Annotated in this window: 52 protein-coding genes, 4 tRNA genes, 3 rRNA genes and 3 pseudogenes (2 of these 62 running past the window's edge); 40 read left to right on the top strand and 22 right to left on the bottom strand. The window is 49.6% G+C overall.

From position 1 onward, the window contains the following. Both rof and MNO13_RS19685 read right to left on the bottom strand, forming a co-directional pair. Positions 1–148, bottom strand: partial view of a Rho-binding antiterminator gene (gene rof / locus MNO13_RS19690; RefSeq protein ID WP_064539750.1) — the 5' portion only. Its footprint begins 113 nt before the window's first position; 148 of the gene's 261 nt are visible here — the first part of the coding sequence; its start codon is at positions 146–148; its stop codon lies off the left edge, out of view. Then, a complete protein-coding gene (locus tag MNO13_RS19685) occupies positions 135–335 on the bottom strand; it encodes a YaeP family protein (protein WP_064540227.1) in 201 nt (66 codons plus the stop codon). The genes rof and MNO13_RS19685 overlap by 14 nt, the downstream gene beginning before the upstream one ends. A 204-nt stretch (positions 336–539) precedes the next feature. Here MNO13_RS19685 and MNO13_RS19680 point away from each other — a divergent pair, with 204 nt between their 5' ends. Genes MNO13_RS19680 through nlpE form a run of 3 tightly spaced genes read left to right on the top strand, consistent with a single transcriptional unit; the run spans position 540 to position 2,235 of the window. Then, positions 540–1,082 carry a YaeQ family protein gene (locus tag MNO13_RS19680; RefSeq protein ID WP_064539748.1) on the top strand — a complete coding sequence of 181 codons (543 nt, stop codon included), beginning with the start codon at positions 540–542 and terminating at the stop codon, positions 1,080–1,082. Next, a complete protein-coding gene (arfB, locus tag MNO13_RS19675) occupies positions 1,082–1,501 on the top strand; it encodes an alternative ribosome rescue aminoacyl-tRNA hydrolase ArfB (RefSeq protein WP_064539746.1) in 420 nt (139 codons plus the stop codon). Before MNO13_RS19680 ends, arfB begins: the two co-directional genes overlap by 1 nt. Before the next feature lie 38 nt (positions 1,502–1,539). Beyond that, positions 1,540–2,235: an envelope stress response activation lipoprotein NlpE gene (nlpE, locus tag MNO13_RS19670; protein ID WP_241939159.1), complete on the top strand. Its 696-nt coding sequence runs from the start codon at positions 1,540–1,542 to the stop codon at positions 2,233–2,235. Positions 2,236–2,298: 63 nt separating this feature from the next. On the opposite strand, the gene proS is transcribed toward nlpE, so the two are convergent. From proS to metN, 6 genes are all read right to left on the bottom strand, one after another. Then, the gene (proS, locus tag MNO13_RS19665; protein ID WP_121814267.1) at positions 2,299–4,017 is read right to left on the bottom strand and encodes a proline--tRNA ligase; all 1,719 of its coding nucleotides are present in this window, start codon (positions 4,015–4,017) and stop codon (positions 2,299–2,301) included. 113 nt (positions 4,018–4,130) lie between these two features. Beyond that, on the bottom strand, positions 4,131–4,838 hold the full coding sequence (gene tsaA, locus MNO13_RS19660) for a tRNA (N6-threonylcarbamoyladenosine(37)-N6)-methyltransferase TrmO (RefSeq protein WP_241939158.1): 708 nt from the start codon (positions 4,836–4,838) through the stop codon (positions 4,131–4,133). Further along, the gene (gene rcsF / locus MNO13_RS19655) at positions 4,835–5,239 is read right to left on the bottom strand and encodes an Rcs stress response system protein RcsF (RefSeq protein ID WP_064539739.1); all 405 of its coding nucleotides are present in this window, start codon (positions 5,237–5,239) and stop codon (positions 4,835–4,837) included. Before rcsF ends, tsaA begins: the two co-directional genes overlap by 4 nt. Positions 5,240–5,353: 114 nt before the next feature. Beyond that, positions 5,354–6,169, bottom strand: a complete 816-nt coding sequence (gene metQ, locus MNO13_RS19650) for a methionine ABC transporter substrate-binding lipoprotein MetQ (RefSeq protein WP_064539737.1) — start codon at positions 6,167–6,169, stop codon at positions 5,354–5,356. Positions 6,170–6,214: 45 nt separating this feature from the next. Beyond that, entirely contained in the window at positions 6,215–6,868 is a 654-nt protein-coding gene (locus MNO13_RS19645; RefSeq protein ID WP_064539735.1) for a methionine ABC transporter permease MetI, read from the bottom strand. Further along, positions 6,861–7,892 carry a methionine ABC transporter ATP-binding protein MetN gene (gene metN, locus MNO13_RS19640; RefSeq protein WP_064539733.1) on the bottom strand — a complete coding sequence of 344 codons (1,032 nt, stop codon included), beginning with the start codon at positions 7,890–7,892 and terminating at the stop codon, positions 6,861–6,863. The genes MNO13_RS19645 and metN overlap by 8 nt, the downstream gene beginning before the upstream one ends. 188 nt (positions 7,893–8,080) lie before the next feature. Here metN and gmhB point away from each other — a divergent pair, with 188 nt between their 5' ends. The 8 genes from gmhB (at position 8,081) to dkgB (ending at position 15,378) form a co-directional block, all read left to right on the top strand. Further along, positions 8,081–8,647 carry a D-glycero-beta-D-manno-heptose 1,7-bisphosphate 7-phosphatase gene (gene gmhB, locus MNO13_RS19635; protein ID WP_064539732.1) on the top strand — a complete coding sequence of 189 codons (567 nt, stop codon included), beginning with the start codon at positions 8,081–8,083 and terminating at the stop codon, positions 8,645–8,647. Between the two features lie 397 nt (positions 8,648–9,044). Next, positions 9,045–10,584 (top strand): 16S ribosomal RNA (locus MNO13_RS19630). Between the two features lie 69 nt (positions 10,585–10,653). Further along, positions 10,654–10,730, top strand: a tRNA-Ile gene (locus MNO13_RS19625). A 113-nt stretch (positions 10,731–10,843) separates the two neighbouring features. Continuing rightward, positions 10,844–10,919: transfer RNA gene (locus MNO13_RS19620), tRNA-Ala, on the top strand. Between the two features lie 206 nt (positions 10,920–11,125). Next, positions 11,126–14,034: ribosomal RNA gene (locus tag MNO13_RS19615) — 23S ribosomal RNA — on the top strand. Between the two features lie 111 nt (positions 14,035–14,145). Then, positions 14,146–14,261: ribosomal RNA gene (gene rrf / locus MNO13_RS19610) — 5S ribosomal RNA — on the top strand. The 16S, 23S and 5S rRNA genes sit together here with 3 tRNA genes alongside, the layout of an rRNA operon. Before the next feature lie 60 nt (positions 14,262–14,321). Beyond that, positions 14,322–14,398: transfer RNA gene (locus tag MNO13_RS19605), tRNA-Asp, on the top strand. A 176-nt stretch (positions 14,399–14,574) separates the two neighbouring features. Next, positions 14,575–15,378, top strand: coding sequence for a 2,5-didehydrogluconate reductase DkgB (gene dkgB, locus MNO13_RS19600; protein ID WP_064549339.1), 804 nt, complete (start codon positions 14,575–14,577; stop codon positions 15,376–15,378). Here the strand turns inward: dkgB and yafC are convergent. Then, a pseudogene (gene yafC, locus MNO13_RS19595) lies at positions 15,378–16,288 on the bottom strand (DNA-binding transcriptional regulator YafC); the annotation flags it as partial. The gene dkgB and the pseudogene yafC sit on opposite strands and share 1 nt — an antisense overlap. Positions 16,289–16,392: 104 nt before the next feature. Here yafC and MNO13_RS19590 point away from each other — a divergent pair. The 4 genes and pseudogenes from MNO13_RS19590 (at position 16,393) to MNO13_RS19575 (ending at position 20,698) form a co-directional block, all read left to right on the top strand. Beyond that, on the top strand, positions 16,393–17,568 hold the full coding sequence (locus MNO13_RS19590) for an MFS transporter (RefSeq protein WP_241939157.1): 1,176 nt from the start codon (positions 16,393–16,395) through the stop codon (positions 17,566–17,568). A 150-nt stretch (positions 17,569–17,718) separates the two neighbouring features. Further along, on the top strand, positions 17,719–18,522 hold the full coding sequence (locus MNO13_RS19585) for an endonuclease/exonuclease/phosphatase family protein (protein WP_064549333.1): 804 nt from the start codon (positions 17,719–17,721) through the stop codon (positions 18,520–18,522). 71 nt (positions 18,523–18,593) lie between these two features. Then, the gene (locus MNO13_RS19580; protein WP_133522306.1) at positions 18,594–19,361 is read left to right on the top strand and encodes a class I SAM-dependent methyltransferase; all 768 of its coding nucleotides are present in this window, start codon (positions 18,594–18,596) and stop codon (positions 19,359–19,361) included. Positions 19,362–19,461: 100 nt separating this feature from the next. Beyond that, a pseudogene (locus MNO13_RS19575) lies at positions 19,462–20,698 on the top strand (IS3 family transposase). A 19-nt stretch (positions 20,699–20,717) separates the two neighbouring features. On the opposite strand, the gene mltD reads toward MNO13_RS19575, so the two are convergent. Next, complete coding sequence (mltD, locus tag MNO13_RS19570) at positions 20,718–22,076, bottom strand: murein transglycosylase D (protein WP_064549329.1); 1,359 nt, start codon at positions 22,074–22,076, stop codon at positions 20,718–20,720. Between the two features lie 70 nt (positions 22,077–22,146). Continuing rightward, entirely contained in the window at positions 22,147–22,902 is a 756-nt protein-coding gene (gene gloB, locus MNO13_RS19565) for a hydroxyacylglutathione hydrolase (RefSeq protein ID WP_241939156.1), read from the bottom strand. A gap of 36 nt (positions 22,903–22,938) precedes the next feature. Between gloB and MNO13_RS19560 the strand changes: the two genes are divergently transcribed. Further along, on the top strand, positions 22,939–23,706 hold the full coding sequence (locus tag MNO13_RS19560; RefSeq protein ID WP_232886203.1) for a class I SAM-dependent methyltransferase: 768 nt from the start codon (positions 22,939–22,941) through the stop codon (positions 23,704–23,706). Here the strand turns inward: MNO13_RS19560 and rnhA are convergent. Continuing rightward, positions 23,654–24,229, bottom strand: a complete 576-nt coding sequence (gene rnhA, locus MNO13_RS19555) for a ribonuclease HI (protein ID WP_162303012.1) — start codon at positions 24,227–24,229, stop codon at positions 23,654–23,656. The genes MNO13_RS19560 and rnhA overlap by 53 nt on opposite strands. Between rnhA and dnaQ the strand changes: the two genes are divergently transcribed. Then, a complete protein-coding gene (gene dnaQ / locus MNO13_RS19550) occupies positions 24,183–24,914 on the top strand; it encodes a DNA polymerase III subunit epsilon (RefSeq protein ID WP_121814258.1) in 732 nt (243 codons plus the stop codon). The two genes, rnhA and dnaQ, sit on opposite strands and share 47 nt — an antisense overlap. 133 nt (positions 24,915–25,047) lie before the next feature. Next, positions 25,048–25,124, top strand: a tRNA-Asp gene (locus tag MNO13_RS19545). Positions 25,125–25,176: 52 nt separating this feature from the next. On the opposite strand, the gene MNO13_RS19540 is transcribed toward MNO13_RS19545, so the two are convergent. Then, positions 25,177–26,664 carry an NCS1 family nucleobase:cation symporter-1 gene (locus MNO13_RS19540; protein WP_064549321.1) on the bottom strand — a complete coding sequence of 496 codons (1,488 nt, stop codon included), beginning with the start codon at positions 26,662–26,664 and terminating at the stop codon, positions 25,177–25,179. Between the two features lie 273 nt (positions 26,665–26,937). On the opposite strand from MNO13_RS19540, the gene hpxA reads away from it, so the two are divergent. Together hpxA and puuE are read left to right on the top strand one after the other, a co-directional pair. Beyond that, the gene (gene hpxA, locus MNO13_RS19535; RefSeq protein ID WP_064549350.1) at positions 26,938–27,627 is read left to right on the top strand and encodes an allantoin racemase; all 690 of its coding nucleotides are present in this window, start codon (positions 26,938–26,940) and stop codon (positions 27,625–27,627) included. A 31-nt stretch (positions 27,628–27,658) separates the two neighbouring features. After that, positions 27,659–28,615 (top strand): allantoinase PuuE, encoded by a 957-nt coding sequence (gene puuE / locus MNO13_RS19530; protein ID WP_232886201.1) that lies wholly within the window; start codon positions 27,659–27,661, stop codon positions 28,613–28,615. 41 nt (positions 28,616–28,656) lie between these two features. Here puuE and hpxZ read toward each other — a convergent pair whose 3' ends face one another. Genes hpxZ through MNO13_RS19510 form a run of 4 tightly spaced genes read right to left on the bottom strand, consistent with a single transcriptional unit; the run spans position 28,657 to position 32,212 of the window. Then, a complete protein-coding gene (gene hpxZ, locus MNO13_RS19525; RefSeq protein ID WP_064549318.1) occupies positions 28,657–29,040 on the bottom strand; it encodes an oxalurate catabolism protein HpxZ in 384 nt (127 codons plus the stop codon). Between the two features lie 10 nt (positions 29,041–29,050). Beyond that, positions 29,051–30,430 carry an AtzE family amidohydrolase gene (locus tag MNO13_RS19520; RefSeq protein WP_241939155.1) on the bottom strand — a complete coding sequence of 460 codons (1,380 nt, stop codon included), beginning with the start codon at positions 30,428–30,430 and terminating at the stop codon, positions 29,051–29,053. Further along, the gene (gene hpxX / locus MNO13_RS19515) at positions 30,427–30,615 is read right to left on the bottom strand and encodes an oxalurate catabolism protein HpxX (RefSeq protein ID WP_232886197.1); all 189 of its coding nucleotides are present in this window, start codon (positions 30,613–30,615) and stop codon (positions 30,427–30,429) included. Before hpxX ends, MNO13_RS19520 begins: the two co-directional genes overlap by 4 nt. Before the next feature lie 10 nt (positions 30,616–30,625). After that, positions 30,626–32,212, bottom strand: coding sequence for a gamma-glutamyltransferase family protein (locus MNO13_RS19510; RefSeq protein ID WP_241939154.1), 1,587 nt, complete (start codon positions 32,210–32,212; stop codon positions 30,626–30,628). 115 nt (positions 32,213–32,327) lie between these two features. Here MNO13_RS19510 and MNO13_RS19505 point away from each other — a divergent pair, with 115 nt between their 5' ends. The 5 genes and pseudogenes from MNO13_RS19505 (at position 32,328) to uraH (ending at position 36,768) form a co-directional block, all read left to right on the top strand. Further along, positions 32,328–33,167 (top strand): MurR/RpiR family transcriptional regulator, encoded by an 840-nt coding sequence (locus MNO13_RS19505; RefSeq protein WP_232886192.1) that lies wholly within the window; start codon positions 32,328–32,330, stop codon positions 33,165–33,167. Between the two features lie 273 nt (positions 33,168–33,440). Then, entirely contained in the window at positions 33,441–34,682 is a 1,242-nt protein-coding gene (locus MNO13_RS19500; protein ID WP_064549310.1) for a pyridoxal-phosphate-dependent aminotransferase family protein, read from the top strand. Next, positions 34,682–35,935: pseudogene (gene hpxK / locus MNO13_RS19495) on the top strand (allantoate amidohydrolase); the annotation flags it as partial. The gene MNO13_RS19500 and the pseudogene hpxK, both read left to right, overlap by 1 nt. Continuing rightward, positions 35,918–36,436: a 2-oxo-4-hydroxy-4-carboxy-5-ureidoimidazoline decarboxylase gene (gene uraD, locus MNO13_RS19490; protein WP_241940087.1), complete on the top strand. Its 519-nt coding sequence runs from the start codon at positions 35,918–35,920 to the stop codon at positions 36,434–36,436. The pseudogene hpxK and the gene uraD, both read left to right, overlap by 18 nt. After that, complete coding sequence (gene uraH / locus MNO13_RS19485) at positions 36,433–36,768, top strand: hydroxyisourate hydrolase (protein WP_121814253.1); 336 nt, start codon at positions 36,433–36,435, stop codon at positions 36,766–36,768. The genes uraD and uraH overlap by 4 nt, the downstream gene beginning before the upstream one ends. A 2-nt stretch (positions 36,769–36,770) precedes the next feature. Here the strand turns inward: uraH and MNO13_RS19480 are convergent, their stop codons facing one another. Together MNO13_RS19480 and fadE are read right to left on the bottom strand one after the other, a co-directional pair. Continuing rightward, positions 36,771–37,538, bottom strand: a complete 768-nt coding sequence (locus MNO13_RS19480) for an amidohydrolase (RefSeq protein WP_064549306.1) — start codon at positions 37,536–37,538, stop codon at positions 36,771–36,773. A gap of 109 nt (positions 37,539–37,647) precedes the next feature. Next, positions 37,648–40,092, bottom strand: a complete 2,445-nt coding sequence (gene fadE, locus MNO13_RS19475) for an acyl-CoA dehydrogenase FadE (RefSeq protein WP_121814252.1) — start codon at positions 40,090–40,092, stop codon at positions 37,648–37,650. A gap of 213 nt (positions 40,093–40,305) precedes the next feature. Between fadE and lpcA the strand changes: the two genes are divergently transcribed. Then, entirely contained in the window at positions 40,306–40,887 is a 582-nt protein-coding gene (gene lpcA, locus MNO13_RS19470) for a D-sedoheptulose 7-phosphate isomerase (protein WP_064516752.1), read from the top strand. Positions 40,888–41,050: 163 nt separating this feature from the next. After that, a complete protein-coding gene (locus tag MNO13_RS19465) occupies positions 41,051–41,818 on the top strand; it encodes a class II glutamine amidotransferase (RefSeq protein ID WP_064549303.1) in 768 nt (255 codons plus the stop codon). Here MNO13_RS19465 and dpaA read toward each other — a convergent pair. Next, entirely contained in the window at positions 41,789–42,526 is a 738-nt protein-coding gene (gene dpaA / locus MNO13_RS19460; RefSeq protein WP_064549301.1) for a peptidoglycan meso-diaminopimelic acid protein amidase, read from the bottom strand. The genes MNO13_RS19465 and dpaA overlap by 30 nt on opposite strands. Positions 42,527–43,012: 486 nt before the next feature. On the opposite strand from dpaA, the gene MNO13_RS19455 reads away from it, so the two are divergent. From MNO13_RS19455 to dinB, 8 genes are all read left to right on the top strand, one after another. After that, positions 43,013–44,356 (top strand): Na(+)-translocating NADH-quinone reductase subunit A, encoded by a 1,344-nt coding sequence (locus MNO13_RS19455; RefSeq protein ID WP_064549299.1) that lies wholly within the window; start codon positions 43,013–43,015, stop codon positions 44,354–44,356. Between the two features lie 3 nt (positions 44,357–44,359). Next, positions 44,360–45,598, top strand: coding sequence for an NADH:ubiquinone reductase (Na(+)-transporting) subunit B (locus MNO13_RS19450; RefSeq protein WP_241939153.1), 1,239 nt, complete (start codon positions 44,360–44,362; stop codon positions 45,596–45,598). After that, positions 45,591–46,385: a Na(+)-translocating NADH-quinone reductase subunit C gene (locus tag MNO13_RS19445; RefSeq protein WP_064549295.1), complete on the top strand. Its 795-nt coding sequence runs from the start codon at positions 45,591–45,593 to the stop codon at positions 46,383–46,385. The genes MNO13_RS19450 and MNO13_RS19445 overlap by 8 nt, the downstream gene beginning before the upstream one ends. Beyond that, a complete protein-coding gene (locus tag MNO13_RS19440) occupies positions 46,378–47,016 on the top strand; it encodes an NADH:ubiquinone reductase (Na(+)-transporting) subunit D (RefSeq protein WP_081908371.1) in 639 nt (212 codons plus the stop codon). The genes MNO13_RS19445 and MNO13_RS19440 overlap by 8 nt, the downstream gene beginning before the upstream one ends. A 6-nt stretch (positions 47,017–47,022) precedes the next feature. Continuing rightward, the gene (gene nqrE, locus MNO13_RS19435) at positions 47,023–47,619 is read left to right on the top strand and encodes an NADH:ubiquinone reductase (Na(+)-transporting) subunit E (RefSeq protein WP_064549293.1); all 597 of its coding nucleotides are present in this window, start codon (positions 47,023–47,025) and stop codon (positions 47,617–47,619) included. 12 nt (positions 47,620–47,631) lie between these two features. Beyond that, a complete protein-coding gene (gene nqrF / locus MNO13_RS19430) occupies positions 47,632–48,855 on the top strand; it encodes an NADH:ubiquinone reductase (Na(+)-transporting) subunit F (RefSeq protein WP_064549291.1) in 1,224 nt (407 codons plus the stop codon). Positions 48,856–48,866: 11 nt separating this feature from the next. Then, complete coding sequence (nqrM, locus tag MNO13_RS19425) at positions 48,867–49,091, top strand: (Na+)-NQR maturation NqrM (protein ID WP_064549290.1); 225 nt, start codon at positions 48,867–48,869, stop codon at positions 49,089–49,091. Positions 49,092–49,200: 109 nt separating this feature from the next. Continuing rightward, a complete protein-coding gene (dinB, locus tag MNO13_RS19420; protein ID WP_064549288.1) occupies positions 49,201–50,256 on the top strand; it encodes a DNA polymerase IV in 1,056 nt (351 codons plus the stop codon). Positions 50,257–50,353: 97 nt separating this feature from the next. Here the strand turns inward: dinB and pepD are convergent, their stop codons facing one another. Beyond that, on the bottom strand, positions 50,354–51,811 hold the full coding sequence (gene pepD, locus MNO13_RS19415) for a cytosol nonspecific dipeptidase (RefSeq protein WP_241939152.1): 1,458 nt from the start codon (positions 51,809–51,811) through the stop codon (positions 50,354–50,356). Between the two features lie 265 nt (positions 51,812–52,076). Here pepD and gpt point away from each other — a divergent pair, with 265 nt between their 5' ends. The 3 genes from gpt (at position 52,077) to crl (ending at position 54,354) form a co-directional block, all read left to right on the top strand. Then, positions 52,077–52,535, top strand: coding sequence for a xanthine phosphoribosyltransferase (gene gpt, locus MNO13_RS19410; RefSeq protein ID WP_064549286.1), 459 nt, complete (start codon positions 52,077–52,079; stop codon positions 52,533–52,535). 112 nt (positions 52,536–52,647) lie between these two features. Further along, a complete protein-coding gene (gene frsA / locus MNO13_RS19405; protein ID WP_064549285.1) occupies positions 52,648–53,895 on the top strand; it encodes an esterase FrsA in 1,248 nt (415 codons plus the stop codon). Between the two features lie 57 nt (positions 53,896–53,952). Beyond that, a complete protein-coding gene (crl, locus tag MNO13_RS19400; RefSeq protein ID WP_064549283.1) occupies positions 53,953–54,354 on the top strand; it encodes a sigma factor-binding protein Crl in 402 nt (133 codons plus the stop codon). 46 nt (positions 54,355–54,400) lie between these two features. Here crl and MNO13_RS19395 read toward each other — a convergent pair whose 3' ends face one another. Next, entirely contained in the window at positions 54,401–55,501 is a 1,101-nt protein-coding gene (locus MNO13_RS19395) for a porin (protein ID WP_064549281.1), read from the bottom strand. A gap of 294 nt (positions 55,502–55,795) precedes the next feature. Between MNO13_RS19395 and proB the strand changes: the two genes are divergently transcribed. Both proB and proA read left to right on the top strand, forming a co-directional pair. After that, complete coding sequence (proB, locus tag MNO13_RS19390; RefSeq protein WP_064549280.1) at positions 55,796–56,899, top strand: glutamate 5-kinase; 1,104 nt, start codon at positions 55,796–55,798, stop codon at positions 56,897–56,899. Positions 56,900–56,909: 10 nt separating this feature from the next. Next, positions 56,910–57,207 carry the 5' portion of a glutamate-5-semialdehyde dehydrogenase gene (gene proA, locus MNO13_RS19385; RefSeq protein ID WP_064549279.1) on the top strand. Its footprint extends 956 nt past the window's final position, so the window shows 298 of its 1,254 coding nt (coding positions 1–298); the start codon lies at positions 56,910–56,912; its stop codon lies beyond the right edge, outside the window.

Here is a 57,207-nt window from a genome sequence, read left to right as displayed (position 1 = left end):
TCTTACGAGATACCAGGTCACTGGCTTTCGCCTTGAAAACTTCTCCGCTCTTTAATTCCAGCGTCAATAATAAGTGATGCTGGCAGGCGAGCTCGAGATTGTCATAATCATCACAATTGATGGGTTGATAGGCATCATTCATTGACATAATCGCTCACCAGTAAGTTCGCGGCAGCATACGCCGCCTGTTCCCTGATAGATTCTGGTTGTGCTTCGTTGGAAGCCACTTCGTTCAGCACCTTCAAGACGCAACCTAGTGCATCCGGAATGTAACCCAAATCTCCGCTGGCTATTTCCGCATAGCGCTTTCGTACTAATTCACAATACTTTTCCACACGCCCTCCTTTCAGAGTCCCGACCTCAGACTTAATCGTGGGATGCAAGTTAAGCCTACGAAGATAAACTCTGTTTAGCAAGGTGACTATACCACAGTGATGAAAGCGATATCAGCAGCGTAACTCTCTACATCAGTGAATACATAACAGCGTTTTAGCGAGGTTTTCGTTACAATGACTGCCTAATTAGTGTGGAGAAGTGTGATGGCGTTAAAAGCGACAATCTATAAAGCGATGGTGAATGTTGCCGATCTCGATCGAAATCAGTTTCTGGATAGCAACCTGACGCTTGCGCGCCATCCTTCGGAAACTCAAGAACGCATGATGCTGCGTTTGCTGGCGTGGATTAAATATGCCAATGAGCGCCTGCAGTTTTCTCGCGGATTAAGTGCTGAAGACGAGCCTGAAATCTGGCAGCGCAACGATCATATGGGCATCGACTTGTGGATTGAACTCGGTCTGCCGGAAGAAAAACGCCTGAAAAAAGCCTGTAGCCAATCTGCAGAAGTGGCGCTGTTTACTTATAACAGCCGTGCCGCAGAAATCTGGTGGCAGCAGCATCAAAATAAACTCAAGCAATACCAAAACTTGTCTATCTGGTACCTGGATGATGAGCAACTGGCGAAGCTGTGTGAGTTCGGCACGCGCTCAATGAACTTGCAGGCCACGATTCAGGATGGTGCGATTTGGCTGTCTGATGCTGAGAATAATCTCGAAATTCACTTCACGGCCTGGCAGCATCATTGATGATTGTCGTCTCTCGTGCGGTAGCCATACCGGACAACGAAGTCACCATTACGGCTATCCGCGCACAAGGAGCGGGTGGCCAGCATGTGAATAAAACCTCAACGGCAATCCATTTGCGTTTTGACATTCGAGCCTCCAGCCTGCCAGAGTATTATAAAGAACGCTTATTGGCGGCCAGCCATCATCTGATTACGCCTGATGGTGTGGTTGTGATTAAAGCGCAGGAATATCGTAGCCAGGAAATGAATCGTGAAGCGGCGGTGGCAAGGCTCGTTTCCTTGATTCAGGAATTAACCGTTGAGCAGAAAAACCGTCGGGCGACCCGGCCTACACGCGCGTCAAAAGAGCGCCGTCTGGCATCGAAATCACAAAAATCTACGACTAAGTCGCTACGAGGAAAAGTCCGTCGCCCTGAATGACGAACGGCAAAGAAATTGACCAGCAGAAGGAATAGATGGTGAAAAAAATACTATTGTCAGCTGTGGCTGTGTGCAGTTTGTTCGCTCTTTTTGGCTGTAATAACCGGGCCGAAGTTCAAACGTTGCAGCAGACGCAAGTTGCAGAGCTGCAACCCATGCAGCAAAGCTACCGTGGTGTTTTACCTTGTGCGGATTGCTCAGGAATTGAAACCTCGCTGTTTTTGGAAAAAGATGGTACCTGGGTAATGAATCAGCGTTATCAGGGAACACAAGAGCCAGCCGTTTTTGCCTCTTACGGTAGCTGGGCGCGTACGGCTGATAAATTAGTGTTGACCGCAAGCGACGGTGAAAAGCTCTACTTCCATCCGAAAGGTGATAGCCTGGAAATGTTGGATAGGACAGGCAATCCTATTGAGTCACAGCTCAATTACACGCTACAGCCGATGAAAGACGCTCTGCCTGCGACACCAATGACCATGAAAGGCATGTATAAGTACATGGCTGATGCGGCAATTTTCCAGGATTGTGCGACAGGGAAAACCTTTGACGTTGCCAGCAATGCTGAACTTGAGCGTGGCTATGCGGCCGCGCGTGGCGAGGATTTCCAGCCCGTGTTGCTGGTGGTTGAAGCACACTTTACCTTACAGGCTTCACCTGATAGCGGCGAATTGAGAAAAACAGTGGTTGCAGACCGGGCCGCTAAGTTCGAGCCGAAGAAAACCTGCCACGACTAATCAAATGAATAAAAAAAGCCCCGCTAAGAAATTAGCGGGGCTTTTTGCTGAACACAATTGTTGTTAGCGTTTAATCTGCGCCAGCAGGAAATCAATGATTTCGCTGGTTTTGATCATCTGCTTCTCGCCTTCACGACGGTTTTTGTATTCGACTTCTTCGCTATCAAGGTTACGATCGCCGATAACGACAGTGTGCGGAATACCAATCAGTTCCATGTCCGCAAACATTACGCCTGGGCGTTCTTTGCGGTCATCCATCAGTACTTCAATGCCTTTGGCACGCAGAGTCGAATACAGCTCTTCTGCCAACTCTTTCACACGGAAAGATTTGTGCATATTCATTGGCAGAATAGCAACCTGGAACGGAGCAATCGCATCTGGCCACAGAATGCCACGGTCGTCATAGTTCTGCTCAATGGCAGCTGCTACTACGCGAGTCACACCGATACCGTAGCAACCCATGGTCAGAGTCTGATTGCGACCATCTTCACCCTGAACAGATGCTTTCATCGCTTCAGAGTATTTGGTGCCGAGCTGGAAGATATGGCCCACTTCGATGCCGCGTTTAATCAGCAAAGTTCCTTTGCCATCAGGGCTTGGGTCGCCTTCAACCACGTTACGAATGTCGGCAACTTCTGGCAGCGCAACATCACGTTCCCAGTTAATACCAACCAGGTGTTTACCGTCGATGTTTGCACCCGCAGCGAAGTCGCTCATCGCCGCAACAGTACGGTCAACAACCACCGGAATAGGCAGATTGACTGGGCCAAGTGAACCAGGGCCTGCTTTAACAACTGCACGAATTTCTTCTTCGGTCGCGAAAGTCAGTGGGCTGGCAACCTGTGGCAGTTTCTCTGCTTTGACTTCGTTCAGTTCGTGATCGCCACGAACCAGCAGAGCAACCAGAGGATAAGCACTCCCTTCGGTGGCTTTGACCATCAAAGTCTTCACTGTTTTTTCAACTGGCAGATTGAACTGCTCAACCAGCTCAGCGATGGTTTTTGCGTTCGGGGTGTCGATCTGCGTCATTTCAACAGTCGGTGCCGCACGGCCGCCAACTGGAGCAACCGCTTCAGCAAATTCGATGTTAGCTGCGTAATCAGACTCGGTTGAGAAGATGACATCATCTTCGCCGCTTTGTGCCAGCACCTGGAATTCGTGAGATGCACTGCCGCCGATAGAACCGGTATCAGCTTCTACTGCGCGGAAATCCAGACCCATACGGCTGAATATTTTGCTGTAAGCCTGATACATCGCATCGTAAGTTTCCTGCAAGGATTCCTGAGAAGTATGGAAAGAGTAAGCGTCTTTCATCAGGAATTCACGGGAACGCATCACGCCGAAACGTGGGCGAACTTCGTCACGGAACTTAGTCTGAATCTGGAAGAAGTTCAGTGGCAGCTGTTTGTAAGAGCTGAGTTCATTACGAATCAAGTCAGTGATGACTTCTTCGTGAGTTGGGCCGAGGACAAATGGACGATCGCCACGGTCAACAAAACGCAGCAGCTCCGGGCCATACTGTTCCCAACGACCGCTCTCCTGCCACAAATCTGCGGGCTGAACCACGGGCATGCACATCTCGATGGCACCGGCGTTGTTCATCTCTTCACGCACGATGTTTTCGACTTTTTTCAGGACACGCAGACCGGTCGGCAACCAGGTATACAAACCTGAAGCGAGTTTACGGATCATCCCGGCGCGCAGCATCAGTTGATGGCTGATGACCTCGGCGTCGGCTGGTGTCTCCTTCAATGTGGAGAGCAGATATTGGCTAGTACGCATGTTGTTACGGTTCCATTTGAACGGCAGATAACTGGCTACCTGAGTAGCCTGATGCAAAATAAGTGTTTTAGTTTACCAGTGTGGCAGGAATGTCAAAAGAGAAGGGAGATAAATTAACGGTTCTCAACGGCAAACACTTCTGAACCTAGCTCGGTAACACGCCAGCGGACGTTAAAATCCAGCAATAAAACGGCGTAGCTTTTACCTGGCTCTTCAGCTTTGCGATAAGCCGGGCGAGGGTCCTGAGCCAGTACCTGACGGATGAAACGCTCAATGTGGGGAAAACGTTTCTCAAGCAGCAATAACTGCTGCTGTACTTCAGGTGTGAAATAAACCGGCATATCGGCTACGGGGGCATTTTGCGCGTATCCCGCAATGGCTTCTGGTACAGCTTCAGCAAATGGCAAATAAGGTTTGATATCAACCACCGGTGTGCCATCGACCAAATCGAGACTCCCCAATTGCAAAATGACCTGATCTTTTTGGCAGCGAATGCCTTTCAGTTCAACTAATGACATTCCAATGGGATTTGGTCGGAATGTCGAACGCGTAGCGAAAACACCCATTCGGGCATTGCCACCCAGACGAGGTGGGCGCACCGTGGGCCGCCAGCCGCCAGCCATCGTTTGATGAAAAACAAATAGCAGCCATAAATGACTAAAGCCTTCGAGGCCACGAACCGCATCTGCCACGTTATACGGTGGCAGAAAATGCAACTCGCCACCGCCATCAGCCACTAAACCGGGCTGACGGGGAACGGCAAACTTCTCTTTATAGGGGGAGCGAATAACGCCAATCTGCTCAAAGCTAAACGCTGTCATTTTGCCGATACGTTCAATGCCGAACCTACACAAACGGCCTGCCGGTAGCAACCTGGTGTGCCGCTGGTAACATCACAGCTATGCAATAACACTGCGTTGGCTTTCATTTTTGAGGCGTTGACTTGCAAGCGTTTGCGGGCAGTTGGGATATTCGGTGGAGAATCTTGATTGCTCACCTGGCATGAATCGCCGCTGACTTCACCGAGATCACGGAAAGGTTTACCCACTAACTCTTCAGCATTGGTATAGATTTTTACGGGGGCAGGGCGCACGACTTTTGGTTTAGCAGGCTCCTGTTTCGGTGGTGTTGCGGTGCTTTTGATAGGCTCAACAGGGGATCTGCTTAGCATCGTACAGCCGCTCAGCATGACTGCTAATAAACAGATCGGTAAAGCACGCATAATTTTTCCTCAATGAATGATAAAACGCGATTATTGAATCAAGCTATTGCACAAATAACAAGACGGGCTTTCGCCCGCCTTAGTATATTTACGCAAAAATAAAAGAATGGAAACTTACCAGCCTTTTACTGCGCCGCCGTTGAAGACTTTGTTTGCTGCTTCGTAAACTTCGTCAGACTGGTAAGCCTGAACGAATTTCTTCACGTTTTCTGCATCTTTATTGTCTTCGCGGGAAACGATCAGGTTCACGTATGGAGAGTCTTTGTCTTCAACGAAGATACCATCTTTCGCTGGAGTCAGGCCAATCTGGCTTGCGTAAGTGGTGTTGATGATAGCCAGCGCAATCTGAGCATCGTCCAGGGAGCGTGGCAGCTGTGGAGCTTCCAGTTCAACCAGCTTCAGATTTTTAGGGTTTTCAGTTACGTCCAGAACGGTTGGCAGCAGACCCACGCCATCTTTCAGTTTAATCAGACCTTGTTTTTGCAGCAGCAGCAAAGAACGGCCAAGGTTAGTTGGGTCGTTTGGCAGAGCGATTTGCGCGCCAGCTTGCAGTTCATCTACAGATTTGATTTTTTTGGAGTAGCCAGCAATCGGGTAAACGAAAGTATTGCCTACACCAACCAGTTTGTAGCCACGGTCTTTGATCTGCTGATCCAGGTATGGTTTGTGTTGGAAAGCGTTAGCATCGATATCGCCCTTGCTCAGTGCTTCGTTAGGCAGAACGTAGTCGTTAAAAGTAACCAGCTCAACATCCAGGCCGTATTTCTCTTTTGCGACTTTCTGCGCAACTTCGGCAACCTGCTGCTCAGCACCAACAATGACGCCTACTTTAATATGGTTTGGATCTTTCTCGTCCTGACCACAACCCACTAGTGCCAGAGAACCAATCAGAGCACCAACTGCCGCAAAGGTTTTAAATTTAAAAGACATATCCTTTCCTTACTATGTGTAAAAAACGATGTTGTGTTGAACGTATTATTTGTGAGTTACAGCCCGGACGATACGATCGCCAGAGAATTGAATTAAATACACTAATACTACCAATAACACTAATACCGTATTCATCACGGTAGCGTTATAACCGATATAACCATACTGATAACCAATCTGACCTAAGCCACCGGCACCAACGGCACCGCCCATCGCGGAATAACCTACGAGAGTAATCAGTGTAATGGTGGCTGCATTTACCAGACCTGGCAGTGCTTCTGGCAGCAGAACTTTGCGGATGATTTGCATTGGAGTTGCACCCATTGCGCGTGAAGCTTCAATCAGACCCGATGGGATTTCTAACAGGGCGTTTTCCACCATACGTGCGATGAACGGTGCTGCACCTACGGTTAATGGAACGATTGCCGCTTGCAGGCCAATTGAAGTGCCGACAATGGTGCGGGTAAACGGAATCATCCATACCAGCAATATAATGAACGGTATAGAACGGAAGATATTTACTAACGCCGAAAGGCTGTTATAAAGCTTGGCGTTCTCGCTGATTTGACCCGGACGTGTAATATAGAGGAGCACACCAACAGGTAGCCCAAGCACGAAGCCAAAGAAGCCAGACACAAAAGTCATTGCCAGCGTCTCATACACTCCTTTAAGGAGTAACCACATCATTGGCTCAGACATAACCCAGCACCTCTACTTTTACATGTTGCTGCTGCAAGTATGCGATCGCAGCGTCCATATCCTGATGTTCTCCATGCAACTCGCACAGCATAATGCCGAACTTCACACCACCGGCGTAATCCATCTGCGCGCTGATGATATTGCTATTCACATTAAAGCGACGGGCTGTTTCGGAAAGTAACGGCGCATCAACCGATTGGCCGGTAAATTCCAGGCGCAGCAATGGAACGGTATCTCCACTCTTTTCTGTACTTAAGCGTTGCGCGTAATCCTCAGGAATATCCAGATGCAGAGTGGACTGAATAAACTGTTGTGCAAGTGGTGTCTTCGGATGAGAGAACACTTCACTTACCGTATCTTGTTCTATTAATTCACCGTCGCTAATCACCGCGACACAATCACAGATGCGTTTTACAACATCCATTTCATGGGTAATCAATAGAATAGTCAGACCAAGACGGCGGTTAATATCTTTCAACAGTTCGAGAATGGAACGTGTTGTTGCTGGATCAAGCGCGCTGGTGGCTTCATCGCATAGAAGAACTTTCGGGTTGCTTGCCAGCGCTCGAGCAATCGCAACACGCTGCTTTTGTCCACCAGAGAGGTTGGCTGGGTACGCATCGTGCTTTTCGCTCAGACCGACCAAATCGAGTAATTCAGATACGCGGCGTTTGATTTCTTCGCGCGGTGTATTGTCCAACTCTAAAGGCAAAGCGACGTTGCCATACACAGTGCGGGAAGAGAGTAAGTTAAAGTGCTGGAAAATCATGCCAATCTGACGACGTGCTTTGGTTAGTTGGCTTTCAGAAAGAGTCGTCAATTCCTGGCCATCGACCAGAATAGAACCTTGTGTTGGACGCTCAAGCAGGTTCACACAACGGATCAATGTGCTTTTCCCTGCACCAGATGCGCCAATCACGCCATAAATTTGCCCAGCAGGAACATGCAGACTGACGTTATTCAACGCCTGTATGCTGCGGTTACCTTGCTGGAACACTTTGGTGATATTAGAAAGTTTTATCATTAGGTTATTTATTATCGTATGAGTGTAAGCCGTGGCATTTTCTGCTGCCGATAACGGGCGATGACCGTTATCGATATGGATGTTAAGGCATCCAGACGTCTAAATCAATCAGCGAATGATTGTCTGTTCTCGCCCAAATAGTAATTCATGCGATACTACACCAAATCCCCAGTATCAGGAGTTTCCAAGTGGCACAGTCTGTTCCCGCTATTTTTCTCGATCGTGATGGCACCATTAATGTTGATCATGGTTATGTCCATGAAGTTGATCAGTTTGAGTTCATTGATGGTGTGATTGACGCAATGCGTGAGTTAAAAGCAATGGGTTATGCGTTAGTTCTTGTCACTAACCAGTCTGGCATTGCCCGTGGCATGTTTACTGAAGCTGATTTTGAAAATCTGACTGAGTGGATGGACTGGTCCTTAGCTGACCGTGGTGTTGACCTTGATGGTATCTATTATTGCCCACATCACCCTGAGGCAATAGTAGAAGAGTTTCGCCAAACCTGTGATTGTCGTAAACCACAACCGGGGATGCTGCTCTCAGCTCAAGAGTTCCTTCATATAGATATGGCTTCTTCTTATATGGTTGGAGACAAGTTAGAAGACATGCAAGCAGCTTCAGCGGCACAAGTCGGGACAAAAGTATTGGTTCGTACAGGTAAACCGGTCACTGAGCAAAGCGAAGCCGCGGCTGATATTGTTATTAATAGCCTCGCAGACCTACCAAAAGCGATAAAAGCGCGTCAAAAATAGACGTTACGCTCAAAAGTTAAACGGTTGGCAATTATTTTGAAAATAGGGGTTGTCAGCCTCCAGAAAATCCCTATACTGCGCCTCCACTGACACGGCACAACGGCTTACAAACCGGCCCGTCAGCCAGATGAAAAGCGAAAATAAACGCTTGACTCTGAAAGAGGAAAGCGTAATATACGCCACCTCGAGTTAGCAAGCGAAAGCGCGTAACTCACTGCTCTTTAACAATTTATCAGACAATCTGTGTGGGCACTCGCAGGATTGATATCTCAGATACCTTCGGGTATCAAAAAAATATCAAGTCTTGAAGAGTGACCAAGCAGTAATTCATTTAAGTGAATTATTACGAAAGTTAATTTTTGAGCACCGCTTCACGAGTTGAAGCAAATCAAGCTTTTAATTGAAGAGTTTGATCATGGCTCAGATTGAACGCTGGCGGCAGGCCTAACACATGCAAGTCGAGCGGTAGCACAGGGAGCTTGCTCCTGGGTGACGAGCGGCGGACGGGTGAGTAATGTCTGGGAAACTGCCTGATGGAGGGGGATAACTACTGGAAACGGTAGCTAATACCGCATAACGTCTTCGGACCAAAGAGGGGGACCTTCGGGCCTCTTGCCATCAGATGTGCCCAGATGGGATTAGCTAGTAGGTGAGGTAATGGCTCACCTAGGCGACGATCCCTAGCTGGTCTGAGAGGATGACCAGCCACACTGGAACTGAGACACGGTCCAGACTCCTACGGGAGGCAGCAGTGGGGAATATTGCACAATGGGCGCAAGCCTGATGCAGCCATGCCGCGTGTATGAAGAAGGCCTTCGGGTTGTAAAGTACTTTCAGCGAGGAGGAAGGCATTGTGGTTAATAACCACAGTGATTGACGTTACTCGCAGAAGAAGCACCGGCTAACTCCGTGCCAGCAGCCGCGGTAATACGGAGGGTGCAAGCGTTAATCGGAATTACTGGGCGTAAAGCGCACGCAGGCGGTCTGTCAAGTCGGATGTGAAATCCCCGGGCTCAACCTGGGAACTGCATTCGAAACTGGCAGGCTAGAGTCTTGTAGAGGGGGGTAGAATTCCAGGTGTAGCGGTGAAATGCGTAGAGATCTGGAGGAATACCGGTGGCGAAGGCGGCCCCCTGGACAAAGACTGACGCTCAGGTGCGAAAGCGTGGGGAGCAAACAGGATTAGATACCCTGGTAGTCCACGCCGTAAACGATGTCGACTTGGAGGTTGTTCCCTTGAGGAGTGGCTTCCGGAGCTAACGCGTTAAGTCGACCGCCTGGGGAGTACGGCCGCAAGGTTAAAACTCAAATGAATTGACGGGGGCCCGCACAAGCGGTGGAGCATGTGGTTTAATTCGATGCAACGCGAAGAACCTTACCTACTCTTGACATCCAGAGAATTCGCTAGAGATAGCTTAGTGCCTTCGGGAACTCTGAGACAGGTGCTGCATGGCTGTCGTCAGCTCGTGTTGTGAAATGTTGGGTTAAGTCCCGCAACGAGCGCAACCCTTATCCTTTGTTGCCAGCGGTTCGGCCGGGAACTCAAAGGAGACTGCCAGTGATAAACTGGAGGAAGGTGGGGATGACGTCAAGTCATCATGGCCCTTACGAGTAGGGCTACACACGTGCTACAATGGCGCATACAAAGAGAAGCGACCTCGCGAGAGCAAGCGGACCTCATAAAGTGCGTCGTAGTCCGGATCGGAGTCTGCAACTCGACTCCGTGAAGTCGGAATCGCTAGTAATCGTAGATCAGAATGCTACGGTGAATACGTTCCCGGGCCTTGTACACACCGCCCGTCACACCATGGGAGTGGGTTGCAAAAGAAGTAGGTAGCTTAACCTTCGGGAGGGCGCTTACCACTTTGTGATTCATGACTGGGGTGAAGTCGTAACAAGGTAACCGTAGGGGAACCTGCGGTTGGATCACCTCCTTACCTAATAGATACGAACTTGCGTAGTGCTCACACAGATTGTCTGATAGAAAACGAGCAGTAAAACCTTATAGGCTTGTAGCTCAGGTGGTTAGAGCGCACCCCTGATAAGGGTGAGGTCGGTGGTTCAAGTCCACTCAGGCCTACCAAACTTCTCTCCATGCTGTGTTGCGACCCCGCTCACATACTTTAGTATGCTTCGCGGTGACGCGCCTTGCCTGATGAGAAGTTAAAGGTAAATCAAAGGTTTTACGAAATCGATGGGGCTATAGCTCAGCTGGGAGAGCGCCTGCCTTGCACGCAGGAGGTCAGCGGTTCGATCCCGCTTAGCTCCACCATCATTTCATGCTCACCCAATACTTCTAAGTGTACTGTTTAACAGTGTGCTGAGAAGTATTTGCTCTTTAAAAATCCGGAACAAGCTGAAAATTGAAACGACACACTGTTTCCTTCCTCCGTAATAAGGAAGGAATAGAGGTGTGTTCGAGTCTCTCAAATTTTCACAACATACGATTGTGTCTTACGAGACATCTTCGGGTTGTGAGGTTAAGCGACTAAGCGTACACGGTGGATGCCCTGGCAGTCAGAGGCGATGAAGGACGTGCTAATCTGCGATAAGCGTCGGTAAGGTGATATGAACCGTTATAACCGACGATTTCCGAATGGGGAAACCCAGTGCAATTCGTTGCACTATCGTTAAGTGAATACATAGCTTAACGAAGCGAACCGGGGGAACTGAAACATCTAAGTACCCCGAGGAAAAGAAATCAACCGAGATTCCCCCAGTAGCGGCGAGCGAACGGGGAGCAGCCCAGAGTCTGAATCAGTTTGTGTATTAGTGGAAGCGTCTGGAAAGTCGCAGGGTACAGGGTGATACTCCCGTACACAAAAATACACATGCTGTGAACTCGAAGAGTAGGGCGGGACACGTGGTATCCTGTCTGAATATGGGGGGACCATCCTCCAAGGCTAAATACTCCTGACTGACCGATAGTGAACCAGTACCGTGAGGGAAAGGCGAAAAGAACCCCGGCGAGGGGAGTGAAACAGAACCTGAAACCGTGTACGTACAAGCAGTGGGAGCCTCTTTTATGGGGTGACTGCGTACCTTTTGTATAATGGGTCAGCGACTTATATTCTGTAGCAAGGTTAACCGTATAGGGGAGCCGCAGGGAAACCGAGTCTTAACTGGGCGTTAAGTTGCAGGGTATAGACCCGAAACCCGGTGATCTAGCCATGGGCAGGTTGAAGGTTGGGTAACACTAACTGGAGGACCGAACCGACTAATGTTGAAAAATTAGCGGATGACTTGTGGCTGGGGGTGAAAGGCCAATCAAACCGGGAGATAGCTGGTTCTCCCCGAAAGCTATTTAGGTAGCGCCTCGTGAACTCATCTTCGGGGGTAGAGCACTGTTTCGGCTAGGGGGCCATCCCGGCTTACCAACCCGATGCAAACTCCGAATACCGAAGAATGTTATCACGGGAGACACACGGCGGGTGCTAACGTCCGTCGTGAAGAGGGAAACAACCCAGACCGCCAGCTAAGGTCCCAAAGTCATGGTTAAGTGGGAAACGATGTGGGAAGGCACAGACAGCCAGGATGTTGGCTTAGAAGCAGCCATCATTTAAAGAAAGCGTAATAGCTCACTGGTCGAGTCGGCCTGCGCGGAAGATGTAACGGGGCTAAACCATGCACCGAAGCTGCGGCAGCGACGCTTATGCGTTGTTGGGTAGGGGAGCGTTCTGTAAGCCGTTGAAGCTGGACTGTGAGGTCTGGTGGAGGTATCAGAAGTGCGAATGCTGACATAAGTAACGATAAAGCGGGTGAAAAACCCGCTCGCCGGAAGACCAAGGGTTCCTGTCCAACGTTAATCGGGGCAGGGTGAGTCGACCCCTAAGGCGAGGCCGAAAGGCGTAGTCGATGGGAAACAGGTTAATATTCCTGTACTCGGTGTTACTGCGAAGGGGGGACGGAGAGGGCTATGTTAGCCGGGCGACGGTTGTCCCGGTTTAAGCATGTAGGCGGAGAGTTTAGGTAAATCCGGACTCTTATTCAACGCTGAGGTGTGATGACGAGGCACTACGGTGCTGAAGTAACAAATGCCGCACTTCCAGGAAAAGCCTCTAAGCATCAGGTAACATCAAATCGTACCCCAAACCGACACAGGTGGTCAGGTAGAGAATACCAAGGCGCTTGAGAGAACTCGGGTGAAGGAACTAGGCAAAATGGTGCCGTAACTTCGGGAGAAGGCACGCTGTCGGTAGGTGAAGTCCCTTGCGGATGGAGCTGAAGGCAGTCGAAGATACCAGCTGGCTGCAACTGTTTATTAAAAACACAGCACTGTGCAAACACGAAAGTGGACGTATACGGTGTGACGCCTGCCCGGTGCCGGAAGGTTAATTGATGGGGTTAAGCGCAAGCTGAAGCTCTTGATCGAAGCCCCGGTAAACGGCGGCCGTAACTATAACGGTCCTAAGGTAGCGAAATTCCTTGTCGGGTAAGTTCCGACCTGCACGAATGGCGTAATGATGGCCAGGCTGTCTCCACCCGAGACTCAGTGAAATTGAAATCGCTGTGAAGATGCAGTGTACCCGCGGCAAGACGGAAAGACCCCGTGAACCTTTACTATAGCTTGACACTGAACACTGGTCCTTGATGTGTAGGATAGGTGGGAGGCTTTGAAGCGAGGACGCCAGTTCTTGTGGAGCCAACCTTGAAATACCACCCTTTAATGGCTGGTGTTCTAACGTAGACCCCTAATCGGGGTTGCGGACAGTGTCTGGTGGGTAGTTTGACTGGGGCGGTCTCCTCCTAAAGCGTAACGGAGGAGCACGAAGGTTAGCTAATCACGGTCGGACATCGTGAGGTTAGTGCAAAGGCATAAGCTAGCTTGACTGCGAGAGTGACGGCTCGAGCAGGTGCGAAAGCAGGTCTTAGTGATCCGGTGGTTCTGAATGGAAGGGCCATCGCTCAACGGATAAAAGGTACTCCGGGGATAACAGGCTGATACCGCCCAAGAGTTCATATCGACGGCGGTGTTTGGCACCTCGATGTCGGCTCATCACATCCTGGGGCTGAAGTAGGTCCCAAGGGTATGGCTGTTCGCCATTTAAAGTGGTACGCGAGCTGGGTTTAGAACGTCGTGAGACAGTTCGGTCCCTATCTGCCGTGGGCGCTGGAGAATTGAGGGGGGCTGCTCCTAGTACGAGAGGACCGGAGTGGACGCATCACTGGTGTTCGGGTTGTCATGCCAATGGCATTGCCCGGTAGCTAAATGCGGAAAAGATAAGCGCTGAAAGCATCTAAGCGCGAAACTTGCCCCGAGATGAGTTCTCCCTGACCCTTTAAGGGTCCTGAAGGAACGTTGAAGACTACGACGTTGATAGGCTGGGTGTGTAAGCGTAGCGATACGTTGAGCTAACCAGTACTAATGATCCGTGAGGCTTAACCTTACAACACCGAAGGTGTTTTGGTTGAGAGACTATGACATTTGATTTTCAGCTTGAACCGAGATTAAGTTGATGGTTGTGTGGATAACACAACGGTTAACAAAACAGAATATGCCTGGCGGCACTAGCGCGGTGGTCCCACCTGACCCCATGCCGAACTCAGAAGTGAAACGCCGTAGCGCCGATGGTAGTGTGGGGTCTCCCCATGCGAGAGTAGGGAACTGCCAGGCTCCAAATTCAAAGCAGTAAAAGCCAGACTGTGACATCTGGTGGTAGTAAAGAAATTCGGTGGAGCGGTAGTTCAGTCGGTTAGAATACCTGCCTGTCACGCAGGGGGTCGCGGGTTCGAGTCCCGTCCGTTCCGCCACTTATTAAGCCCTGAGTCTTTTAGACTCAGGGCTTTTTGCCGTCTAAAATTCACTGGAAATTTTCTTATTATTGTTAATTTCGCAAATATCTTCTGCATTTGGATCTCTTTTTTAGCAAAGTAATCACCTCCATAATCCTCGTATAACAAATATATATCCCCCAACGAGGTAAAAAATGACAATTCCTGCATTTGGTTTAGGTACTTTTCGCTTAAAAGACGACGTTGTTATCGCATCGGTAAAAACTGCTCTTGAACTGGGATACCGTGCCGTAGATACAGCTCAAATCTATGATAATGAAGCTGCAGTCGGCCAGGCGATTGAAGAAAGTGGAGTGGGGCGTGATGAACTGTTTCTCACCACCAAAATTTGGATTGAGAATCTTGGCAAAGACCAATTAATTCCAAGTCTGAAGGAAAGTTTGCGTAAACTGCGTACGCCATACGTTGATATGACTCTTATTCACTGGCCTTCACCGAATAATGCTGTTTCGGTAGAAGAATTCATGCAGGCATTGTTGGAAGCAAAAAGTGAAGGCTTGACTCGCCATATTGGTGTTTCTAACTTCAATATTGATCTGATGCAGAAGGCTATTGATACCGTTGGGGCTGAAAATATTGCAACTAACCAGATTGAGCTTTCACCTTACTTACAGAATCGCAAGGTAGTTGAATGGGCACAAGAGCAGGGGATTCATATAACGTCATATATGACGCTTGCCTATGGCAAGGCTCTGAAAGACGAAGTGATTAGCCAGATTGCACTGAAACATAATGCGACTCCGGCCCAGGTTATTTTGGCGTGGGCAATGCAGTTGGGTTACGCAGTCATTCCTTCTTCGACTAAGCGCGAGAATTTGCAAAGTAATTTACAAGCACAGGCTGTGCTTCTCGATACTGAAGATATGACTACTATTGCTGCTCTGGATTGCAATGACCGGCTGGTTAGCCCAGAAGGTTTGGCTCCTGAGTGGGATTGATTACCCATTACAGCCCCTGCGGGGGCTGTTGAACATGTTCACTCAGAAAATCAATGAACGCTCGTATCCGACTACTCACGGCCCGATCACTGTAATACACCGCGCTAAATGGCATCTCTACCGGCAGTAACTTATCAGCCAGTAATTCGACAAACTTCCCCTCAGCAATTTCCCTGTTAATCATATAGTCAGAAAGGCAGGCTATCCCATTCCCATTCAGGCAAAGTTGCTTGAGAGTCTCACCACTGTTTGAGGTTATTCCTGGTGTTATGTCATACCGTAACCCATCAGACTGTGCGACAGGCCATTTATTCAAACTCTCCGTCTCAGAAAAACCCAGGCAAATATGATCCTGAAGATCTTCTGCACATTGTGGTAAGCCATGCTGCGCTAAATATTCTGGTGATGCGATAATTTTACGGCGGCTGGTAAAAAGCGGTCTGGCTCGTAGAGTTGAGTCAGTCAAAGTACCTGCGCGTATAGCAACATCTACTTTGCGCTCAATCAGATTTATGAATGTTTCTGATGAAATGAGAGAAAGTGTCACATCCGGGTAACGTTCACGGAATGGTTTAATCAACGGCATTAAAAGATGTAGCATTACTGGTGTGGCAGCATCGATACGCAGTAAACCACGCGGGCTTTGTCTGGTTTCCATCAACTCATTTTCTGCGGTGGTCATATCTTGCAAGATCTGCTGTACGCGGCGGAAATAGCGCTCACCTTCCTCAGTCAAGCTCAACTGGCGCGTTGTACGATTAAGAAGTGTCACACCCAACTTCATCTCTAGTTTCTTTACCGAACGACTCACAGCTGAATTTGCTTGTTCGAGTTGCACTGCCGCACGACTGAAACTTCCGTTTTCCACAACGGCGACAAAAATTGCCAGTTCTTCAGAGGTGGCTTTCATTATTGCTCCTGAGACAAAATTGTATTGAGATTTTGCATATTTTTGTTATTTAACCACCTTGCCATACTGCGTGCCATCAAAAGACACCTGCTATGGAGTAAATCATGCCACTGGCACTATGGGCACTGACTATCAGTGCATTTGCTATCGGTACTACCGAATTCGTTATTGTTGGGTTGGTGCCAACAATTGCCGATCAACTTTCAATTTCACTACCTTCTGCTGGGTTACTGGTTTCAATTTACGCATTGGGTGTTGCCGTCGGAGCACCGGTATTAACTGCTCTGACAGGAAAACTCCCACGCAAACAGCTGTTGGTAGGTTTAATGGCACTTTTCACTGCAGGCAATTTGTTAGCCTGGCTGTCACCAAACTATGAAACATTGGTTGTTGCTCGTCTGCTGACGGGTTTGACACATGGAGTGTTCTTTTCAATTGGCTCCACGATTGCAACAAGCCTCGTACCAAAGGAGAAAGCTGCCTCAGCGATAGCGATTATGTTTGGTGGTTTAACAGTTGCCCTGGTGACAGGTGTTCCACTTGGGACGTATATCGGCCAGCATTTCGGCTGGCGTGAAACCTTCCTTGCGGTATCTGTTATCGGAGTTATTGCCTTAATTAGCAGCACTATTCTGGTTCCTAAAGATATCCCGATGCGAGCAGTCGCTAGCCTTAAAGATCAATTAAAAGTGATGACCCATCCTCGCTTGCTGATCATTTATGCGATCACTGCGCTGGGCTATGGCGGTGTGTTTACCGCATTCACCTTCCTGGCTCCGATGATGCAAGACCTTGCAGGTTATTCACCGGCGGCAGTAAGTTGGATTTTATTGGGCTACGGCGTTTCTGTTGCGATTGGCAATATCTGGGGAGGTAAACTTGCAGATCGCCATGGTGCAGTACCGGCATTAAAGTTTATTTTTGCTTCACTTGCCGTATTACTTTTAGTGTTTCAATTTACCGCGAGTTCACATGTTGGATCGTTAGTCACAGTGCTGATTATGGGGGTTTTTGCCTTCGGAAATGTGCCTGGTTTGCAGGTCTACGTAGTGCAGAAAGCAGAGGAATATACCCCAAATGCGGTAGATGTTGCCTCTGGACTAAATATTGCCGCATTTAATATTGGGATAGTATTAGGATCGATTATTGGCGGACAAACAGTGCAAAGCTTTGGTTTGGAGCAAACCCCATGGATCGGGGCGGTTATTGTCGCTGGTGCATTACTGTTAATTAACTTCAGTGGTCGGCTTGATACACGCCGTGAAATTGCTATCGGTTAACCTACGCGAGCCAGATTGTTAGCAATTACTTACGGTCTTGTTCAGCAATGGTTTGAATTGGTCGTTGAAACTCGACTCTAAAGTCCCTATAACTGAAAGACAGCCTTCGATGTGGAGGCTTCTTTGGTTACAGGAGTCATTAGTAAAAACGTGCGCAAAAATACTTATGCCATGAGATATGTTGCCGGTCAGCCAGCAGAACGCATTCTGCCTCCAGGCTCATTTGCGACTATAGGTCAGGCATTGCCGCCCGGAGAACCCCTGCCGAGTGAGGCATCATTAAAAGTATTGGTATGGAACATCTTCAAGCAACAGCGCGCAGAATGGCTTTCAGTGCTGCAAAATTTCGGGAAAGATGCCCACCTGGTTTTATTGCAAGAAGCGCAAACTACGCCTGAACTGGTTAGATTTGCCACCAGTAATTATCTGGCGGCAGACCAGGTACCGGCTTTTGTATTGCCTCAACATCCTTCAGGCGTCATGACGTTATCTGCGGCACATCCTGTTTATTGCTGTCCATTACGCGAAAGAGAACCGATTTTACGTCTATCTAAATCCGCATTAGTGACAGTTTATCCATTACCTGATGGGCGGCTGTTGATGGTCGTTAATATTCATGCTGTGAACTTTAGTCTCGGCGTGGATGTGTACAGCAAACAACTTGGTCCAATTGGCGACCAAATTGGTCACCATAACGGCCCAGTTATCATGGCAGGGGATTTCAATGCCTGGAGCCGCCCACGTATGAATGCGCTTTACCGCTTCGCTCGTGAAATGACATTACGCGAAGTGCGCTTCACTGATGATCATCGCCGTCGTGCATTTGGGCGCCCACTCGATTTCGTGTTTTACCGTGGTTTGAACGTCACAGAAGCCTCTGTTCTGGTGACTCGCGCATCTGACCATAACCCTCTACTAGTCGAATTCCGTCCCGGCAAACCTGAGCTGAAGTAAGGTTAGTCAGGTCTGCCATCGGGCAGACCTATGTGCTGCCCTTTCTTATCATCAACTGCAAGGACAAGACAATGACAACACAATCTCACCATGACAAAGTCGATCAGCAATTTGGCTCACAGGCTAGTGCCTATCTGACCAGTGCGGTTCATGCTTCTGGTCGTGATCTCGAACGCCTCAGTGAACGCCTGGTGGCATTTCCACAGGCTCGATTACTCGATATGGGATGTGGGGCCGGGCACGCGAGCTTTATTGCGGCAGCGCAGGTGAGGGAAGTTGTTGCTTATGATCTCTCAGAGCAAATGCTGGCTGTGGTGAATGAAGCGACTAAAGCTCGTGGGATCAATAATGTTGAAACTCAGCAGGGTTACGCTGAAGTCTTACCTTTCGATGATTGCTCATTTGATGTTGTGATAAGCCGTTATTCAGCCCACCACTGGCATGACGTGGGTAAAGCGTTGCGCGAAGTAAGGCGCGTATTGAAACCTGGCGGTGTTGTCATTTTCATGGATGTGATGTCTCCGGGACACCCTGTGTTAGACATCTGGTTGCAAACGGTTGAAGCATTACGCGATACCTCTCACGTGCGTAATTATTCTAGTGGCGAATGGTTGAGCCTGTTTAATGACGCAGGTTTGAGCTCACAAAATCTGTTGTGCGACCGCTTGAATCTGGAGTTCTCAAGCTGGATTGCGCGGATGAGAACACCTGCAACGCTGGCTGACGCTATTCGGATGTATCAGCAAAGTGCATCTGATGAAGTGCGGCGCTACTTTGAATTGCAAACGGACGGTTCGTTCACAAGCGACATTATCATGCTTGAAGCTAAACGAGTGTAAGTGATAAATAAAAAAGGCACCTAAAAGGTGCCTTTTTCTTTGATTATGACCCGTCCTAAATAGCGTTGACACATTTAACTCGCAGGCAGAGGAAAATGTGATGAACCAATATGTTAAACGCACACAACGCGATTACCCTCTATCCTTTAAACTGGCCGTTGTCGAACAGGTCGAAAAAGGGGAAATGACTTACCGTCAGGCGCAAGACCGCTACGGTATTCAGGGTAGCCACACCGTCATGACGTGGTTGCGCAGATACGGTCAACTCGACTGGCACTCCCCCTCTCTCGCAAGAAAGTGCGGAGCTACTATGCCCAAAATACCTCTTACTCCCGAACAACGGATCAAAGAACTCGAGCAGCAACTGGCTGAATCAGAAATAAAAGCCCAGTTTTTTGAAGCTGTCGTGAAGGTAATGAATACCGAGTTCGGAGCCACACTGACAAAAAAGCAGTTGGCCACCTTATCACGCAAGCACAAACGCCGGGACTCACAGTAATGCGTGCTTGCCGGTTCATGGGGATCAGCCGACAGGCATGGTATCAATCCCTGCAACGTGAGCGCGGAAGAGAAAGACAGGCGCAGCATATCGTTGAACAGGTGACGACCATCCGGCTACACCAGCCCCGGCTGGGGACACGTAAACTGCATTATTTATTGCGACAGCAACCAGAGCCGGCACTCCATGTCGGTCGGGATCGTTTGTTCCAGATACTGCGTGGCGCACGATTACTGGTAATACCGAAACGGGCGTATCACAAAACGACTCAAAGCCATCATCGCTTTTATCGTCATCCTAACTTATTGAAGGCGGGAGAAAATCAGGTTGTTGCCAGCCGCCCGGAGCAGGTGTGGGTCGCGGATATCACGTACATTCCCCTGCGTAAGGGAACGGCGTACCTCAGTCTGATAACAGACGTCTGGTCGAGAAAAATCGTGGGATATCATGTGCATGAAAGTCTGCATACCCATCATGTGGCTAAGGCGTTCAGAATGGCGCTGGTCAGCAGGCGTACAGCACATCCACTGGTGCATCACTCAGATCGGGGTGTGCAGTACTGTTCAACAGAATATCAGGCACTACACCAACGCCATGGGGTCATCTGCTCGATGACAGACGGGTATGACTGTTATCAGAATGCGCTGGCGGAACGGGTAAACGGGATATTAAAAATGGAATATCTGCTCGGGAAGCCAGAAGATATCGGACAGGCAAGAAAGATGGTCAGGGAGTCGGTGGAAATCTACAACACGCGGCGGCCACATCTGTCGCTAAAATACAAAACGCCCGATGAAGTTCATCGGGCGTTGTAAGGCCGAAAAGTGTCAACCTATAGCAGGACTAGTCATTAACAATCACGTATCAGGTGTAGAGTTGTTGCCAACGTACAGTGTTAGCTGATCGCCAGGTTTCAGATCGTCAGTATCATCGTTCCAGCGCAATACATCTTTAATGTTCACGCCGTGACGTTTTGCAATACTCGACAATGAATCACCCTTACGAACCTTGTAAGTGATGCTATCGTTTTTCGCTAAACGCTCATCGCCTTTTTTGACGCTAAGTGTTTGACCAACTTTGATATGTGCGCCGCGGATGCCGTTCCAGCTTTGCAAATCTTTAGAGCTCACGCCTAAGCGTGTAGCAATGCTCGATAAGGTATCCCCTGAACGAACACGATAAGATTTGTTGCTGCCTGCATTAGCTCTGTTATCAGCGACTAACGTAGGTTGCACTGCTGCAATTTCACCTGCAGCCAAAGAGGCTTTAAGCTTATCAGCATGCTTTTTAGGTACCATTACATAACGCTGATTTTTGCCTATCGTCGAAGTTTTAACCCCAGCGTTGAACGTTTTCAGCGTACTTAATGATATCCCGGCCATTTCGGCAACCTGCGTAAGCTCAACCGGATCACTCACTTCTACACGTGCTAATGCACGGCTTTCGTCAGTGGTCGGCAGGCGTACACCGTACTTTTGGCTGTTCTTGAGAATATCACTCAAAGCCAGCATTTTAGGTACGTAAATCTTGGTTTCCCGTGGCAGTGAAAGCGACCAAAAATCTGTGGGCAAGCCACGCGCTTTATTCGCTTTCATTGCCTTCAGTACACGACCTTCGCCGCTGTTGTACGCCGCCACGGTTAACAACCAGTCGCCGTCAAACATCTTGTTCAGACGTTGCATCATATCGAGTGCAGCAGTGGTTGAAGCCACTACATCACGACGTGCATCGTATGCTTTGGTCTGTTTTAAACCATAATTTCGACCCGTGCTCGGTACAATCTGCCAGATGCCAGCGGCATTCGCAGATGATGTAGCGTGGGGGTCAAAAGCGCTCTCCACTATGGGTAGCAGTACTAGTTCCATTGGCATGTTGCGTTTCTTAACTTGCCCGGCAATCCAGTACATATACGGCTCTGCCCGTAATGTTACATCGTGGAGATAGCTCTTATTCTTAAGGTACTTCTGTTTCTGTTCGCGGATCCGGGTATTTTCCGGTATCCCCATCTTTAGCTCGTCGCCAATGAAGTTCCACAAGTTTTGGTTATCTGCGAGATATGTCCCATCGTCCATCCATCGCGTACTTGTGTACTTACCTGCTTCACCTTGACCAGCTGCAGACAGACTCTGTGCGTGCTGTTGGATGTTGCCGTCATACTTTGACGCCTGGCACCCCACAAGCAGGACAGAGGCGAGTAATATCGCTTTTGCCTTCATGTGTGTGTCAATAGTTGCTTAAAAGACGAGCAAGAATACCTTCAGCTTTCCAACAACACAACCAGAAAATTCAGAAAGAGTCTTTCTTTGTCCGTAACCAGGCAAATATTTGCTGTGGTTGTTGCAAGTTTGTTTCTTTGAAAATTTTTTCTTTTAAATCAAGGTCATTTGTTTTTAAAAATAAATTTATATTACGCTCAATTGCCAGGGAACTGGGTAAGGTTGAGTGGTTTTTTGCGCGTAACTCCTTAACTTTTCGACAATAACGGTTTAACTCATCATCGTCAGGCAAGATAGATAAGGAAAATTTCATATTTGAAAGCGTGTACTCATGTGCACAACAAATTAACGTATCAGCAGGGAGTTTGTTAAGCTTTTGAAAAGAATCATACATATTCTCGGCGGTACCTTCAAAAAGTCTGCCGCACCCCCCGGAAAACATCGTGTCGCCGCAAAAAAGATAAGGTTTACTATAGAAACAGATATGTCCTAAAGTGTGACCGGGTGTAGCAATAACGCTAAATTCACACTTCAAAATATTGACCTTATCGCCCTCTCTGACTACCCGGTTCGTTCCCTTATCTTGTGTCTCTTCGGGCCCATATACCACAAGGCCTGGGTACTTTTTGAGAAGTTCTTTTACACCACCTACATGATCGTTGTGATGGTGTGTCAGTAAAATGGCTTCTGGCTGCCAGTGATTCTCTTCAATCGCTTTTAGCACCGGTTGAGCCTCACCAGGGTCCACAATGATACATTTACCCTGCCCATCATTCAGAACCCAGATGTAGTTATCCTGGAATGCGGAAATACTGTTAAGATTCATAATTCGACCTCTTTGAATTGCGCTAAGAAGGTAGTGATGAAACCGGCAAGGATACCTGAAAATTTCATTTCACCGCATCATTGGGGAGAACTCCCGTGGGGCGAGTACTACCGTGAGGCACTGGAAACTCAACTCCAGCCCTGGCTTGCTAAAATGTTTGGTTTCCATCTATTGAAGATAGGCAACCTAAGCGCTGAAATTAACACTGAAGCTTGCGCTATTTCACATCAGGTTAATGTCGCACTTCAGGGCGACAGGCTTCAGGTTAATGCCGATCCACTTCATTTACCCTTTGCGGCGAAATCTGTAGATGCTTGTATGTTGGCCCATACATTGCCCTGGTGCCAGGATCCTCACGGATTACTGCGTGAAGCCGATCGGATATTAATTGATGACGGATGGTTAATTCTGAGCAGCTTCAACCCGATGAGTTTGTTAGGTTTGGGCAAAACAGTGCCATTTATGCGCAAGCGCACGCCGTATCATTGCCGAATGTTTACGCCGATGAGGATTTTCGATTGGTTGGCATTGCTGAATTTTGAAGTCATGCACCAGCGAAGTTTCCAGGTTTTACCCTGGAGTAAACAAGGCGGAAAAATGCTGAGTACTCACTTGCCAGCGCTGGGCTGCATGCATGTCATAGTGGCGCGTAAGAGGACCTTGCCACTTACGCTGAACCCAATGAAAAGCCGAAAAGCGAAAACGCAAATCCGCTCGGCAGTTGGCGCTACCAGGCAGTTTCGGGAAACGACTAAAGTTTCGTCACCTCTGGTTGATAACCAACATCCTCAAGAGTTGGATTAGAAGCGGCAACGCGTGCCAGTTCATCGCAGCGTTCGTTTTCAGGGTGGCCGGCATGCCCTTTCACCCATTCCCAACTGATTTTGTGCTCGCTCAAAGCCGCATCAAGACGCTGCCATAGGTCGACATTTTTCACTGGTTTTTTATCGGCAGTTTTCCAGCCGCGCTTTTTCCAGTTATGGATCCATTGGGTAATTCCCTGGCGAACATACTGACTGTCGGTGCTGAGCACAATGTCACAAGGCTCGATTAACGCCTCAAGAGCAACAATAGCGGCCATCATTTCCATGCGATTATTCGTCGTCAAACGATAACCGACACTAAAAATTTTTTCGTGTTGTTTGTACCGTAGAATGGCGCCGTATCCACCTGGCCCTGGGTTACCGAGGCAAGATCCATCGGTGAAAATTTCTACCTGTTTACGCATCTCTGGTAGACTTCCTGTGATTAAAAAACCAAGTCTGACATAAACGAGCGCCATGAGCACAGCAATTACACGACAGATCGTTCTCGATACTGAAACCACCGGTATGAACCAAATCGGTGCTCACTACGAAGGGCACCGCATTATTGAAATCGGTGCGGTTGAAGTGATCAACCGCCGCCTGACAGGCAATAACTTCCATGTCTACTTAAAGCCAGACCGGCTGGTGGACCCGGAAGCATTTGGTGTCCATGGAATTGCCGATGAGTTTCTGGCGGATAAACCAACCTTTGACCAGGTTGCTGATTCGTTTATGGATTACATCCGCGGTGCAGAACTGGTTATCCATAACGCATCGTTTGATATCGGGTTTATGGACTACGAGTTCAGTAAGCTCAAGCGCGATATCCCAAAAACCAATACTTTCTGCAAAATCACGGACAGCCTTGCACTCGCACGTAAGATGTTCCCTGGCAAGCGTAACAGCCTCGATGCTCTTTGCTCACGCTACGAAATAGACAACAGTAAACGAACGCTGCACGGCGCATTGCTCGATGCCCAAATCCTGTCTGATGTCTATTTAATGATGACCGGTGGGCAAACTTCTCTGAAGTTTGCTATGGAAGGGGATGTTCAACAGCGTAGTGGAGACAACGGTATTCAGCGTGTTGTCCGCCATAGTTCGGGCGTACGCATCATTCGGGCCAGCGATGCAGAATTGGAAGCACATGAGTCGAGACTTGATTTGGTAGAAAAGAAGGGTGGAAGTTGTCTGTGGCGCATGTAAAAACAGCATTGATGGATTAAAAATAACCGTTTGGGTGAAAATAGCGGCAAGCGATTAGATTTATAAGAAAAAACATTGACGCTCATGAGTGCAATACGTAATATCTGCCTCGTTCCCGACGGGGAACAAACGCGGAGCGGTAGTTCAGTCGGTTAGAATACCTGCCTGTCACGCAGGGGGTCGCGGGTTCGAGTCCCGTCCGTTCCGCCACAATCAGAAAGCCTGAATCAGAAATGATTCAGGCTTTCGTCGTTTCTGAAGCCTAATCTTTTGAAGCAACAACCTGTCCGTTATATCCCGCCACTTCACTCTCTATTTCCGCACGTGCCAGCCAGCGGTAACAACCTGCACTCAGGAATGCACCGATAAACCAGCTAAAGTTAGCTACTTCATGCAGCGATGGAATAAAGCTGATGGTCAGGCAAACGGCGACTGAGGGCAGTAGTGCCAGAATCGCTTTGGGATTGAAGCCACTTTTGTACCAGTAACGCCCTTTTGATGTGTCATCAAACAGATCCTCGACATAAATTTTGCTGCGTTTAATGATATAGAAATCAGTTAACAAAATGCCGAACAGCGGTCCAATGAACGATCCCAGCACATCGAGCGTGTAGTGAATAAGTTCTGGCGACTGGAACAAATTCCACGGGGTCAGCAGTACTGAGCCTACTGCCGCAATCATGCCACCGGTACGGAAGCTGATTTTCTGTGGTGAGCAGTTAGAGAAATCGAAAGCCGGTGACACGAAATTCGCCACGATATTAATACCAATGGTGGCGGTGATCATGGTCAGCAAACCAATTGCCATTGCGAGGCTGTTACCAACGTGGCTGACGGTTTCGATAGGGTCGGTAATCATTTTGCCGAACAGCGATTGTGTCCCGGAGACAATGATCACGGTAACAATAGAGAACAGTAAGAAGTTAAATGGTAGCCCCCAACGGTTACCACGGCGGATCTCTTTCATACTCTTGCCGTAACGCGAGAAGTCACCGAAGTTCAGCAGTGGGCCGGAGAAGTACGAAACCACCAGAGCGATTGCAGTCAACATCTGCCACGCTTGCTCACCAGAAGTCAGTTGTTTGCTGGCAAGCGTAAATGAAATGCCATCAAAGCCTGTCTGATACAAAATCCAGCCAGCCAAAGCCATCATCACGATGTAAACCGCAGGCCCGGCGATATCAATAAAGCGCTTAATCGCGTTCATACCGTGCCAGAACACCATCGCCTGCAGCACCCACATAATGCCGAAACAAATCCAGCCGAGATGTGAAAGCCCGAGGAAGTGCCCGGTGGTCATGGGTGCCAGTGATGGCCAGAATTTCAGCATAACCAGCATCAGGGCGTTGGCTGCCAGCCAGGTTTGTATGCCGTACCAGGCGAAGGCGATTAACCCACGAATTACCGCCGGAATATTGGCTCCGAACACGCCAAATGCCTGACGGCAAATCACTGCGTAAGGTACACCAGCCATTTGGCTTGGTTTGGCCACCAGGTTCGCACAAAGCTGAACGATGCAAATCCCGACTAACAGGCAAAGCAAAACTTGCCAGCTCGCCAGCCCCAAGGTGAAGAAGCTGGCGGCGACCACGTAGCCGCCCATACTGTGGACATCGGACATCCAGAAAGAAAAAATATTGTACCAGGACCATGTCTGGTTGCGCGTCGGCGCCAAATCTTCATTGCATAAACGTGGGCTATAACCGGCGTTATCGTTCATGGCTGTCGTGTTGTGTTTAATACCTGGCATGATATCTGCTCCCTAATAAAAACAGATGCTGACGGATTGTCTGAAACCTTTGTTGCAGGAACCAGGCCAGGTTTGATTTTTTAGCAGCAAGACGCAAACCGCGGACTACGAAAGCAGAAAATGAAGAGCATCCAGGAATGACGCGCCTTTTCATGGTGCAGATGTTTAATTTTTTGCCCAGAAGTGGTGCTAATCACTGGGCTAACGGAACCAAAAGGAGTGAACGTGAAGAAACATTTGATTCAGGTGGTCAATCCCAACACCAATGTGGCGATGACCCACACTATCGCCGAAGCGGCTCGCAGCGTAGCCGCAAACACCAGCGAGATTATTGCTGTCTGCTCCTCACAGGGTGTGGAATCGATAGAAGGACATTTTGATGAAACGATTGCTGCTATCGGAGTTCTTGAGCAAATCAAACGCGGTAAAGAGCAGGGAGTCAGCGGCCATGTGATTGCCTGTTTTGGTGACCCCGGTTTGCTGGCCGCGCGTGAACTGGCAACTGGGCCGGTAATAGGTATTGCCGAAGCTGCGATGCATACCGCCACAATGGTTGCCACGCGCTTTTCTATTGTCACCACTTTGCCGCGAACGGTGATTATTGCCCGTCATTTACTTCGGCAGTATGGGTTTGAGCATCATTGTGCCGCGCTGCACGCCATCGATTTGCCGGTTCTGGCATTAGAAGATGGCACGGGTCTTGCTCAGATGAAGGTACGCGAGCGTTGTATCCAGGCCATAAAAGAAGATAACAGCGGGGCGATTGTGCTTGGCTGCGGGGGGATGGCAAATCTTGCCCGTGAGCTAACGGCCGAATTGGGTGTTCCTGTTATTGATGGCGTCACCGCTGCGGTGAAAATGGTGGAATCCCTCATCGCACTTGGACTTGGAACCAGCAAACACGGTGATCTCGCGTATCCGAATAAAAAGCCGTTATCAGGCTGTTTTGACATGCTGAGTTGATGTTCTGGCTCGGCTCATAAGGAACCGAACCATGAATGAAGTAGCGAAAAATAAGCGCTATCACTTTACCGAGAACTACCCGCGTGACATGAAAGGTTATGCGGGTAAACCACCTCATGCGCAATGGCCGAATAACGCCCGAGTCGCCGTGCAGTTTGTGCTGAATTTTGAAGAAGGCGGTGAGAACCATGTTCTGCATGGCGATGCCGGATCTGAACAATTCCTCTCCGATATTATCGGTGCCGCCAGCTTCCCCGACCGCCATATGTCGATGGATTCACTGTACGAATATGGTTCCCGCGCGGGTTTCTGGCGTATCCACAATGAGTTTCAAAAACGCGGCCTGACGATGAGTATTTTCGGCGTCGCAATGGCGCTGGCGCGAAATCCTGAAATCGTCGCCGCGATTAAAGCGGCGGATTACGACGTGGTGAGCCACGGCTGGCGCTGGATCCACTATCAAAATCTCGATGAAGCGACTGAACGCCAGCATATGCACCAGGCGATCGAAATCCTGGAGGATTTGTTCGGCAGCAAGCCGCAGGGTTGGTATACCGGCCGCGATAGCCCGAACACGCGCAGGCTGGTGGCGGAAAACGGCAGCTTCCTTTACGACAGCGATTATTACGGCGACGATTTGCCATTCTGGAGTGAAGTGACCTGTAGCGACGGTTCCATCAAGCCGCATCTGGTGGTGCCATATACCCTGGATGCCAATGATATGCGCTTTGCCACCGCGCAAGGTTTTAATACCGCCGAGCAGTTTTATACCTATCTGAAAGACAGCTTTGATGTGTTGTACGAGGAAGGGGAAACCGCGCCGAAAATGATGTCTATCGGCATGCACTGCCGTTTACTGGGGCGTCCGGGGCGATTCAGGGCGTTACAACGTTTTCTGGATTATGTGCAGCAGCATGATGATGTGTGGATTTGCCGCCGTCAGGATATTGCCGAGCATTGGGTGAAGACGCATCCGTTTAAAGGCTGATTTGAGTGGCTGCGGGTAACACGAGTTTACCCGCCCACAGCTTAGCTCATGATACTGACGTGTGCGGCGACTATCCGCCAGCCATAGGGGAACTTGACCCAGGTCTGCATCTGGCGGCCAATTTTGTCACTGCCTTCGCGAGTAAATTCAGTGCTGGCCACCGCCATGTCATCACCGTAAGTTGTGATGGTGGTGTTTTGCAACAGCCGCTCTAACCCCTGAGTAGAGCGGGTATTCCTGAATGCTCTGATCTCGTCGATTCCATACAGATTTTCACTGGCACCGTAGCGAACGGTGCGGGGATCGGACCAAAATAATTCATCTAATACGGCGACATCGTTGCTAATTAACGCCTGTTCGTAGCGGTAAAACGCAGCGCTTACCTCATTGACGATGGCAGGACGATCAATATTGTCACGCATCATAGTATTTACCTTACCTGGTGGGTTTTCCCATCAGCATACCCTTTATTTCAAGCTGATGGGCGGCTCTCAGGCAGATATCTTCTCGCCAGGGCGCGGCAATGAGTTGCACACCAATTGGGCAGCCATGGGCAGTCGTTAATGGCACCGTTACAACCGGCAGGCCAAGGAAGGAAATGGGTTGTGTCAGCATTCCCATATTAGCTTTGACGGGAAGATCTGCCCCGTTGATACGCATTGTTTGCTGGCCTATTAGCGTGGCGCTGCAAGGTGTCGCGGGTGCGATGAGCAGATCGTATTGCTTGAAAAGCGGCAGTGTTTTATCACGGAACCATGCCCGAAACCTTTGTGCCTGTGTGTACCAGGCTGATGGTGTCATGGCGCCAGCCAAAAGGCGCTCGCGGGAATTCAGCTCAAACTGTTCAGCGTGCTCGCGCAATGCGGGCAAGTAATGATTTCCCCCTTCGGCAGCCGAGAGCAAAAATGCCGCCGAGCGTGCTAATTCAGCTTCCGGCATTGAAATAGACTCGAGCGCCGCAAGAGAGTGAGCGACCTGAGCCACCGCCGCTTTGGCGTCGGCGTCACACCAGTCATCAAAAAAACCGCCCAGAACCGCGCAACGCAAACTTCCAGCCGGTTGCAGTTTTTCACTGGTCAGATCGATGCTGCGTATGGACTGAAAGTGATCGCTTGGATCCGCGCCCTGAAGGGCATCGTACACGCGAGCCAGATCGTCGACGTTACGCGCCAGCGGGCCAATATGATCGAGGCTGGCAACAAACGGCTGGCTGCCGCTGCGTGAAAGCCGCCCAAATGTCGGTTTTAGCCCGAGCACACCACACAGCGAAGCTGGCACGCGAATCGATCCGTTAGTATCGGTACCCAACGTAAAGTTCACCATGCCAGCCGCGACGGCAGCCGCAGAACCACCGGATGATCCTCCGGCAATTCGTACCAGATCATGTGGGTTGCGGGTCGCGCCGTAATAGCTATTTTCGGTGGTGAAACCGTAGGCGTAGGCATCCATATTCAGTGCGCCTGAAAGCATGGCTCCGGCAGTAGTCAGCTGTTTGATGGCAAATGCATCGCTATTTGCCGGGGGTTGCGAGCTAAACAGTTCTGCGCCAGACAGCGTCGTCACCCCTTTAATATCAAACAGATTTTTTACCGCATAAGGCACACCCGCTAATGGCGGCAGTGTTTCACCACGTGCGCACTGTTGATCAATGGCTTCGGCTTCTTGTAGCAGACGCTGCGCGGTCACTTCGGTAAAAGCATTAATCTCGGGATTAGCCTGTGTGATCTTTGCCAGTGTAAGCCTGGCCAATTCGTGAGCTGAAAACTCGCCGCTGGCTAATCCTTGCTGAATATCGCGAATGGAAAGTTCGCTCATAATTTATAGACTCCGGCGACTTCCTGGCGTTGCGGTAGCGGAAAATCCATTAACGGTTCTGCCAGGGTCTCCATGCGAGCCAGTTGTACTTCAAGTTCTTTACGGCGTGCTTCATCGAGTGGAACGTTGAGAAGTTGTTCCATGACTTTGATGTACGCGGGCCAGTCGATAGAATTTAATGTCATTTTTACCTCCTTAAAATCCTGCCGCGCTGCCGTTGCTGCGCGGGTCGTAAGCCCCTTCAAGCATGCCATTGGTATGGCGCACAATTGCACCCGCATGGCCGACGGCTTCACTAAAATCTGGCAGAGACTCAACCTCATGCCCTAACTGGCGCAGGGTGTCGAAAGTCTCCTGGCTAAATCTGGCTTCTAATTTCAGGCTGTCTGAGGCTTGCCCCCAGGTTCTGCCCAGTAACCAGCGCGGGGCGCTAACGGCTTCCTGTAACGGCATACCCTGAATCACATGGCGGGTAAAAATGGCTGCCTGGGTTTGCGGTTGCCCGTCGCCGCCCATCGAGCCATACACCATCGTCCGTCCATCAGCCAGGCGGGCCGCTGCCGGATTCAGGGTGTGAAACGGCTGTTTACCGGGCGCAAGACTTAACAGGCTATCGGGGTTGAGGCTGAAAGCTGCGCCACGGTTTTGCCACAGCACACCGCTTTTTGGCAGAACCACGCCGCTTCCGAACTCGTGATAAATGCTTTGAATAAACGAAACGGCCAGGCCGCTGCTATCAATCACGCCCATCCAGACTGTGTCGCCAGGGCCTTTTCCGGTTCCCCAGTTTGCGGCTTTACCGTCATCAATTTCTGCGGCCAGCGCCGCAAGTGGCGCGGGATCTAACAGGCTTTGGATTGATGTCGTGATATGACGAGGATCGGTGATGTATTTGTCGCGCAGGGCGAAGGCTTTTTTAGTGGCCTCGACGATACGGTGAACCGTTTGGGTTTCGTTGGCTTGCGCCATCTCTAAATGGTCGGTGATCCCCAGAATCGCCAGTGAAACCAGGCCCTGCGTTGGCGGTGTCATATTATAAATCTCACCCTGCTGGTGGTGCAGATGCAGAGGAATACGGCGTTTTGCACGCTGGGCGGCGAGGTCCTGTAAGTTAATCGGCATCCCTAAATCAGCGAGTTCTTCGGCAAGCAGTGTGGCTAATGGCCCGCGATAAAAGCTATCAAGCCCTTCAACGGTCAGGCGTGTCAGCGTTTCGGCCAGCCGTGGTTGAGTAAACCGGCTGCCCGCGCGTGGGATTTCGCCTCGTTCCAGAAAGGTTTCGGCAAAACCGGTGATGTTAACCAGTTCGTCATATTTACTGTGAGTGGCAAGCGCCTGTGATTGGGTCACCGGAATACCATCTGCCGCATAGCGGATGGCGTCAGCCAATAAACGCGAGAGAGGTAATTGCCCGCCACCGAGTTGCCCGGCAATTTTTAGCGCTTCGTCCCAACTACTTAGCGTGCCAGGTACGGTTAATGCCGCTTTTGGGCCACGATGTGGGATTGCGTTTTCACCGGCGTAAAACTCCAGTGAGGCAAGCGAACCTGCTGCACCGCTGGCATCAATGGCAATCGGTTCGCCTTCTGGCGGCACGATCAACCAAAAGCCATCCCCGCCAATACCATTCATATGCGGATAAACTACGGCGATAGTTGCCGCCGCCGCGACCATCGCTTCGATGGCGTCCCCCCCGTGGCGTAGCACGGATAATGCGGATTCACTGGCCAAATGGTGCGGAGTCACCGCCATGCCGGAAGGTGCCATATTGCTTTGCATCATCGTGTTATCTCTCAGAATGGAAGACGGGGTTATCTTTAAGCAAAAGATGTTCCAGGTTGACGCGGTTGATTTCACTGTGCCAGGCTCGAGTGAAACAAAAGTTACAGAGGTCATAATGAAACAATTAGATGAGCGTTTAAGAGCGACATATGAGCAGCTTTCTCCGCAAGAACAACGTGTTGCCACATTTATTTTCGATCATTTTGACGACCTGATTAGCTACAACAGCGCGGAACTTGCTCGCCTTTCTGGCGTATCAAAAGCCACGGTTAGCCGTTTATTTAAGCGTTTGGGCTATGACCGTTACAAAGATATGCGTGAAGAGTTACGTACCTTGCGCCAGAGCGGAATGCCGCTGACAGAAAACCGTGATGCAGTGCAGGGAAACACCTTATTAGCACGACATTATAAGCAAGAAATGGCCAACCTGACGCAGTGGGTTAGCCTGCTGGATACGCAGCAATTTGCCGATGTCGTGAGTGCGATTAATACCTCAAAACGTATCTTCATCATTGGCTTAAGGAATTCATGGCCAGTGGCGACGCATTTGCGCCAACAGTTATTGCAGACTCGCAACGATGTCTGGTTACTGCCGCAACCGGGCCAGACGCTGGCAGAAGAAGTGGTGGATATCAGTGAGCAGGATTGCGTTATTGCTATCGCGTTTCGCAGAAGGCCGAGAATTATCAAGCCATTGCTGGCAAACCTGCATAAGCGCCAGATACCGTTGCTGGTAATGAGCGAAGCGCAAGGCTCAGGTCTTACGCCATTCTGCCGCTGGCACTTTGCAGCACCGCTTGATAGCGTTTCAGCTTTTGATAGCTATAGCAGCGCGATGAGCCTGGTGAACTTGTTGTCTAATGCGGTACTCCACGAGGCGCTAACCACCGGTCGCCAGCGTATTCATCATATTGCTGAGTTGTATTCTGAGTTTGATGAACTGGAACAACGGTAATGCACTTTAGTGGTGCGTTTGCACGCATCATGGGAACCATTCTGGTTCAGAGATGAAGAGTCAGTGAACGGGTTTTTGTAGGGTGAATAAGCGGCAGCGTCATCCACCATTTTCGCCGCTTTTGTCGGATGACGCTGCTGCTTATCCGACCTACGAAGAGGTATGTCATCTGTCTCTTTTCTTCTTTTGTCTTTCACAAAAATTGGTGGCACATTAGTTGCAGAATATTTCAATAAAGAATCTTTTGTTTCACGCAGAATAAAAGGAAATGCCATGTTCGATATTCAGCACTTCACGCAAATTAATCCACCTCATCGTTTATTGATGGGGCCGGGACCCATTAATGCCGATCCGCGTGTATTACGCGCCATGGCGAGCCAGTTGATTGGGCAATATGACCCGGTCATGACCGGCTATATGAATGAAGTGATGGTGCTGTATCGCGAGCTTTTCCGTACCCAAAACCGCTGGACGATGCTGGTAGACGGCACTTCCCGTTCCGGCATTGAAGCAATTCTACTTTCGGCTATTCGGCCTGGTGACAAAGTGCTGGTGCCGGTGTTTGGGCGTTTTGGTCATCTGCTATGTGAAATTGCCCGCCGCTGCCGCGCTGAAGTTCACACCATTGAAGTGCCGTGGGGCGAAGTGTTTACGCCTGACCAAATCGAAGATGCTATCAAAAGTGTTAAACCCCGTTTACTGCTGACCGTTCAGGGCGACACTTCTACGACTATGTTGCAGCCATTGGCTGAACTGGGCGAAATCTGCCGCCGCCACGGCGTGTTGTTCTATACCGATGCGACCGCTTCGTTTGGCGGCAACGCGCTGGAAACCGACGCATGGGGATTAGATGCCGTTTCGGCGGGGCTGCAAAAATGCCTTGGCGGCCCATCTGGTAGTTCTCCCATCACTCTCAGCCCGCAAATGGAACAAGTGATTCGCCGCCGTAAATGTATCGAAGAAGGGATCCGCACCTCTGCACACCAGGATGGCGATGACGAAATGATCTACTCGAATTATTTCGATCTCGGCATGGTGATGGATTACTGGGGACCGGAACGCCTCAACCACCATACTGAAGCCACCAGCATGCTGTTCGCCGCACGTGAATGCGCGCGCATTATTCTCGAAGAAGGTCTGGATGTGGGCATCGCTCGCCACGAGTTGCACGGACGTGCGCTGGTGGCCGGGATTCAGGGCATGGGTCTGGAAACCTTCGGCGATCTGCAACATAAAATGAATAACGTACTGGGCGTGGTGATCCCATCTGTCGTCCACGGCGAAGAAGTGCGCAAAATGCTGCTGGATGATTTCCATATCGAAATCGGCACCTCATTTGGCCCGCTACAAGGCAAAATCTGGCGCATTGGCACCATGGGTTATAACGCGCGTAAAGATTGCGTGCTGCAAACGCTGACCGCGCTTGAAGCCGTCTTGAATCGCCTCGGTTTTAAAACGACGCAAGGGGCTGCAATGCAGGCGGCGTGGGATGTCTATTCTCAGGAAAATCGCTGATGGTAAAACTTGCGATGAATGCCGCACAGGCAAGTCAGGCGGCGAAACGCGTCATGCAGCGAGCAGATGAGCTGGCGCAAATTAGCGAAACCCCGGGCCAGTTAACGCGTGTCTACCTTTCAACCGAACATTTACGTGCCAACCATTTGGTCGCCAGTTGGATGGAACAGGTCGGAATGACCACCTGGCAGGATGCGGTAGGGAATATTTGCGGGCGCTACGAAGGTGCAAGAGAAGGTGCTCAGGCGATTTTGCTAGGGTCACATCTGGATACCGTGCGCAATGCCGGGCGTTACGATGGCATGTTAGGGGTGTTAAGCGCACTGGAAGTTGTCGCCTTCTTGTATCAGCACGATCTCCAGCTTGAGCAGGCGATTGAAATCGTCGGCTTTGCTGATGAAGAAGGGACGCGTTTTGGTATCACGTTGTTGGGGAGCCGTGGGATTACCGGAACATGGCCGGATAATTGGCTAGCCTCTGAAGATGCCGCGGGAATCAGTGTTGCTCAGGCGTTAGTGAATGCAGGTATTGATCCGTCGCGGATTCACAGTGCGGCACGTCGCCCGGAAGAATTCAGCGCTTATCTTGAGTTACACATTGAACAAGGGCCGGTGCTGGAGCGTGAAAACCTGGCACTCGGCGTGGTAACAGCCATCAACGGCGCTCGTCGTTTAAAGTGCCGCTTCACGGGTGAAGCAGGGCATGCAGGCACGGTGCCAATGGTGATTCGTAAAGATGCGCTTGCGGCGGCGGTGGCCTGGATGACCTTCGTTGAAAGTGCAGCGCGCGCTTATGCCCCAGACATTGTCGCCACTATCGGGTCGCTACAATGTTTACCCGGTGCGGCGAATGTCATCCCCGGTGAAGTTCAACTCACTCTGGATATCCGCAGCCCGCGAGATTCTGACCTCGAAGCGTTGCTGGAAAATCTCTTAAACGAGGCCGATAAAATCGCCGCCTCGCGTGAAGTTGCGTTCAGTGCTGAAACCTATTATTCGATTCCGGCGACGCCATGTGATGTTCATTTACAGCAGCAGCTAAGTTCCGCAATTACTACGGTGCAAGGGCGCAGTTTGTCGCTGCCAAGTGGGGCAGGGCATGATGCCATTGCGGTTGCTGAATGCTGGCCTTCAGGCATGTTGTTTGTGCGTTGTGACCGCGGGATCAGCCACCATCCGGCTGAGTCGGTGATGGAAGCGGATGTGATGCAGGCAGTGCAGGCTTATACGCAAACGGTGATCGCGCTGGCTGCGAAAAATGTTTTGGCAGAATTTAACGAAGCGCCAGAGCATGAAGCGCTTAGCCTTATCACGCCATGCGTTGCGATACCCGCGTGGGCTGAGCATTTAGTGGCTGCGCGGCCATTTTCAGCCATCGACGTGTTGCAGCATTATGCTGCGCAATTGACCGATGACTGGGGAACGACTGAGCTGAATCAGGCGCTGAGCGCCCATCCACGGATTGGCGAAAAGGCGCAAGGCAACAGCAAAGAAGCGGCGCTTTCAAAAAATGAACAATCCGCTGTTGATGGGCAAAAGAGTGCGTTAATTGTGGCTCTGGCGCAGGGAAATGCCGAATACGAAGCGCGGTTTGGGCGCGTGTTTTTGATTCGCGCCAAGGGGCGCTGCGGTGAAGAAATTCTGGGTGAACTCTACCGCCGCCTGAAAAACTCCGCCGTGGAAGAAGAAGTGGAAGCTCTGGAACAACTACGCCAAATCACCTTGTTGCGTCTGGAAGGAGTGTTTGCACAATGAGCCAATTGAGTACGCATATTCTGGATACTGCGTTGGGAAAACCGGCGGTCAATGTGGTGATTCGCCTGGAACAACAGGACGCAGAAACCTGGGTAATTATCGCTCAGGGTGTTACGGATGTTGATGGGCGTTTGAAGGGTTTCACTCAATCGCCATTAGCGGCAGGGCGCTATCGTCTGACTGCAGAAATCGGCCAGTATTTTGCGGCGACGAACAGAGAAACGTTGTATCCCTCCGCGCAAATCGATTTCGTGATTACGCAAAATGGCGGGCATTATCACCTGCCATTTTTGATTTCCCCGTGGTCGTGGTCGACGTATCGGGGAAGCTAATACTAAAGGATAAACGGATCGGCATCCTGCCAGGCAGGGAATTTCTCACGGTATTCCTGCAAGGCAATCAGCGACAAATCGGCATCCAGGCGCATCGCTTTATGGGCTTCACCATTTGCCAGAATGTCGCCTTGCGGGTTAATAATTTTGCTGTCGCCACGGTAATGATGCCCGTTTCCATCAGTGCCGACACGGTTACAGCCAGCAACATACGCCTGGTTTTCAATCGCACGAGCGATCAGCAAACTTTGCCAGTGCAGCGAACGCGGTGCTGGCCAGTTTGCGACATAGAGGGCTAAGTCATAATCGTTGCGATTGCGTGACCATACCGGGAAACGCAAGTCATAACAGACCTGCGGCAAAATACGCCAGCCACGCCATTCGACCACAACGCGCTCTTCACCCGCCTGATAATGATGATGCTCATCCGCCATGCGGAATAAATGACGTTTATCGTAGAAATGGACTTTGCCGTCCGGCTGAACAAGAAGAAAACGGTTCACCGGTCCGCGTTCAGTTTGCAGCGCTGCGCTTCCGGCAATCATCGCCTGCGTTTGCTGGGCTTTAAACTGCATCCAGTCAATCACTTCCTCTTCGGCGAGCGACTGAGTGGCGGCTTCCATGGCAAAACCGGTGGTGAACATTTCCGGCAAGACAATCAGGTCACGGCCATGAATGCCATCTAACAGCACATCGAACTGACGTAAGTTGGCTGCGCCATCCATCCAGACTAGCGGTTGTTGCAGAACGGTAATTTTCAAACCAGACACAATCGGAAGCCTCATGATAAACAGTCTTTCATTCACTTTAGCATGAGTTAACTGCCTTTTGTTGGGCAATAAAAAACCCCGCGAACGGGGTTTTTTAAACTATCGAGTGTTATGCGGCTTCAATCTTACGATGCTTTTCCGGCACCTTTACTGGCATGGTTGCCAGCTCCTCCGGTTCGAACTCATCGACATTAATACTGCGCAGACGGCTTGCTTCGGCTTTGGTAAGGATCGCCGCTTCGTCTGCGTTGATTTTGCCTTCCGCCAGCCACTGTTTCGCTTGTTCATCCAGGCGAGTGAATGGCAGGTTATGCCCGGTTTCTTTGCAGATGCGCAGATGGATTGGCTCGGCAGCCATTACGTCCATCAGTGCTTCTTCCAGCAGACCTGCCGGGTTGAACTCGCTTGGCGTCAGATACTGACCGCGACCAATGCGTGAACGTGTCGCTGATGGGATCTGCATGATCTTCGCCAGTTTATGATCCAGCTTGTCCGATGGTGCATCGTAACGGCGGCCAAGTGGGAAGATAACCACACGCAACATGCCAGCCACGAACGCATTCGGGAAGTTACGCAGCAGATCGTCAATCGCCTGTTCTGCCTGATACAACGCATCCTGAACGCCCCAGTGAACCAGCGGCAGATCCGCTTCGTTACGGCCTTCGTCGTCATAACGTTTCAGTACTGAAGAAGCGAGGTACAGCTGGCTCAGAATATCACCCAGACGAGCCGAGATACGTTCACGGCGCTTCAGGCTACCGCCTAATACGGCCATCGATACATCCGACAGCAACGCCAGGTTGGCACTCAGCCGGTTCATATACTGATAGTAGCGTTTGGTTGAATCGTTAGTCGGTGTGGCGCTGGTCAGGCCGTTGGTCAGACCCAGCCACAGGCTGCGCATTTTGTTACTGCCGACGTGGCCGATATGTTTGAACAACAACTTATCGAACGCGTTAACGTCATTGTTTTGCGCCGCCGTCATTTCATCCAGAACATACGGATGGCAACGAATAGCACCCTGGCCGAAGATAATCATGCTGCGAGTCAGGATGTTTGCACCTTCCACGGTAATGGCGATAGGTGCGCCCTGATAAGCTCGTGCCACAAAGTTAGAATTGCCCAGCATAATGCCTTTGCCGCCGACAATATCCATCGCATCCAAAATGGCGCGTTGGCCACGATGGGTACAGTGATACTTCACGATGGCAGACAGAACCGCTGGTTTTTCGCCAAGCATGATGCCGTAGGTCACCAGTGAAGCGGCTGCATCCATCACATACGCGTTACCCGCGATACGTGCCAGTGGCTCTTCAATCCCTTCCATTTTGCCGATAGAGATTCTGAACTGACGGCGGATATGAGCATAAGCACCCGTTGCCATCGCCACAGATTTCAAACCACCGGTAGAGTTGGAAGGCAGTGTAATACCGCGGCCAACGGACAGACATTCCACCAGCATACGCCAGCCCTGACCGGCCATTTTCGGACCACCGATGATGTAATCAATCGGTACGAAAATGTCTTTACCGCGAGTTGGACCGTTCTGGAATGGCACATTGAGCGGGAAGTGGCGTTTACCAATTTCCACTCCCGGAGTGTGAGTTGGAATTAACGCACAGGTAATGCCTGGTTCTTCTTCATCGCCCAGCAAATGGTCCGGATCCGACAATTTAAATGCCAGCCCCAGAACAGTGGCAATAGGTGCCAGCGTGATGTAGCGCTTGTTCCAGGTCAGACGCATGCCGAGAACTTGCTGACCTTGCCATTCGCCCATGCAAACCACGCCGGTATCAGGAATCGCGCCTGCATCAGAACCGGCTTCTGGGCTGGTTAATGCAAAGCAAGGGATTTCTTGCCCGCGAGCCAGGCGTGGCAGGTAATGATCTTTCTGTTCTTCAGTACCGTAATGTTGCAGCAGTTCGCCTGGACCTAATGAGTTAGGCACACCTACGGTAATCGCCAGAATGCCGGAAACACCAGACAGTTTTTGCAGTACGCGAGATTGCGCGTAAGCAGAAAACTCCAGGCCGCCGTACTCTTTCTTGATGATCATCGCGAAGAAGCGATGTTCTTTTAAATAAGCCCACAACTCTGGCGGTAAATCTGCCATTTCGTGTGTGATTTGGAAGTCATTCGCCAGGCGGCAGGCTTCTTCAACCGGGCCATCGATAAAGGCTTGTTCTTCTTCAGTCAGTTTTGGCTGCGGGTAGTTATGCAGTTTTTCCCAGTCTGGTTTACCGCGGAACAAGTCACCTTCCCACCAGGTTGTACCGGCGTCGATAGCCTCTTTTTCGGTACGTGACATTGGCGGCATGACTTTACGGAAGCTACGGAATACCGGAGCGGAAATTAAAGATTTACGCATTGGTGTAAAGACGAACGGCACCAGAATTATCGCCAGCGGAACGAGCACCCAGATTGACCAGATACCGGCGAAACCAAGCGCTGCCGTCCACACCAGCAAAATTGCGCTACTGAGCAGTAAATTGACCTGGTGATAGAAAAGCACACCGAGGAGAACAACCGTTGCAACAATACTCAAAATCAACATATAGGAAACTCCCTTGCTTGTAGGAGGTCTGACCACTTGGATGTATTGGTTTTAGTTCATGTGGTTTTTTTTAGCAATATGTTCACAAAATAATTACAACCTTGCTCACATTGTTACCGCACAGAACCGCAAAAGAAGGAGGTTATGGCGCTTCTCGCGCTATCCGGTAAACTGCTTGGGTTAATCAATCGAAAAATGCTGAAGGACATCCTCATGTACCAGGATCTTATTCGTAACGAATTGAATGAAGCAGCAGAAACACTGGCTAACTTCCTGAAAGATGACGCTAACATTCACGCGATTCAGCGTGCAGCAGTACTGCTGGCTGATAGCTTCAAAGCAGGCGGCAAAGTGCTGTCATGCGGTAACGGCGGCTCACATTGCGATGCAATGCACTTTGCTGAAGAACTGACAGGTCGCTACCGTGAAAACCGCCCAGGCTACCCGGCAATCGCTATTTCTGATGTCAGCCACATCTCTTGTGTGAGCAACGATTTTGGCTACGAGTATATATTCTCTCGTTACATTGAAGCGGTTGGGCGTGAAGGTGACGTGCTGCTGGGGATCTCCACTTCAGGTAATTCCGGCAACGTGATTAAAGCCATTGAAGCTGCGCGTGCGAAAGGCATGAAAGTCATTACCCTGACCGGGAAAGACGGTGGCAAAATGGATGGCACTGCGGATGTTGAAATTCGCGTTCCGCACTTTGGTTACGCTGACCGCATTCAGGAAATTCACATTAAAGTGATTCACATCCTGATCCAGCTTATCGAAAAAGAGATGGTTAAAGCTTAAGTTCTGCCTGATCTTGTTCCCTCTCCATCAGGGAGAGGGTTAGGGTGAGGGGGAAAAGATGGCACCTGAATATTGAGTTTGTCCTCAGGTTCGGGTCGCCCTCATCCCTGCCTTCTTCCCAGGGAGAAGGTGAAAACAAAAGAATGAGTAGTGGGAGGTTAATATGTGCGAACTGCTCGGGATGAGCGCCAACGTACCAACGGATATTTGCTTTAGTTTTACTGGGTTGGTACAGCGTGGGGGTGGAACAGGGCCACATAAAGATGGCTGGGGAATTACCTTTTATGAAGGTAAAGGTTGCCGCACGTTCAAAGATCCGCAACCCAGCTTTAATTCACCCATTGCTAAACTTGTGCAGGATTATCCGATCAAATCCTGTTCAGTAGTCGCACATATTCGTCAGGCAAACCGCGGTAAAGTGGCGCTCGAGAATACCCATCCGTTTACGCGTGAACTATGGGGCCGTAACTGGACTTATGCCCACAATGGCCAGCTTAAAGGACATCGCTCTCTTGATACCGGGCCGTTCCGTCCAATCGGTGAAACTGACAGTGAACAAGCATTTTGCTGGCTGCTGCATAAGCTGACACAACGTTATCCACGAACGCCTGGCAATATGCAGGCAGTGTTCCGTTACATCACCGAACTTGCGGGGCAATTGCGCGAGAAAGGTGTGTTTAATATGTTGTTGTCGGATGGGCGCTACGTGATGGCGTTCTGTTCCACGAACCTGTACTGGATAACCCGACGGGCACCCTTTGGCGTGGCAAAACTGTTGGACCAGGATGTGGAAATCGATTTTCAGGAAGAGACCACACTCAATGATGTGGTCACGGTCATCGCGACTCAACCTCTGACAGGAAACGAAACCTGGCACAAGATTGCACCAGGTGAGTCGGAATTATTTTGTCTCGGGGAGCGCGTAGTTTGATGCCAGCTGTGGTTGTGTCGTTGGCACAACCGGCTTACTAATCACGTAATTACCGCTGATAACAGAAACGCCTGGTGGCTGGTGATTTGCCGTAAAGTAGTCATAGCCCGGCTTCAGTTGTTTCCAGAAGTTGATGTAGTACGAATACTTGTGGCGTTCCATATTGGCGTCAGTCATGCGGAACGGATAAATGCTAACTTGCACGCTTGGCTGACCGAACACCAGTGCCCCGGTAACAAACTGGAAAATCTCATCAATGTTGCTGTCAGTCATGGCATAGCAGCCAACAGACACGCAAGCACCGTGAATCATCAGATATTGGCCTTGATAACCATGTGAGCGATCAAACTCATTTGGGAAGCCGATGTTAATGGCTTTATAAAAGCGGCTATCAGGTTTGAGCTGGTTGCGGGTCACGTTATAAAAACCTTCAGGACTCTTAAAATCACCCTGACGCTGTTTTGGACCTAACCCACCGGAATAGTTACAGATGCTATAGCTGTCGAGCAGTTGGAACTGTTCGCCCATCTTTACGTATAGCTCTAGTGTGCGCTCTTCCTTAAATATCTGAATATAAACAGGAGAGCCCATAAGTTGTTGCTTGAATTCTTTGCTGACAGGCGTGGTTGACGTATTGCCGCTCAATAAGCTGGCAAACGACATGCACGGTATCAGAAGCATCGCAATAATGAGTGCGATCTTACGCATACTGCTTTATTCCTTGATAAGACTTATACCAAATGCCAGGACGGCAAAATAAGAGACCCGAAATCAGAATGCTCTGGATTAGGAGCGCTCAACATTAGCACCGTTATGAATTTTCGCAAGCTTGATACGAAGCATTTAGCAACATATCTAACGTTTATCTGATAATAGATAAACCCTGTAAGTTAACTTTTTGCGTAACAGCTCGCATTGCTGCATATCGGAGTGTCGATTTCTCGCCATTCCAGACCCTATTGATGCTAAAATCCCCCGCGAATGTTGACCTGCGGATTAGAACGGAAACTATCCATAAGTCAGTTGTCCCGATCATAAGGGCGACTTAGCACTCCCTCTCGCAATAGTGAACGGATGCGTTTCCATTTTTAATCTGCCTTATGTGTCGCATCGGTTGAACCCTGTTTCGACCCATCCGTTGTCGGCTACAGTTTTTGTCGGTATGTTTAAGCCAATTTTAAACGTGATAACCTTATGATAAAAATCAAAAAAGGTCTGGATTTGCCTATTGCCGGTTTGCCGGAACAGCAAATTCATGACGGCCCAGCGATACCCTTAGTGGCCCTGCTCGGTGAAGAGTATGTGGGCATGCGTCCTTCTATGCTGGTGCAAGAGGGCGACAAGGTATTGAAAGGCCAGCCACTCTTCGAAGATAAAAAGAACCCAGGCGTACTCTTTACTGCACCTGCAAGTGGAACGGTAAAAGCGATTAACCGTGGCGAGCGTCGAGTGCTGCAATCTCTGGTTATTGAGGTTCAAGGTGATGAGCAGGTCGTTTTCGAACGTTTTGCACCAGACAGCCTTGCCAAACTGCCGCGTGAGACCGTTCAGTCGCAATTATTAGCTTCCGGTTTGTGGACTGCGCTGCGGACTCGTCCATTCAGCAAAGCCCCACAACCCGCAAGCGTTCCTGCCGCCATTTTTGTCACCGCTATCGACACCAATCCGCTGGCGGCTGACCCACAACCCATTATTCGCGCCCACCGCGAAATGTTTGACGCCGGTTTAACCCTGCTATCCCGATTGACAGATGGCAAAGTCCACGTCTGTCAGGCGGGGGGCGGTAAGCTCGGTGGTCATCCTGTTGGGCAAGTGACTTTCAATGAGTTTGCTGGCCCTCATCCCGCTGGGTTAGTGGGCACACACATCCACTTCCTCGAACCGGTTAGTTTGCAAAAAATGGTCTGGCACCTGAATTACCAGGATGTGATTGCCATTGGCAAATTGTTCGTGGAAGGCGAGGTGTGGACCGAACGCGTTATTGCGTTAGCTGGCCCGCAGGTTAAAAAGCCGCGCCTGATTCGCACATGCCTGGGTGCTTCGCTCGATGTGCTTACGGCGGGTGAGCTGGAAGAAGGCGAAAACCGCGTTGTTTCGGGTTCGGTGTTAAGTGGAACAATGGCTGCTGGTCCGCTAGCCTGGCTTGGTCGTTTCCACCTGCAGGTTACCGTGCTGAAAGAAGGGCGTGAAAAAGAGCTATTTGGTTGGGTTATGCCGGGTGCTGATAAATATTCAATTACCCGTACCACCGTCGGCCACTTCCTGAAGCGGAAACTCTTTAACTTCTCAACAGATACCAATGGTGGTGAGCGCTCAATGGTGCCAATCGGCAACTATGAACGTGTGATGCCGCTGGATATTCTGCCAACGATGTTATTGCGCGATTTACTGGCGGGGGATACCGACAGCGCTCAGGCGTTGGGGTGTCTGGAGCTGGATGAAGAAGATTTAGCGCTTTGTACCTATGTTTGCCCTGGGAAGTATGAATACGGTCCAGTGCTACGCGAGGTGTTAACCCGCATCGAGCAGGAAGGATAAGTCATGGGCTTGAAGCATTTATTTGAAAAACTAGAGCCGCATTTCACTCAAGGCGGAAAGCTAGAAAAATACTACCCACTCTTTGAAGCTACGGCGACATTGTTCTATACACCAGGCATCGTTACGCCTGGAGCTTCCCATGTTCGTGATGCTATCGATTTGAAACGCATGATGATCCTGGTGTGGTTTGCGGTATTCCCAGCCATGTTCTGGGGTATGTACAACGTCGGGCTACAAACCATTCCCGCACTGAACAAAATGTACGGTGCAGAACATCTCCAACAGGTGATTTCATCTGACTGGCATTATGTTGTTGCCCAATGGCTCGGAGTGAACTTTACGCCGGATGCTGGCTGGCTCAGCATGATGACCCTCGGGGCGGTCTTCTTCCTGCCAATCTACATCACTGTATTTTTGGTGGGTGGTTTTTGGGAAGTCATGTTTGCGATCATCCGCAAACATGAAGTTAACGAAGGCTTTTTTGTCACTTCTATTCTGTTTGCGCTGGTGGTTCCTCCAACGCTACCACTTTGGCAAGCCGCACTCGGTATCACTTTCGGTGTGGTTATCGCTAAAGAGATCTTCGGTGGAACAGGCCGTAACTTCCTAAACCCGGCATTAGCTGGCCGCGCCTTCCTGTTCTTCGCATACCCTGCGCAGATTTCAGGTGATTTGGTGTGGACTGCGGCAGATGGTTTCTCAGGTGCAACTCCTCTTTCCCAGTGGGCGAACGGCGGTAGCGAAGGCCTGGTGAATGTAGGAACCGGTCAACCTGTCACATGGATGGATGCTTTCCTTGGCAACATTCCTGGTTCGATTGGTGAAGTTTCAACACTGATGATTCTGATTGGCGGTGCGATTATTCTGTTTGGCCGCGTGGCTTCCTGGCGCATTGTCGCGGGGGTAATGCTCGGCATGATTGCGACAGCCACCCTGTTTAACTTCATCGGTTCTGCAACTAACCCGCTGTTTGCTATGCCGTGGTACTGGCACCTGGTGCTGGGTGGTTTTGCCTTCGGCATGATGTTCATGGCGACCGACCCTGTTTCTGCCTCGTTTACCAACAAAGGTAAATGGTGGTACGGGGCACTCATCGGGGTGATGTGTGTCTTGATTCGTGTCGTCAACCCAGCCTATCCAGAAGGGATGATGCTGGCGATCTTGTTCGCCAACCTCTTTGCGCCACTGTTCGATTACCTGGTGGTGCAGGCCAATATCAAGCGGAGGAAGTCGCGTGGCTGAAGTGAAAAGTAACGATAGCATCGGCAGAACACTGCTGGTGGTGCTGGTGCTTTGCCTGGTGTGTTCCGTCGTGGTGGCAGGCTCGGCTGTAGGGCTTAAAGCTCGCCAGCAAGAGCAGAAAGCGCTCGATAAGCAACGTAACATCCTGGATGTTGCAGGCTTAGCAACACCCAAAATGACCGGCGAAGATGTCAAATCAATCTATGAGTCACGCATTACACCGCGCTTGTTAGACCTAAAGAGTGGTGAACTACTGGATAAAAATTCCTCAAAATTTGACCAGGCTGCAGCACTCCGTGATCCAACACAGAGCATCACGCTTGATTCAAGTGACGACCGTGCCGGGATAAAGCAGCGCAGCAATATCGTCGAAATTTATCTGGTGCGTGATGAGCAAAATAAAGTGCAGGAAGTCGTGTTGCCAGTTTATGGCAAAGGCTTGTGGTCGATGATGTATGCCTTTGTTTCTCTGCAAACCGATGGCCGTACGGTAAAAGGCATTACTTACTATGATCAGGGTGAGACCCCAGGTCTGGGTGGTGAGGTTGAAAACCCGAACTGGCGTGCGCAGTGGATTGGTAAAAAACTGCTTGATGACAATGGGCAGCCAGCGATCCGCTTAGTGAAAGGTGGTGCACGTCAGGGGGATGAGTATGGGGTAGATGGTTTATCCGGTGCCACACTGACGGCAAACGGGGTACAACACACTTTTGATTTCTGGATGGGTGAACTTGGTTTTGGCCCGTTCCTGAAACACGTTCGTGAAGGAGCGCTCAACAATGGCTGATATTTCAGACATGAAAGAGGTCAAACGGGTACTGGTGAGTCCTTTGGTGGATAACAACCCGATTGCCTTGCAAATACTCGGGGTCTGTTCGGCGCTGGCAGTGACCACGAAACTGGAAACTGCATTCGTTATGACCATCGCAGTAACCGTGGTAACGGCATTTTCCAGCATGTTCATTTCGATGATCCGCAATCTGATCCCAAACAGTGTGCGAATCATCGTGCAGATGGCGATCATTGCTTCGTTGGTTATCGTTGTGGATCAGATTCTGCGTGCTTACGCCTACGAGATTTCCAAGCAGCTTTCGGTCTTCGTCGGCCTGATCATCACTAACTGTATCGTTATGGGGCGTGCTGAAGCTTACGCCATGAAGTCGCCACCGTTGGCAAGCTTCATGGATGGCATCGGTAATGGCTTGGGATATGGTGTGATATTGCTGCTGGTTGGCTTCCTGCGTGAACTCATTGGTAGTGGAAAATTGTTTGGTATCACGGTACTGGAAACGGTGCAGAACGGTGGTTGGTATCAGCCAAACGGTATGTTCCTGCTCGCGCCAAGTGCGTTCTTTATTATCGGCCTGCTTATCTGGGCCTTGCGTACGCTTAAGCCTGCGCAACAGGAAAAGGACTAACTGATTATGGAACATATGATTAGTCTGTTTGTTCGCGCAGTGTTTATTGAGAACATGGCGCTCGCGTTCTTCCTTGGTATGTGCACCTTCCTGGCGGTGTCTAAGAAAGTCTCCACTGCATTCGGTTTGGGTGTAGCGGTGACCGTTGTTTTAGGGATTGCCGTTCCGGCGAACAATCTTGTTTATAACCTGATTCTTCGTGACGGCGCGCTGGTCGAAGGTGTTGACCTTAGCTTCCTTAACTTCATTACCTTCATTGGTGTGATCGCCGCTCTGGTACAAATCCTCGAAATGATCCTCGATCGTTTCTTCCCGGCTCTCTACAACGCGTTAGGTATCTTCCTGCCGCTCATCACCGTTAACTGCGCGATCTTTGGTGGCGTGTCGTTTATGGTGCAGCGTGACTATAGCTTCGGTGAATCAATTGTTTATGGTATCGGCTCAGGTGTGGGTTGGATGCTGGCAATTGTCGCGATGGCAGGGATCCGCGAGAAGATGAAATATGCCAATGTGCCCGCAGGATTGCGTGGCTTAGGAATTACCTTTATCACCACTGGATTGATGGCACTGGGCTTTATGTCATTCTCCGGTGTGCAGCTATAAGGGCGAAAACGTATGGAAATTATTCTTGGCGTGGTGATGTTCACGCTAATTGTTTTGGCTCTGGCGCTGTTGATTTTGTTTGCCAAGTCAAAGCTCGTTAACTCCGGCGATGTGCTGATTGAGATTAACAACGAAGCAGACAAACAGTTTCATGCACCCGCGGGTGATAAGCTGCTCAACACACTCTCAAGTCAGGGGATTTTCATCTCCTCGGCTTGTGGTGGCGGTGGTTCTTGCGGGCAATGCCGCGTGACCGTAAAAGAGGGCGGTGGTGATATTCTGCCTACTGAGCTTTCGCATATCACCAAGCGTGAAGCGAAAGAAGGTTGCCGTCTTGCCTGCCAGGTTGCTGTTAAGCAGGACATGAAAATTGAGCTGCCAGAGGAGATCTTTGGTGTTAAGAAATGGGAGTGTGAAGTTATCTCTAATGATAACAAAGCCACCTTCATTAAAGAGCTCAAACTGCGTATCCCTGATGGTGATGTTGTGCCGTTCCGTGCTGGTGGCTATATCCAGATTGAAAGTCCACCGCATGAGGTTAACTACCAGGACTTCGATGTTCCTCAGGAATACCGTGGCGACTGGGATAAGTTTAATCTGTTCCGCTTCAAGTCGGTGGTTAAAGAGCCATGCGTTCGCGCTTACTCAATGGCTAACTATCCAGATGAGAAAGGCATTATCATGCTGAACGTGCGTATCGCTACTCCGCCGCCGAATGTGCCTGATGCGCCTCCGGGGATTATGTCCTCATATATATGGTCGTTAAAAGCGGGCGACAAAGTGACAATATCCGGTCCATTTGGTGAGTTCTTTGCTAAAGAGACGGACGCTGAAATGGTGTTCATCGGCGGTGGTGCAGGTATGGCACCAATGCGATCACACATTTTTGACCAGCTTAAACGTCTTCATAGCACGCGAAAAATGAGTTTCTGGTACGGTGCTCGCTCTTCGCGTGAGATGTTCTACGAAGAAGAGTTTGAAAAACTGGCTCAGGAAAACCCGAACTTCACGTTCAATGTGGCGCTCTCAGATCCGCAACCAGAAGACAACTGGACTGGTTACACCGGCTTCATCCACAACGTATTGCTTGAAAACTATCTTCGTAGCCATCCGGCACCAGAAGATTGTGAGTTCTATATGTGTGGGCCACCTATGATGAATGCCGCGGTTATCAAAATGCTCAAAGATTTGGGTGTTGAGGATGACAACATCATGCTAGATGACTTTGGCGGCTGACAGGAGCGTTTATGCTGACAGTATTTTTAGCCACCTTCGTTATTTTTCTACTGGTGATCTTTGGAATGTCACTGGGCGTTATTGTGAAGCGCAAATCGCTTCAGGGTAGCTGTGGTGGTATTGCCGCGTTAGGCATGGAGAAAGTTTGTAACTGCCCTGAACCCTGTGATGCTCGTAAGAAGCGTATCGCAAGGGCTGAGCGGCAAGCAAAACTTCAGCAGAACCGCATCCTGTAAACCAGTAAAACCTCCCGCATCGTCGGGAGGTTTTCTTTCCATTGAAGACTTTCCTCCTTAATTATTTTAACTGTATACTTATCCAGTAATATAACTGGTGCGAACAAGTATGCGTAAAATCATTCATGTCGATATGGACTGCTTTTTTGCCGCCGTAGAAATGCGTGATAACCCAACTCTGCGGGATATTCCGATAGCTATTGGAGGTAGTGCGAAAAGGCGCGGTGTCATTAGTACGGCAAATTATCCCGCTAGAAAATTTGGTGTGCACAGCGCGATGTCGACTGCAATGGCTCTCAAGTTATGCCCACATCTGACACTGCTTCCTGGACGTTTTGATGCTTACAAAGAAGCTTCAAATCATATCCGGGAAATTTTTAGCCGCTACACAACGCTTATCGAACCGCTGTCACTTGATGAGGCTTATCTGGATGTCACTGATAGCCCGAACTGCCATGGTTCTGCAACTCTCATGGCCAGGGAAATTCGCCAGACTATTTCAGATGAACTTAATCTCACCGCATCGGCTGGTATTGCACCGGTTAAATTCCTCGCCAAAATTGCCTCTGACCTCAATAAACCTAACGGGCAGTTCTTGATCACTCCCGAGGAGATTCCAGCATTTTTGCAAACCTTACCGCTTGGAAAAATCCCCGGCGTAGGGAAAGTTACAGCGGGCAAACTGGAAAGCCTTGGGTTGCGCACCTGTGCCGATGTGCAGAAAACGGATTTAGCTTCGTTACTCAAGCGGTTTGGCAAATTTGGCCGTGTACTGTGGGAGCGTAGTCAGGGTATAGATGAACGCGAGATTAACAATGAGCGGCAACGTAAATCTGTCGGAGTTGAAAAAACACTCGCGGAAGATATTCATCAGTGGCAGGAGTGTGAGGCTATTATTGAGCAACTCTATCCTGAACTTGAACGCCGTTTGAAAAAGGTAAAACCTGATTTATTGATTGCCCGCCAGGGTATCAAACTTAAGTTTAATGATTTCCAGCAAACGACTCAGGAACATGTCTGGCCTCAGCTGAATAAAGCCGATTTAATCGCTATTGCGAAGCAAACGTGGGAAGAACGGCGAGGAGGGCGGGGAGTCAGGCTGGTGGGGTTACATGTGACTTTACTGGACCCGCAGATGGAGCGCCAATTGGTGTTGGGGCTATAAAAAAAGCCCTCATCCCGGCGTTCTCCCTCAGGAGAAGGAGAAAACCAAACAAGTTCCCTCTCCTGGGAGAGAGGGTTAGGGGGAGGGCGTTTAGAACTTACTTAACTGGAATAGCTTTCAGCAATTCTGTCAGCAGAATCCAGTATTGGCCTACGCTTTCGATATGAACTTGTTCATCCGGAGAGTGTGGACCTGTGATGGTCGGCCCAATAGAAACCATATCCATATCCGGGTAAGGTTTTTTAAACAGACCACATTCCAGACCCGCATGGATGACCATGATGTTAGGGGTCTTGTTGAACAGTTTTTGGTAAGTCTCACGCACCAGGTGCATTACCGGTGAGTTTGCATCCGGCTGCCAGCCAGGATAGCTGCCTTTGGCCACGGTTTGTGCGCCAGCAAGCTGACCCAGAGCGTGAAGCATGCCAACGACATAGTCTTTGCCGCTATCAATCAATGAACGAATCAGGCAGATGATTTCTGCACTTTCATCATTCATTGTGACCACACCCACGTTCAGTGAGGTTTCCACAACACCTTTAACTGCGTCGGAATTACGGATGACACCGTTTGGCGTGGCGTTCAGCAGGCTCAGGAAAGTGTCACGGCTTTTCGCTGTCAGTGCTTTCTTGTCTGTGGTGACTGAATCCAGCAGTACAGTGACGTTTTTCTCGACTGCCGCCAGTTCATTTTTCAGAATCGACAGGAATTCATCTGACAACGACTTCAGCTGTGCAGCTTTGTTTGCCGGAACAGCCAGAGTAGCAAAGCCTTCACGTGGAATCGCGTTACGCAGTGTACCGCCGTTCAGATCAATCAGACGAGCATCCAGTTCTGCTGTGTGAGCAAACAGGAAGCGAGCCAGCAATTTGTTTGCATTGCCCAGACCCAGATGGATTTCACCACCGGAGTGACCGCCTTTCAGGCCTTTGATGGTCAACTTAAATGTTTCGTAACCGGCAGGAATCTCTTCGCGTTGCAGTGGCAGCGTGGAGATAAAATCAATCCCACCTGCACAGCCCATATAGATCTCACCTTCTTCTTCAGAATCGGTGTTAATCAGAATATCAGCTTGTAACCAGCCCGCTTGCAGACCAAAAGCCCCATCCATTCCCGCTTCTTCGGTCATGGTCAGCAGAACTTCTAATGGGCCATGAGATACCGAATCATCGGCCAGCACTGCCAGTGCGGACGCCATACCAATACCATTATCAGCGCCCAGCGTCGTACCGCGTGCTTTGATCCACTCACCGTCAATATACGGTTGAATCGGATCTTTGGTGAAATCATGGACAGTGTCGTTATTTTTCTGCGGCACCATATCCAGGTGAGCCTGCAGGACCACCGCTTTACGGTTTTCCATGCCCGCTGTCGCAGGTTTACGGATCAGGATATTACCGACCTGGTCATGCTCTACATGTAGGCCTTTTTCTTTTGCCCAGGACAGAATATGTTCCGCAAGTTGTTCTTCATGATAAGAAGGGTGCGGAATGGAACAGATTTTGGCAAAAATATCCCACAGCGGTTGCGGAGATAATTGAGACAATTCAGACACGATAAGTCTCCTTGACATCGACTCTGCAGACCATATTGGTTAACAGAGACCAGGATTGATCTAAATGAAATACACCACAAGTAAGCATTGTGTGCTGGCCTGAGAATACCACTTTAACTAACGTTATGACGATCAAAAGCACCTAAAAACGAAAGCGGCGAGCCTACAGCACTGGTTTTTAGTGCGCCAGATCTCTATAATCTCGCGCAACCAAAACCCCTTTGAACATTTTTAAGCCGTTAATAACTGGCTGGGATAATTTCACATGAGCGAAAAATACATCGTCACCTGGGACATGTTGCAGATTCACGCGCGTAAGCTGGCAAGCCGTCTGCTTCCTGCTGAACAGTGGAAAGGCATTATTGCCGTTAGCCGTGGTGGCCTGGTTCCTGGCGCACTGCTGGCACGTGAACTGGGGATTCGTCATGTTGATACCGTTTGCATCTCCAGCTATGACCACGACAACCAGCGTGAACTGACCGTGCTGAAACGTGCTGAAGGTGACGGTGAAGGCTTCATCGTTATTGATGACCTGGTTGATACCGGTGGCACCGCAGTGGCTATCCGTGAAATGTATCCAAAAGCGCATTTCGTTACGATCTTCGCTAAGCCTGCTGGCCAGCCGTTGGTTGACGATTACGTCGTTGATATCCCTCAGGACACCTGGATTGAGCAGCCGTGGGATATGGGCGTGGTGTTTGTACCACCGTTGGCTGGTCGTTAATAGCCTGAGAATATGCACTGATTTACGCCCGGCATCGCCGGGCGTTTGTGTTATTTAGTTGCCGACAGAGTACAATAGCTGCATTCCTGACGTTTGTATGGAGGCAGAAGCGATGGTACAGGCCAATCTTAGCGAAACGCTATTTAAACCCCGATTTAAACATCCCGAGACGTCGACTTTAGTTCGTCGTGCTCAACATCAAACTGCCCCCGTTATCCAGTCTGCGCTGGATGGTAAATCTGTCCCTCACTGGTATCGAATGATTAACCGCCTGCTGTGGGTATGGCGTGGTGTCGATCCACGCGAAATCCTTGAGGTGCAAGCTCGCATTACGGTTAATACAGCAGAACGTACCAATGACAGTCTGTTTGATACCGTGGTCGGTTATCGCAGCGGCAACTGGATTTTTGAATGGTCGAAGCAAGCAATGCTTTGGCAGCAGCGGGCCAATCAGGAAACAGATATAGTTCTTAGTGGAAAATATTGGCTACAGGCTGCCAATCTTTACAGCATTGCCGCCTATCCGCACCTGAAAGGCGACCAACTGGCAGAACAGGCGCAAGTTCTGGCAAACCGTGCCTATGAAGAAGCTGCGCCACGTCTTTCCGGCGGCTTGCGTGAATTGGAGTTTGCTATTCCAGGTGGTGGTGCAATCACTGGGTTCCTCCATGTTCCTAAAGAAGGTGACGGTCCATTCCCGACGGTGCTAATTTGTGGAGGTTTGGATGCGCTGCAAAGCGATTATTACACGTTGTTTGAGAAATATTTTGCACCTGAAGGTATCGCGATGTTAACCATCGATATGCCGTCGGTCGGATTTTCTTCAAAATGGAAACTGACTCAGGATTCTAGTCTTTTACACCAGCATGTTTTAAAAGCTCTACCCAACATCCCCTGGATTGACCACACCCGTGTGGCGGCGTTCGGTTTCCGATTCGGTGCAAATGTTGCAGTGCGTTTGGGGTATATCGAAGCACCTCGTTTGAAAGCCGTCGCATGTCTTGGGCCGGTTGTTCACAGTTTATTGAGTGATGCATCACGCCAGGCTCAGGTTCCAGAGATGTATATTGATGTGCTGGCGAGCCGCCTGGGAATGCACGATGCATCTGACAACGCGTTACGTGTGGAGTTAAACCGCTACTCGTTAAAAACACAGGGTCTATTGGGGCGTCATTGTCCAACACCGATGTTATCTGGTTACTGGGCGAATGATCCGTTCAGCCCGGAAGACGATTCCCGATTAATTACTTCGTCATCTGCGGATGGTAAGTTGTTAGCTATACCGTTTAACCCGGTGTATCAAAACTTTGACAAAGCTCTGAAAGAAATTACCGGATGGATCAAGCAGAGATTACGTTAATGATTTGCTAAATTTCATTGGTTTGGTAAAACAGATGCTTCACAACAGGAGATCGGAATGACGTTACCAAGTGGACACCCGAAAAGTAGATTGATTAAAAAATTTGCCTCGCTTGGCCCATATATCCGGGAAGAGCAATGTGAAGATAACCGTTTCTTCTTCGATTGCCTGGCTGTGTGCGTCAATGTGAAGCCTGCACCAGAGAAACGTGAATTCTGGGGCTGGTGGATGGAGTTGGAAGCTCAGGAAAAACAATTTACCTATACCTGGCAGTTTGGTCTGTTCGACAAAGACGGTAAATGGACTGCGACGGCCGCGAAAGATAAAGAAGTGGATGAAAGACTTGAGCAAACACTGCGTGGTTTCCATGAGCGCTTGCGTGAGTTATTAAGTACATTGGGTCTTGGATTAGTTCCGGCACAAGATTTTACGGAAAAACCGGTAAAGTTATCAGCATAAAAAAAGTCCCCACCGGCCAGGTGGGGACTTTTTTTTTACCCGAATCTTAGAACTGATAAACTAAACCTAATGCGACAACATCATCGCTGTTCAGATTTAGGGCATTGTCGTCGCTCAGTTGGTTAATTTTGTAATCAACAAAAGCTGACATGTTTTTATTGAAGTAATACGTGGCACCAATATCAATATATTTAACCAAATCCGCATCACCCACACCTTCAATATCCTTACCTTTAGACTGGACATAACCCAAAGAAGGGCGTAGACCAAAGTCAAATTGATATTGTGCAATAACTTCGAACGCCTGGTTTTTATTTGCGAAACCACTAATGCTTCTGTTTACACCATTAATAGATGCAGTGCCGGAAATGGGTGTCATATTACGTGTTTCTGCATACATTGCTGCCAGATAAACATTGTGATCATCGTATTTCAAACCAGTGGTCCAGGCTTCGGCATTATCACCAGTGCCCACGGCCAGGTTTTTCTGTGCCAAAGTACGGTTGGAGTTAGAGTAACCCGCACCAATAGTCAGGCCAGTATCAGCAATGTCATAAGACAAGGAAGTACCAAAACCGTCACCGTTTTGCTTACTGGTCGCACGCCCGTCATTCTCGTTTTTCCCCTGGTACTGCAAGGAAAGTTTCAGGCCATCAACCAGACCAAAGAAGGTGTTATTACGATAGGTTGCCACACCGTTTGCACGGCCCGTCATGAAGTTATCGGTTTTAGTGTAAGAGTCATCACCAAACTCAGGCATCATATCGGTGTAAGAGGCGATGTTATAAAGAACGCCGTAGTTACGGCCATAATCGAAGGAACCAATATCACCTGCTTTTAACCCTGCAAACGCCAGACGAGTTTTGGTTGTATTCGCATCACCTTCAATTTTGTTAGCAGCAACTTGATATTCCCACTGACCAAAACCCGTTAATTGGTCATTAATTTGTGTCTGACCTTTAAAACCGATACGTACATAAGACTGATCGCCATCTACAGACTTGTTATCACTTAGATAGTGTTCAGCTTTTACTTTTCCGTAAAGGTCGAGTTTGTTGCCATCTTTATTATAAATTTCCGCTGCATGCGAATATGTTGATGATGCCAGAAAACCCAATACCATTACTGCCAATGTGCTTTTCTTCATTTTTCATCCCAATAGTGTATTCGCGCTAAAATTTAATCGGAAAGTATTCCGTTAAAAAACGCAGAGAGTTTTATCGTTTGGAGATGAAAGATTTATGACAAAGTAAGAGAAAGTTTAAATAATGGTAATTATTTGTATTTGTCATAAAAATGACAAAATTGGCCGCTACGTTTATGGATCACTTTACATCCAAATCGCTGTTTTCCTTCTGAGCCTGTTGGCAAGCCGCGTCACTCCTGCTACAACGTCATCTGGTATTTTAATTTTCCAATTTCGTTGAAACGGCAGAGAATCATGAGTGAAAGCCAGACGCTGGTGGTAAAACTAGGCACTAGCGTATTAACCGGTGGCTCGCGCCGCCTGAATAGAGCTCATATTGTTGAGCTGGTGCGTCAGTGCGCACAACTTCACGCCTCCGGGCATCGCATTGTTATTGTGACCTCTGGGGCAATTGCTGCGGGTCGCGAGCATTTAGGTTATCCCGAACTGCCCGCAACCATTGCATCCAAGCAATTACTGGCAGCCGTTGGTCAAAGTCGATTGATCCAGCTCTGGGAACAACTGTTTTCTATTTATGGCATTCATGTTGGGCAGATGCTGCTGACGCGTGCCGATATGGAGGATCGCGAACGTTTCCTTAATGCTCGTGACACTTTACGTGCACTGCTTGATAACAACATCGTGCCGGTAATCAATGAAAACGATGCCGTTGCAACCGCAGAAATCAAAGTTGGTGATAATGACAACCTGTCTGCGCTGGCAGCCATTTTGGCTGGTGCAGATAAACTATTACTGCTGACTGACCAACAAGGGTTATTTACTGCTGATCCGCGTAATAACCCTGAAGCTGAACTCATTAAAGAAGTTCACGGCATTGACGACGCACTGCGAGCAATAGCTGGTGATAGCGTGTCTGGCCTGGGAACTGGCGGCATGGGGACGAAATTGCAGGCTGCTGATGTCGCTTGCCGCGCAGGTATCGACGTAGTCATTGCGGCTGGCAGCAAACCCGGGGTGATTGGTGATGTTATGGCGGGTACGCCAGTGGGGACTCGTTTCCATGCTCAACAATCACCATTAGAAAACCGCAAACGTTGGATATTTGGTGCGCCTCCTGCAGGTGAAATCACGGTCGATGATGGCGCGCTTGCGGCGATTCTTGAACGCGGAAGCTCTTTATTGCCAAAGGGTATCAAAAACGTCACTGGAAACTTTTCCCGCGGTGAAGTTATTCGCATTCGCAGCCTTGAAGGCCGCGATATTGCCCATGGTGTTTGTCGCTACAATAGTGACGCTTTGCGTCGTATCGCAGGTCATCACTCTCAACAGATCGGTGAAATTCTTGGCTACGAATATGGCCCAGTAGCCGTTCATCGTGACGATATGATAGTTAACTAAGGAGCAGGCAATGCTGGAAAAAATGGGTAAAGCAGCTAAAGCTGCCTCTTATCAGATGGCTCTGCTCTCCAGCCGCGAAAAAAACCGCGCGCTGGAATGTATCGCAGATAATCTGGAAGCTCAGGCTGCAGCTATTTTGGAAGCCAACGAAAAAGACCTGGCCGAAGCAAAGGCCAATGGCCTAAGCGAAGCGATGTTAGACCGATTACAACTCACTCCTTCACGTCTGAGTAGCATTGCGAATGATGTTCGTCAGGTATGCAATTTGGCAGATCCAGTGGGTCAAATCATTGATGGCGGTGTGCTGG

Source organism: Buttiauxella ferragutiae (assembly GCF_022637515.1).
GTDB classification, from domain to species: domain Bacteria; phylum Pseudomonadota; class Gammaproteobacteria; order Enterobacterales; family Enterobacteriaceae; genus Buttiauxella; species Buttiauxella ferragutiae.
The sequence above is the reverse complement of the archived record's forward strand: the minus strand, read 5'-3'. Positions and strand labels throughout refer to the sequence as shown.

Bases quoted from the DNA above. Each gene is read 5' to 3' on its own strand.
- MNO13_RS19680 (WP_064539748.1), top strand. From the start codon at position 540: ATGGCGTTAAAAGCGACAATCTATAAAGCGATGGTGAATGTTGCCGAT.
- arfB (WP_064539746.1), top strand. From the start codon at position 1,082: ATGATTGTCGTCTCTCGTGCGGTAGCCATACCGGACAACGAAGTCACC.
- proS (WP_121814267.1), bottom strand. From the start codon at position 4,017: ATGCGTACTAGCCAATATCTGCTCTCCACATTGAAGGAGACACCAGCC.
- tsaA (WP_241939158.1), bottom strand. From the start codon at position 4,838: ATGACAGCGTTTAGCTTTGAGCAGATTGGCGTTATTCGCTCCCCCTAT.
- rcsF (WP_064539739.1), bottom strand. From the start codon at position 5,239: ATGCGTGCTTTACCGATCTGTTTATTAGCAGTCATGCTGAGCGGCTGT.
- metQ (WP_064539737.1), bottom strand. From the start codon at position 6,169: ATGTCTTTTAAATTTAAAACCTTTGCGGCAGTTGGTGCTCTGATTGGT.
- MNO13_RS19645 (WP_064539735.1), bottom strand. From the start codon at position 6,868: ATGTCTGAGCCAATGATGTGGTTACTCCTTAAAGGAGTGTATGAGACG.
- metN (WP_064539733.1), bottom strand. From the start codon at position 7,892: ATGATAAAACTTTCTAATATCACCAAAGTGTTCCAGCAAGGTAACCGC.
- dkgB (WP_064549339.1), top strand. From the start codon at position 14,575: ATGACAATTCCTGCATTTGGTTTAGGTACTTTTCGCTTAAAAGACGAC.
- MNO13_RS19590 (WP_241939157.1), top strand. From the start codon at position 16,393: ATGCCACTGGCACTATGGGCACTGACTATCAGTGCATTTGCTATCGGT.
- MNO13_RS19580 (WP_133522306.1), top strand. From the start codon at position 18,594: ATGACAACACAATCTCACCATGACAAAGTCGATCAGCAATTTGGCTCA.
- mltD (WP_064549329.1), bottom strand. From the start codon at position 22,076: ATGAAGGCAAAAGCGATATTACTCGCCTCTGTCCTGCTTGTGGGGTGC.
- gloB (WP_241939156.1), bottom strand. From the start codon at position 22,902: ATGAATCTTAACAGTATTTCCGCATTCCAGGATAACTACATCTGGGTT.
- MNO13_RS19560 (WP_232886203.1), top strand. From the start codon at position 22,939: ATGAAACCGGCAAGGATACCTGAAAATTTCATTTCACCGCATCATTGG.
- dnaQ (WP_121814258.1), top strand. From the start codon at position 24,183: ATGAGCACAGCAATTACACGACAGATCGTTCTCGATACTGAAACCACC.
- MNO13_RS19540 (WP_064549321.1), bottom strand. From the start codon at position 26,664: ATGCCAGGTATTAAACACAACACGACAGCCATGAACGATAACGCCGGT.
- hpxA (WP_064549350.1), top strand. From the start codon at position 26,938: ATGACCCACACTATCGCCGAAGCGGCTCGCAGCGTAGCCGCAAACACC.
- puuE (WP_232886201.1), top strand. From the start codon at position 27,659: ATGAATGAAGTAGCGAAAAATAAGCGCTATCACTTTACCGAGAACTAC.
- hpxZ (WP_064549318.1), bottom strand. From the start codon at position 29,040: ATGATGCGTGACAATATTGATCGTCCTGCCATCGTCAATGAGGTAAGC.
- MNO13_RS19520 (WP_241939155.1), bottom strand. From the start codon at position 30,430: ATGAGCGAACTTTCCATTCGCGATATTCAGCAAGGATTAGCCAGCGGC.
- hpxX (WP_232886197.1), bottom strand. From the start codon at position 30,615: ATGACATTAAATTCTATCGACTGGCCCGCGTACATCAAAGTCATGGAA.
- MNO13_RS19510 (WP_241939154.1), bottom strand. From the start codon at position 32,212: ATGATGCAAAGCAATATGGCACCTTCCGGCATGGCGGTGACTCCGCAC.
- MNO13_RS19505 (WP_232886192.1), top strand. From the start codon at position 32,328: ATGAAACAATTAGATGAGCGTTTAAGAGCGACATATGAGCAGCTTTCT.
- MNO13_RS19500 (WP_064549310.1), top strand. From the start codon at position 33,441: ATGTTCGATATTCAGCACTTCACGCAAATTAATCCACCTCATCGTTTA.
- uraH (WP_121814253.1), top strand. From the start codon at position 36,433: ATGAGCCAATTGAGTACGCATATTCTGGATACTGCGTTGGGAAAACCG.
- fadE (WP_121814252.1), bottom strand. From the start codon at position 40,092: ATGTTGATTTTGAGTATTGTTGCAACGGTTGTTCTCCTCGGTGTGCTT.
- lpcA (WP_064516752.1), top strand. From the start codon at position 40,306: ATGTACCAGGATCTTATTCGTAACGAATTGAATGAAGCAGCAGAAACA.
- MNO13_RS19465 (WP_064549303.1), top strand. From the start codon at position 41,051: ATGTGCGAACTGCTCGGGATGAGCGCCAACGTACCAACGGATATTTGC.
- dpaA (WP_064549301.1), bottom strand. From the start codon at position 42,526: ATGCGTAAGATCGCACTCATTATTGCGATGCTTCTGATACCGTGCATG.
- MNO13_RS19455 (WP_064549299.1), top strand. From the start codon at position 43,013: ATGATAAAAATCAAAAAAGGTCTGGATTTGCCTATTGCCGGTTTGCCG.
- MNO13_RS19450 (WP_241939153.1), top strand. From the start codon at position 44,360: ATGGGCTTGAAGCATTTATTTGAAAAACTAGAGCCGCATTTCACTCAA.
- MNO13_RS19440 (WP_081908371.1), top strand. From the start codon at position 46,378: ATGGCTGATATTTCAGACATGAAAGAGGTCAAACGGGTACTGGTGAGT.
- nqrE (WP_064549293.1), top strand. From the start codon at position 47,023: ATGGAACATATGATTAGTCTGTTTGTTCGCGCAGTGTTTATTGAGAAC.
- nqrF (WP_064549291.1), top strand. From the start codon at position 47,632: ATGGAAATTATTCTTGGCGTGGTGATGTTCACGCTAATTGTTTTGGCT.
- nqrM (WP_064549290.1), top strand. From the start codon at position 48,867: ATGCTGACAGTATTTTTAGCCACCTTCGTTATTTTTCTACTGGTGATC.
- dinB (WP_064549288.1), top strand. From the start codon at position 49,201: ATGCGTAAAATCATTCATGTCGATATGGACTGCTTTTTTGCCGCCGTA.
- gpt (WP_064549286.1), top strand. From the start codon at position 52,077: ATGAGCGAAAAATACATCGTCACCTGGGACATGTTGCAGATTCACGCG.
- frsA (WP_064549285.1), top strand. From the start codon at position 52,648: ATGGTACAGGCCAATCTTAGCGAAACGCTATTTAAACCCCGATTTAAA.
- crl (WP_064549283.1), top strand. From the start codon at position 53,953: ATGACGTTACCAAGTGGACACCCGAAAAGTAGATTGATTAAAAAATTT.
- MNO13_RS19395 (WP_064549281.1), bottom strand. From the start codon at position 55,501: ATGAAGAAAAGCACATTGGCAGTAATGGTATTGGGTTTTCTGGCATCA.
- proB (WP_064549280.1), top strand. From the start codon at position 55,796: ATGAGTGAAAGCCAGACGCTGGTGGTAAAACTAGGCACTAGCGTATTA.